The organism is Nevskia sp. (assembly GCF_023266035.1).
Lineage (GTDB): Bacteria > Pseudomonadota > Gammaproteobacteria > Nevskiales > Nevskiaceae > Nevskia.
Window position 1 is genome coordinate 5,847 of record NZ_JAHFRY010000007.1, and the last position, 56,549, is coordinate 62,395.

Annotated in this window: 51 protein-coding genes; 19 read left to right on the plus strand and 32 right to left on the minus strand. The window is 64.0% G+C overall.

The window, feature by feature from the left end; translation table 11 throughout:
- From Q0D45_RS01445 to Q0D45_RS01470, 6 genes are all read right to left on the minus strand, one after another.
- On the minus strand, positions 1 to 634 hold a 634-nt coding region (locus Q0D45_RS01445), incomplete at its 3' end, for a Fic/DOC family N-terminal domain-containing protein (RefSeq protein WP_293387553.1).
- A gap of 108 nt (positions 635 to 742) precedes the next feature.
- Positions 743 to 2,677 (minus strand): phosphomethylpyrimidine synthase ThiC, encoded by a 1,935-nt coding sequence (gene thiC / locus Q0D45_RS01450; protein WP_293387555.1) that lies wholly within the window; start codon positions 2,675 to 2,677, stop codon positions 743 to 745.
- Between the two features lie 232 nt (positions 2,678 to 2,909).
- Positions 2,910 to 3,311: a glycine zipper family protein gene (locus Q0D45_RS01455; protein ID WP_293387557.1), complete on the minus strand. Its 402-nt coding sequence runs from the start codon at positions 3,309 to 3,311 to the stop codon at positions 2,910 to 2,912.
- A 70-nt stretch (positions 3,312 to 3,381) separates the two neighbouring features.
- Positions 3,382 to 3,918 carry an NUDIX hydrolase gene (locus Q0D45_RS01460; protein WP_293387559.1) on the minus strand — a complete coding sequence of 179 codons (537 nt, stop codon included), beginning with the start codon at positions 3,916 to 3,918 and terminating at the stop codon, positions 3,382 to 3,384.
- Positions 3,919 to 3,928: 10 nt separating this feature from the next.
- Positions 3,929 to 4,957, minus strand: coding sequence for a PHB depolymerase family esterase (locus Q0D45_RS01465; RefSeq protein WP_293387561.1), 1,029 nt, complete (start codon positions 4,955 to 4,957; stop codon positions 3,929 to 3,931).
- A gap of 60 nt (positions 4,958 to 5,017) precedes the next feature.
- On the minus strand, positions 5,018 to 6,232 hold the full coding sequence (locus tag Q0D45_RS01470) for an iron-containing alcohol dehydrogenase (protein WP_293387563.1): 1,215 nt from the start codon (positions 6,230 to 6,232) through the stop codon (positions 5,018 to 5,020).
- A 261-nt stretch (positions 6,233 to 6,493) separates the two neighbouring features.
- Between Q0D45_RS01470 and Q0D45_RS01475 the strand changes: the two genes are divergently transcribed.
- Complete coding sequence (locus Q0D45_RS01475) at positions 6,494 to 8,956, plus strand: esterase-like activity of phytase family protein (RefSeq protein ID WP_293387565.1); 2,463 nt, start codon at positions 6,494 to 6,496, stop codon at positions 8,954 to 8,956.
- A 93-nt stretch (positions 8,957 to 9,049) separates the two neighbouring features.
- On the opposite strand, the gene Q0D45_RS01480 is transcribed toward Q0D45_RS01475, so the two are convergent.
- Complete coding sequence (locus Q0D45_RS01480) at positions 9,050 to 9,805, minus strand: alpha/beta hydrolase (protein WP_293387567.1); 756 nt, start codon at positions 9,803 to 9,805, stop codon at positions 9,050 to 9,052.
- A complete protein-coding gene (locus Q0D45_RS01485; RefSeq protein WP_293387569.1) occupies positions 9,802 to 10,827 on the minus strand; it encodes a M14 family zinc carboxypeptidase in 1,026 nt (341 codons plus the stop codon). Before Q0D45_RS01485 ends, Q0D45_RS01480 begins: the two co-directional genes overlap by 4 nt.
- Positions 10,828 to 11,041: 214 nt before the next feature.
- Between Q0D45_RS01485 and Q0D45_RS01490 the strand changes: the two genes are divergently transcribed.
- From Q0D45_RS01490 to Q0D45_RS01500, 3 genes are read left to right on the plus strand one after another with little or no spacing between them, the layout of a single operon-like run.
- Positions 11,042 to 11,182 carry a hypothetical protein gene (locus Q0D45_RS01490; protein WP_293387571.1) on the plus strand — a complete coding sequence of 47 codons (141 nt, stop codon included), beginning with the start codon at positions 11,042 to 11,044 and terminating at the stop codon, positions 11,180 to 11,182.
- 59 nt (positions 11,183 to 11,241) lie between these two features.
- A complete protein-coding gene (locus tag Q0D45_RS01495) occupies positions 11,242 to 11,781 on the plus strand; it encodes a hypothetical protein (RefSeq protein ID WP_293387573.1) in 540 nt (179 codons plus the stop codon).
- Positions 11,782 to 11,813: 32 nt separating this feature from the next.
- Complete coding sequence (locus Q0D45_RS01500) at positions 11,814 to 13,646, plus strand: phage tail sheath subtilisin-like domain-containing protein (protein ID WP_293387575.1); 1,833 nt, start codon at positions 11,814 to 11,816, stop codon at positions 13,644 to 13,646.
- Positions 13,647 to 13,656: 10 nt separating this feature from the next.
- Here Q0D45_RS01500 and Q0D45_RS01505 read toward each other — a convergent pair whose 3' ends face one another.
- A complete protein-coding gene (locus Q0D45_RS01505; RefSeq protein ID WP_293387577.1) occupies positions 13,657 to 14,589 on the minus strand; it encodes a DMT family transporter in 933 nt (310 codons plus the stop codon).
- A 298-nt stretch (positions 14,590 to 14,887) separates the two neighbouring features.
- On the opposite strand from Q0D45_RS01505, the gene Q0D45_RS01510 reads away from it, so the two are divergent.
- The gene (locus Q0D45_RS01510; RefSeq protein WP_293387579.1) at positions 14,888 to 15,307 is read left to right on the plus strand and encodes a DUF1801 domain-containing protein; all 420 of its coding nucleotides are present in this window, start codon (positions 14,888 to 14,890) and stop codon (positions 15,305 to 15,307) included.
- 27 nt (positions 15,308 to 15,334) lie between these two features.
- Here the strand turns inward: Q0D45_RS01510 and Q0D45_RS01515 are convergent, their stop codons facing one another.
- Entirely contained in the window at positions 15,335 to 16,987 is a 1,653-nt protein-coding gene (locus Q0D45_RS01515) for an AMP-binding protein (protein WP_293387581.1), read from the minus strand.
- 294 nt (positions 16,988 to 17,281) lie between these two features.
- Between Q0D45_RS01515 and Q0D45_RS01520 the strand changes: the two genes are divergently transcribed.
- From Q0D45_RS01520 to Q0D45_RS01535, 4 genes are all read left to right on the plus strand, one after another.
- On the plus strand, positions 17,282 to 18,133 hold the full coding sequence (locus Q0D45_RS01520) for a restriction endonuclease (RefSeq protein ID WP_293387583.1): 852 nt from the start codon (positions 17,282 to 17,284) through the stop codon (positions 18,131 to 18,133).
- A 185-nt stretch (positions 18,134 to 18,318) separates the two neighbouring features.
- Entirely contained in the window at positions 18,319 to 18,822 is a 504-nt protein-coding gene (locus tag Q0D45_RS01525; RefSeq protein ID WP_293387585.1) for a hypothetical protein, read from the plus strand.
- Positions 18,809 to 19,111, plus strand: a complete 303-nt coding sequence (locus Q0D45_RS01530; protein WP_293387587.1) for a hypothetical protein — start codon at positions 18,809 to 18,811, stop codon at positions 19,109 to 19,111. Before Q0D45_RS01525 ends, Q0D45_RS01530 begins: the two co-directional genes overlap by 14 nt.
- A complete protein-coding gene (locus Q0D45_RS01535; protein ID WP_293387589.1) occupies positions 19,108 to 19,458 on the plus strand; it encodes a nucleotidyltransferase domain-containing protein in 351 nt (116 codons plus the stop codon). Before Q0D45_RS01530 ends, Q0D45_RS01535 begins: the two co-directional genes overlap by 4 nt.
- Before the next feature lie 176 nt (positions 19,459 to 19,634).
- On the opposite strand, the gene Q0D45_RS01540 is transcribed toward Q0D45_RS01535, so the two are convergent.
- Positions 19,635 to 21,599 carry an ATP-binding protein gene (locus Q0D45_RS01540; protein WP_293387591.1) on the minus strand — a complete coding sequence of 655 codons (1,965 nt, stop codon included), beginning with the start codon at positions 21,597 to 21,599 and terminating at the stop codon, positions 19,635 to 19,637.
- 213 nt (positions 21,600 to 21,812) lie between these two features.
- Positions 21,813 to 23,648 carry a glutamine--fructose-6-phosphate transaminase (isomerizing) gene (glmS, locus tag Q0D45_RS01545; protein ID WP_293387593.1) on the minus strand — a complete coding sequence of 612 codons (1,836 nt, stop codon included), beginning with the start codon at positions 23,646 to 23,648 and terminating at the stop codon, positions 21,813 to 21,815.
- Positions 23,649 to 23,742: 94 nt separating this feature from the next.
- On the opposite strand from glmS, the gene Q0D45_RS01550 reads away from it, so the two are divergent.
- Positions 23,743 to 24,090: a hypothetical protein gene (locus tag Q0D45_RS01550; protein ID WP_293387595.1), complete on the plus strand. Its 348-nt coding sequence runs from the start codon at positions 23,743 to 23,745 to the stop codon at positions 24,088 to 24,090.
- Entirely contained in the window at positions 24,080 to 24,616 is a 537-nt protein-coding gene (locus Q0D45_RS01555; protein WP_293387597.1) for a hypothetical protein, read from the plus strand. Before Q0D45_RS01550 ends, Q0D45_RS01555 begins: the two co-directional genes overlap by 11 nt.
- A gap of 174 nt (positions 24,617 to 24,790) precedes the next feature.
- Here Q0D45_RS01555 and Q0D45_RS01560 read toward each other — a convergent pair whose 3' ends face one another.
- Entirely contained in the window at positions 24,791 to 25,123 is a 333-nt protein-coding gene (locus tag Q0D45_RS01560) for a hypothetical protein (protein ID WP_293387599.1), read from the minus strand.
- A gap of 273 nt (positions 25,124 to 25,396) precedes the next feature.
- Here Q0D45_RS01560 and Q0D45_RS01565 point away from each other — a divergent pair, with 273 nt between their 5' ends.
- Positions 25,397 to 25,639 carry a GlsB/YeaQ/YmgE family stress response membrane protein gene (locus Q0D45_RS01565; RefSeq protein ID WP_293387601.1) on the plus strand — a complete coding sequence of 81 codons (243 nt, stop codon included), beginning with the start codon at positions 25,397 to 25,399 and terminating at the stop codon, positions 25,637 to 25,639.
- A gap of 17 nt (positions 25,640 to 25,656) precedes the next feature.
- A complete protein-coding gene (locus Q0D45_RS01570) occupies positions 25,657 to 26,256 on the plus strand; it encodes an ACP phosphodiesterase (protein ID WP_293387603.1) in 600 nt (199 codons plus the stop codon).
- Here the strand turns inward: Q0D45_RS01570 and Q0D45_RS01575 are convergent.
- From Q0D45_RS01575 to Q0D45_RS01590, 4 genes are all read right to left on the minus strand, one after another.
- Positions 26,238 to 27,086, minus strand: coding sequence for an alpha/beta hydrolase (locus Q0D45_RS01575; protein ID WP_293387605.1), 849 nt, complete (start codon positions 27,084 to 27,086; stop codon positions 26,238 to 26,240). The genes Q0D45_RS01570 and Q0D45_RS01575 overlap by 19 nt on opposite strands.
- 68 nt (positions 27,087 to 27,154) lie before the next feature.
- On the minus strand, positions 27,155 to 28,048 hold the full coding sequence (locus Q0D45_RS01580) for an acyltransferase (RefSeq protein WP_366946303.1): 894 nt from the start codon (positions 28,046 to 28,048) through the stop codon (positions 27,155 to 27,157).
- 50 nt (positions 28,049 to 28,098) lie between these two features.
- Positions 28,099 to 28,803, minus strand: a complete 705-nt coding sequence (locus Q0D45_RS01585; RefSeq protein WP_293387609.1) for a protease complex subunit PrcB family protein — start codon at positions 28,801 to 28,803, stop codon at positions 28,099 to 28,101.
- Positions 28,804 to 28,821: 18 nt separating this feature from the next.
- A complete protein-coding gene (locus tag Q0D45_RS01590; protein ID WP_293387611.1) occupies positions 28,822 to 30,501 on the minus strand; it encodes a choline dehydrogenase in 1,680 nt (559 codons plus the stop codon).
- 175 nt (positions 30,502 to 30,676) lie between these two features.
- Here Q0D45_RS01590 and Q0D45_RS01595 point away from each other — a divergent pair, with 175 nt between their 5' ends.
- A complete protein-coding gene (locus tag Q0D45_RS01595; protein ID WP_293387613.1) occupies positions 30,677 to 32,488 on the plus strand; it encodes a GspE/PulE family protein in 1,812 nt (603 codons plus the stop codon).
- An 86-nt stretch (positions 32,489 to 32,574) separates the two neighbouring features.
- Positions 32,575 to 33,834 (plus strand): esterase-like activity of phytase family protein, encoded by a 1,260-nt coding sequence (locus tag Q0D45_RS01600; RefSeq protein ID WP_293387615.1) that lies wholly within the window; start codon positions 32,575 to 32,577, stop codon positions 33,832 to 33,834.
- A gap of 192 nt (positions 33,835 to 34,026) precedes the next feature.
- Here the strand turns inward: Q0D45_RS01600 and pstB are convergent, their stop codons facing one another.
- From pstB to Q0D45_RS01660, 12 genes are all read right to left on the minus strand, one after another.
- Complete coding sequence (pstB, locus tag Q0D45_RS01605; protein WP_366946304.1) at positions 34,027 to 34,818, minus strand: phosphate ABC transporter ATP-binding protein PstB; 792 nt, start codon at positions 34,816 to 34,818, stop codon at positions 34,027 to 34,029.
- 49 nt (positions 34,819 to 34,867) lie between these two features.
- Entirely contained in the window at positions 34,868 to 35,710 is an 843-nt protein-coding gene (gene pstA, locus Q0D45_RS01610) for a phosphate ABC transporter permease PstA (RefSeq protein WP_366946305.1), read from the minus strand.
- Positions 35,711 to 35,737: 27 nt separating this feature from the next.
- Positions 35,738 to 36,664, minus strand: coding sequence for a phosphate ABC transporter permease subunit PstC (pstC, locus tag Q0D45_RS01615; RefSeq protein WP_293387621.1), 927 nt, complete (start codon positions 36,662 to 36,664; stop codon positions 35,738 to 35,740).
- A 133-nt stretch (positions 36,665 to 36,797) separates the two neighbouring features.
- On the minus strand, positions 36,798 to 37,862 hold the full coding sequence (gene pstS, locus Q0D45_RS01620; protein WP_293387623.1) for a phosphate ABC transporter substrate-binding protein PstS: 1,065 nt from the start codon (positions 37,860 to 37,862) through the stop codon (positions 36,798 to 36,800).
- Positions 37,863 to 38,159: 297 nt separating this feature from the next.
- A complete protein-coding gene (locus Q0D45_RS01625; protein WP_293387625.1) occupies positions 38,160 to 39,638 on the minus strand; it encodes a hypothetical protein in 1,479 nt (492 codons plus the stop codon).
- Positions 39,639 to 39,670: 32 nt separating this feature from the next.
- Positions 39,671 to 40,792, minus strand: coding sequence for a glycosyltransferase (locus tag Q0D45_RS01630; protein WP_293387651.1), 1,122 nt, complete (start codon positions 40,790 to 40,792; stop codon positions 39,671 to 39,673).
- A gap of 59 nt (positions 40,793 to 40,851) precedes the next feature.
- Positions 40,852 to 41,988, minus strand: a complete 1,137-nt coding sequence (hpnH, locus tag Q0D45_RS01635) for an adenosyl-hopene transferase HpnH (RefSeq protein WP_293387627.1) — start codon at positions 41,986 to 41,988, stop codon at positions 40,852 to 40,854.
- Positions 41,989 to 42,115: 127 nt separating this feature from the next.
- Positions 42,116 to 42,709, minus strand: a complete 594-nt coding sequence (gene idi, locus Q0D45_RS01640) for an isopentenyl-diphosphate Delta-isomerase (protein ID WP_293387653.1) — start codon at positions 42,707 to 42,709, stop codon at positions 42,116 to 42,118.
- Position 42,710: 1 nt separating this feature from the next.
- Complete coding sequence (locus tag Q0D45_RS01645) at positions 42,711 to 45,038, minus strand: hydroxymethylglutaryl-CoA reductase, degradative (RefSeq protein ID WP_293387629.1); 2,328 nt, start codon at positions 45,036 to 45,038, stop codon at positions 42,711 to 42,713.
- Positions 45,035 to 46,132, minus strand: coding sequence for a hypothetical protein (locus Q0D45_RS01650; RefSeq protein ID WP_293387631.1), 1,098 nt, complete (start codon positions 46,130 to 46,132; stop codon positions 45,035 to 45,037). Before Q0D45_RS01650 ends, Q0D45_RS01645 begins: the two co-directional genes overlap by 4 nt.
- A 19-nt stretch (positions 46,133 to 46,151) precedes the next feature.
- Positions 46,152 to 47,171 (minus strand): diphosphomevalonate decarboxylase, encoded by a 1,020-nt coding sequence (gene mvaD, locus Q0D45_RS01655; protein WP_293387633.1) that lies wholly within the window; start codon positions 47,169 to 47,171, stop codon positions 46,152 to 46,154.
- A gap of 161 nt (positions 47,172 to 47,332) precedes the next feature.
- Positions 47,333 to 47,833, minus strand: a complete 501-nt coding sequence (locus Q0D45_RS01660; protein ID WP_293387634.1) for a DUF2147 domain-containing protein — start codon at positions 47,831 to 47,833, stop codon at positions 47,333 to 47,335.
- A 152-nt stretch (positions 47,834 to 47,985) separates the two neighbouring features.
- Between Q0D45_RS01660 and hpnI the strand changes: the two genes are divergently transcribed.
- The 4 genes from hpnI to Q0D45_RS01680 are packed head-to-tail and all read left to right on the plus strand — an operon-like array spanning position 47,986 to position 52,475.
- Entirely contained in the window at positions 47,986 to 49,179 is a 1,194-nt protein-coding gene (gene hpnI, locus Q0D45_RS01665) for a bacteriohopanetetrol glucosamine biosynthesis glycosyltransferase HpnI (protein WP_293387636.1), read from the plus strand.
- Between the two features lie 8 nt (positions 49,180 to 49,187).
- On the plus strand, positions 49,188 to 50,618 hold the full coding sequence (hpnJ, locus tag Q0D45_RS01670) for a hopanoid biosynthesis associated radical SAM protein HpnJ (RefSeq protein ID WP_366946306.1): 1,431 nt from the start codon (positions 49,188 to 49,190) through the stop codon (positions 50,616 to 50,618).
- 58 nt (positions 50,619 to 50,676) lie between these two features.
- Positions 50,677 to 51,495, plus strand: coding sequence for a hopanoid biosynthesis-associated protein HpnK (gene hpnK, locus Q0D45_RS01675; protein WP_293387640.1), 819 nt, complete (start codon positions 50,677 to 50,679; stop codon positions 51,493 to 51,495).
- Positions 51,492 to 52,475: a lysylphosphatidylglycerol synthase domain-containing protein gene (locus Q0D45_RS01680; protein WP_293387643.1), complete on the plus strand. Its 984-nt coding sequence runs from the start codon at positions 51,492 to 51,494 to the stop codon at positions 52,473 to 52,475. Before hpnK ends, Q0D45_RS01680 begins: the two co-directional genes overlap by 4 nt.
- 67 nt (positions 52,476 to 52,542) lie before the next feature.
- On the opposite strand, the gene hpnA is transcribed toward Q0D45_RS01680, so the two are convergent.
- The 3 genes from hpnA to shc are packed head-to-tail and all read right to left on the minus strand — an operon-like array spanning position 52,543 to position 56,336.
- Positions 52,543 to 53,535: a hopanoid-associated sugar epimerase gene (gene hpnA, locus Q0D45_RS01685; RefSeq protein ID WP_293387645.1), complete on the minus strand. Its 993-nt coding sequence runs from the start codon at positions 53,533 to 53,535 to the stop codon at positions 52,543 to 52,545.
- Positions 53,532 to 54,266 carry a hypothetical protein gene (locus tag Q0D45_RS01690; RefSeq protein WP_293387647.1) on the minus strand — a complete coding sequence of 245 codons (735 nt, stop codon included), beginning with the start codon at positions 54,264 to 54,266 and terminating at the stop codon, positions 53,532 to 53,534. Before Q0D45_RS01690 ends, hpnA begins: the two co-directional genes overlap by 4 nt.
- A 12-nt stretch (positions 54,267 to 54,278) precedes the next feature.
- Entirely contained in the window at positions 54,279 to 56,336 is a 2,058-nt protein-coding gene (gene shc, locus Q0D45_RS01695; protein ID WP_293387649.1) for a squalene--hopene cyclase, read from the minus strand.
- Positions 56,337 to 56,549: the final 213 nt, after the last annotated feature.

The following is a 56,549-nucleotide window of genomic DNA, read 5'->3' on the forward strand; positions in this document are numbered from 1 at the left end:
GGATGGTCTCGAACTGCACATGGGCGAGCGCTGCCTTGATCAGCGGCGGGGTCTGCGGGTCATGCAGGAAGGTCTCGAAAGGGCCGAGACAGTCCATCAGCTGTTCCGGCGGCGGCGGCACGAACACCGCGTTGCCGGGCCGGGTGCCGCCCAGCCAGTTCTGGCTGCGCCGGAACTCGCCCGGCTGCTTGTCTGCACCGCGACCGCCGGCCAGCAGCACTGCGTGCATTTCCCTCAGCAGACGCAAGGACAGTGGCAAGGACGCCAGGCGATCGAGACCGTGATTCAGCGCCCGGACATAGCAGGACACTTCCTCAACATCGTCTTCCGGCACGCCCGGTGCTTCGTCTAGTTCGTGGATCAGCAGATCGGACAGAGACGACTGCGTCCCTTCGATCTGCGAAGACAGCACGGCTTCCTTGCGGACGTACTGATAGAGCAACAGTTGCGGGTCCGGCAGCGCGCTGGCCAGGCCATCCAGCCGGCCGAGCAGGCGATTGGCTTCTTCAAGCAGCGCCAGCAGTTCGGTATCGAAAACGAGTGGCGGCTGCGGCGGCAACGGCGGCGGGATGAAAGCGCCGTAGCTTTCTCCCGTCGTGTTGCACAGCTGATAGCGCCCAAGCCGGGAGTCCATCGCGATCGCTCAAGTCATCACATGAGCTCGCATCGTGAATTCTTGTGACGACTTTTTCAATTAAATCGTTACAAGACGATCAAAATGCCGCTCTTGCGATGTCTTGCCTCACTCCCGCCGATAAACCTCCGCCCCCCCCGCCTTGAATTCGGCGGCCTTGTCGGCCATGCCGTGCGCCAGGGCATCTGCGGCATCGAGCTTCTGCTGAGCGGCGTAGTCGCGCACGTCCTGGGTGATCTTCATCGAGCAAAAGTGCGGGCCGCACATCGAGCAGAAATGGGCGAGCTTCGCGCCTTCCTGCGGCAGAGTTTCGTCGTGGAATTCCTTGGCCTTTTCGGGATCGAGGCCGAGGTTGAACTGGTCTTCCCAGCGGAACTCGAAGCGCGCCTTGCTCAAGGCGTTGTCGCGCACCTGGGCGGCTGGATGACCCTTGGCGAGGTCGGCGGCGTGGGCGGCGATCTTGTAGGTGACGATGCCGACGCGGACGTCGTTCTTGTCCGGCAGGCCCAGATGCTCCTTGGGCGTGACATAGCAGAGCATCGCGGTGCCGAACCAGCCGATCATCGCGGCACCGATTCCGGACGTGATGTGGTCGTAACCCGGCGCGATGTCCGTGGTCAGCGGCCCCAGCGTGTAGAACGGCGCTTCGTCGCAGTCTTTCAACTGCTTCTCCATGTTCTCCTTGATCAGGTGCATCGGCACATGGCCGGGGCCTTCGATCATCACCTGCACGTCGTGCTTCCAGGCGATCTGGGTCAACTCGCCGAGCGTTTCAAGCTCGCCGAACTGGGCCGCGTCATTGGCGTCGGCGATCGAGCCCGGACGCAGGCCGTCGCCGAGGCTGAACGACACGTCGTAGGCCTTCATGATTTCGCAGATGTCTTCGAAATGCGTGTACAGGAAGTTTTCCTGGTGATGCGCGAGGCACCACTTGGCGAGGATCGAACCGCCGCGGCTGACGATGCCGGTGACCCGTTCGGCGGTCAGCGGGATGTACTTGAGGCGCACGCCGGCGTGGATGGTGAAGTAGTCGACGCCCTGCTCGGCTTGTTCGATCAGGGTGTCGCGGAAGATTTCCCATGTCAGGTCTTCGGCCTTGCCGTTGACCTTCTCCAGCGCCTGGTAGATCGGCACGGTGCCGATCGGCACCGGCGAGTTGCGGATGATCCACTCGCGGGTTTCGTGGATGTTCTTGCCGGTGGACAAATCCATCACCGTGTCGCCGCCCCAGCGCGTCGACCAGACCATCTTCTCGACTTCTTCGGCGATCGACGAGGTGACGGCGCTGTTGCCGATGTTGGCGTTGATCTTCACCAGGAAGTTGCGGCCGATGATCATCGGCTCCAGTTCCGGGTGGTTGATGTTGGCCGGGATGATGGCGCGGCCGCGGGCGATTTCGCTGCGGACGAATTCCGGCGTGATCACTTCCGGGATGCTGGCGCCGAAGCTCTGGCCGGCGTGACGCTTCAGATAGCCGGCGGCCTGGTAGCTGTCGTGCAGTTCCTGCACACGGATGTTCTCGCGGATCGCGACGAACTCCATTTCCGGCGTGATGATGCCCTGACGCGCGTAGTGCATCTGGCTGACGTTGGCGCCTTTCCCGTTGATCGTTCGGGCGCGCAGCGGCTTGCGGATATGGCTGAAGCGCAAGGCTGCGGTCTTGTCGTCGGCGGCGCGGATGCGGCCAAAGATCGAGGTCGGGCCTTTCAGTTCTTCGGTGTCGCCGCGCTCGGCAATCCAGTTCGCGCGCAGCGGCTCGAGGCCCTTCATCAGGTCGATGCGGACTTCCGGATCGGTGTACGGGCCGGCGGTGTCGTAGACAGTGAGCGGCGGATTGGCGACTTCGCCCGCGTCGCCTTCCTTCCTGTTGTGCAGTCGGGTCGGCGTCTGGATGATTTCGCGCATCGGCACGCGGATGTCCGGGCGGGAGCCTTCGACATAGACCTTGCGGCTCCTGGCGAACGGCTCGCGAACCTCGGCGCTCAGTTCATCGGCGCGGGTCTGGGTCAGCGCATCAACGGCGGATTTCGGGACGGCACTCATGAGTCTTCCTCGGTCATATCGACGGGAAGACGCGGCAGCACGCGAATGCGCGGCAGGCCGCAAGCCTTCCCTACGCCGGGCTCCATAACGTCAGAAGGCCGCGGCCAGGTTCCAAGGGTTTGCTCTCAGCCCGCCGCGTCGATCGGATGATCGTCACAGCCGGCACCCCCAGCTTGTTGGCGCGACGATAGGCCAGCGGGCGCGCTGCGGCAAGCCGAATCGACGGCTTGGCCTACTTCCAGCCTAGAACTTCATAGCCCTGATCGCGCAGGCAACGGTCGACATAAGCCTTGTACAGCGGGCTTGGCCCGGACGAGCGGAACAGGCCGCTGATCAGGCCCTGGGCGCCGCCACCGGCGGCACCGGCTGCCGCACCGCGTCCGGCATTGCCGAGCACCGCACCGACGGCCGCACCGGTCGCAGCACCGACGGCGGCGCCGACACCGGTCGATTTCGCCACCGCGCCCGCCTGCGGATCATCGACGTTCGCCGCATCCGCCTTGCGCTTGCAGTCCTGGATCGCGGCAGCGCCGGCGGCCTGGCCGCTCTGGTTCAAGGTCTGGTTCGGGTACAACACCGGCCGCGACGCGGCGCAACCGCCGAGACCGGCGAGCAGCAAGCAGACGAAGGACATCCGGAACCTGTTCATCGGCGGGCACCGTATTGATTTGACGGGAATGATGCCCTGCGACAGGCCCGAATGATCAAGCCGGCGTCTGAGCCAGGAACCACAGGCCGACATAGACGCGCGGATCGATACGCTTGCCGGCCGCCGCCTGGGCGGCCAGCCAGGGCTGGATGGTCGCGATCGGCACCCGGTGCACGGTGATGTTCTCGCCTTCCACACCGCCGCCGTCATGGATGCGCTCGAGCCGGGTCGCGACATAGAAATGCAGCAGTTCGGAGGACATACCGGGCGCGGTCGGGCCGGTCAGGATGTGCTGGATTCTTCCGGCGCGGTAGCCGGTTTCCTCTTCGAGTTCGCGCAGCGCGGCGGCTTCGAAATCCTCGTCGGCAAACGCGGCTTCGTCGCCGACGATGCCGGCCGGCAGTTCGATGCAGGCCGACTGCAAGGGCACCCGGTATTGCTCGACCAGCACCAGCTCGCCGTCATCGGTCCGTGCGGCGATGAACGCGGCGCCGCGCGCATGCGGCCGTGACACGTACTCCCAGGTGTCATTGCGGAGCAGGCGCAGGAAGCGTCCTTCGTGCAGGGTTTCGATGGGCATTTCTTCGGTCATCTCTGCGGGCTCAGCGACGGTAGCCGTTGACGAACCGCCAGATCAGGCCGGTGGCGGCGATATCCCGGGAGGTGACGCCGAAGATCGTCGACTCGCCGCCCGGCCAGGCGTGGCCGCCGCCGGTCAAGGTGTAGAGCTGCAGCCGGGTGCCGGCCGTGCAGCCGGTGCGTTCCTGCAACTCGACGGTGGTGCCATCGCGCTCGGCATCCGGAATGGCCGTGGTCAGCACCTCGCCATTGCACTGCTGCTGCGCGGTCCAGAAATCGATGGTGCTGGCGGCCGATCTCACGCCGTTGTCGAACTGCCCGAGCAGCCCGTTGTACGGAACGATCAGATCGGCAGTGCCGAGAAAATAGACTTTCGCGCGCTGCTTCGCCGGAAAGCAGACCGCGGCCTGGCTGGACCGCAGCGCCGCCGAAACGATGCCGAACGCGGCGATCTTGTCGGACAGATCGCAAGCCAGGCGCTCGGCCATGAAGCCGCCGCTGGAAAAGCCGGCCGCATAGAAACGGCTGGCGTCGACGCCGCCATCGACCACCAGCTTGTCGATCAGCGCCGAGATGAACGGCACGTCCTGATCGCCGAGACCGGACGGATCATCCTGCCAGCTGCCGCCGATCGCTTCCGGCATCACCGCCCAGAAACCCTGGGTCAGCACGTACTCGGAGACCCGGGTCAGATTCGCCATCGATTCCGGCGCGGTCAGCGAGGGATGCAGCAGGATCAGCACCGGCGCGTTGCCGGAGGACGCCGTCGGCCGCATCACCACATAGCGCCGCAGTCGGCCGTTGACGTCCAGGCTCATCGAGGTCGCCGTGGTGCCATCGGCTACCCGGATCACGCCGACGCCGTCACTGACCGTGCTGCTGCCGATCGGCGCGTCGGTGGTCAGATTGCCGTTGACCGGATCGATGCTGCCGCTCGGTGCCGATGGCGTTTCTCCGCCGCCATCGCCGACTAGGGGTTCACTGCTTCCTGTGCACGCGGTCAGTACACCGATCAGCAGAATGGCGGCCCACTTGAACTGAAAAGATCTCACAACGCTCCCCGATGGACGAAGCTTTTCTGGATTTTCTGGGGCTGCGGAGACCGGCTCAGATCACGGCAGCATCTGGCTGATGAAGGCCTGACAATCGCTATTGTCCATGTATCGCGGCACCGCGTACGTCCAGTGCGCTTCGCTGAGCGCCTTGCCGGTGATCGCCGGGATATCCGCGGCCTTCAGCTTCTCGACCTGGGTCGGGATACCGAAGTCGGCGTTGAGCTTGCGGACATGGGCAATGAAGGCATCGGCGAGCTGGGCATCGCTTTCGCCACCGTGCTTCAGGCCGCTGACTTCGGCCAGCTTGGCGAGGCGCGGCGTGCATTCCGGCTTCGAGAAATCGAGCACCCGCGGCAGCACCACGGCGTTCGCGAGGCCGTGGGGCATGTGGTAATAGGCGCCGAAGTTGTGGGCGATCGCGTGCACATAGCCGACGCCGGCGGTGGTGAACGCGACGCCGGCCTTGAACGAGGCCACGGCCATGTTCTGGCGCGCTTCGATATTGCTGCCATCGGTCACTGCGGTCGGCAGGTTCTGCATGATCAGTCGCGTCGCGTCGAGCGCTTCGGCATCGGTCATCGGCGTGTGGTTGCGCGAGATGTAGGCCTCCACCGCATGAGTGAGCGCATCCATGCCGGTGGCGGCGGTGATGTGCGCCGGCAGGCCGGTCATCAGGGCGCCATCGAGTGCGGCGCCGATCGGCACCAGCTTCGGATCCATGATCGCGAACTTGCGGGTGGTGGATGGATCGGACACCACGGCGGCGATCGTCACTTCCGAACCGGTGCCGGCAGTGGTCGGCACCGCGTACAGCGGCATCGGCTTGAAAAACACCCGCATCAGGCCGGCCATGTGGACAATCTTGTGCGGATTGCGCGCGCGCGCCGCGATCACTTTCGCGGCGTCGATCGAGGAACCACCGCCGATCGCCAGGATCGCCGTGCAGCCTTCGCGCTTGAGCATCGCCAGGCCCGTTTCGATCTGCTCGATCGTCGGGTTCGGCAGCACGCCGTCATAGACCACGTAGCGCACGCCCAGCTCGGTGAGCCGCTGCTGCATCGGGTTCAGCAGGCCGAGCTTGACCAGCATGCCGTCGGTGACGATCAGCAGGTTCTTGACGCCAGTGCGGGTGGCGATGTGATCGCAGAGCTGCAGCGAGGAACCGGGGCCGCTGAACAGTTCCGGCGTGCGGAAGGTCAGCAGCTTGGTCGACCACTTCAGCAGGAACTGGAAGACCTTGAAGACAAAAACCTGGATCGAGAAAGGAATCATGCGGCTTCTCCGAGTACAGCAATCTGAATTGTCGCGGACGATGCGGGCTGATCGCGCGGGCGCAAAGGTGACACGTCAACCCCGACTTCGGCCACAGGTCGCCTAAAACAATGTTGCTTACTGTCGTGCGGCCCCTGCGCGAATCGCATGATTCCGGGCCGTCCATCTTCACAGTCGCGTTATCTGCCCGCCACGGCAACGACACCTCCACTCGCCACCCTACCGGCTCCCTGATCGTGCTTAAGGAGTCGGACCGTGGTCATGAACATCGATAAAAGATTCAGGCTGGCGGCAATCGCCGCCGTGCTCGTCAGCACCCAGGCGGCCGCCGCAACGACGCTCGAAGGCCGCGCCGTGTTGCCCGCCCTCACCTTCTCCGCCGGGCCGACCTCCGGCCAGTACATCGGCAGTGCGCCGATCAACGGCATCACGCCGCCGTTCCTGGATCGCCAGCCGGTGCAGGGCTTTTCCGCCGTGCTGCGCAATGCCGACGGCACGTTCAACGTGATGCCGGACAACGGCTACGGCAGCCTGCAGACCTCGGCGGACTTCAATCTGCGCGTCTACACCGTGCGCACCAACCTCGAAACCGCCCAGGGCGGCACCGGCACCATCGACGTGCTCGGCAACATCGAACTGCGCGATCCCGATCGCCGCATCCCGTTCGCGATCGTCAACCACTACTCCGAAGCGCGGGTGCTGACCGGCGCCGATTTCGACATCGAATCGATGCAGCGCGCGCCGGACGGCTCGCTGTGGTTCGGCGACGAATTCGGTCCGTTCCTGCTGCATACCGACGCCACCGGCAAGGTGCTGGAAGCGCCGATCGCACTGCCTGATTTCGACAACCCCGGCCGTGAAGTGCGCGCGCCGCAGAATCCGTACAACGAGGAAACGGCAGCCGTCCGCATCATGAATGCGGTGCGCGCCAACGCCTTCGCGCACGGTGGCACCAAGACGCCGGTGTTCTCGCCGTACTTCCCGGAACTGAAGTTCCCGGGCTCCAACCCGAACGCCAGCTACGCCCGCGGCAGCAACTCGCCGGCTGATCTGGTGCCGGCTGCCAGCGACATCCACGACATCGCCCTGCTGCGCGCCGCCGGCTTCCCGGTGGTGCCGTACACGGTCGACGACAAGGCGACGATGCTGTCGCTGATGGCCAGGAACGTCAGCGGCCTGATCTCCGATCGCCCCGATCTGCTGCTGCAGGCGGTGCGCGAATTCGACGCCAATGGCGACGGCACGCCGGGCGACTACCTCGGTGCCGACGGTCTGCCGGACGCGGCCAAGTTCGACGTCCAGGGCCATCGCGGCGGTCGTGATCTGCGGCCGGAGAACACGCTGCCGGCGATGGAAGTCGCACTCGACAATCTGATGACGACCTTGGAGACCGATACCGGCGTCAGCCTCGACAAGGTCGCCGTGCTGTTCCACGACCCCTACATCGAAGCCGGCAAGTGCCGCCGTGCCGACGGCGCGCCGTACACCACCGCCAACGAAGTGCTGATCCGCAGCCTGAACGTCGCCGATATCCAGGCGCAATTCATCTGCGACAAGCTGTTCCGCGGCCCGAGCCAGCAGAACGATCGCGCGCTGTCGCCAGTGGCCACGGCGTTCGCCGCCAGCCGCCGGCTGCTCGATCCTTACATCGTGCCGACCGTCAACCAGCTCTACGACTTCGTCGATTTCTACGCGCAGTACTACAGCGTCGGCCCCGGCCGCTTCCTGACCGGCGCCGCGCAGAAACTGGCGACGGCGCGCAAGGTCCGCTTCAACATCGAGACCAAGCTCAACCCGCGCTCGGATCGCGATGCGCTCGGCAACGTCTACAAGGACCGCACCTTCGCACCGGAAGTGATGGCGCGCTCGCTGGCCGAGGTGGTGGTGCGCCGCCGGATGCAGGCGCGTACCGACATCCAGAGCTTCGACTTCCGCACCCTGCTGCTGGTGCAGGAGGCGGTGCCGGAAATCCGCACGGTGTTCCTGTTCGGCGATTTCCCGGTGATCACCGATCAGACGCGCCTCGGCGATTCCGATGACGGCACCAACCTGCAACCGGAAGCGAACGGCAGCACCTCGCCGTGGCTGGCCGGCCTGTACTGGCCGTACCGCTCGACGATCGCCACCGCGCCGTTCCGGGCGGCGGGCAGCGGCGGCTTCGAAGGCATGGCGATCAACACCGCTGGCACCACGCTGTACCCGATGCTGGAACGGCCGCTGGCGGGTGCCGATCCGCGTCGCCTGCAGATCAGCGAGTTCAACCTGGCCGCGAAGCGCTACACCGGCCGGCGCAACTACTACCCGCTCGACGCGCGCGGCACCAACATCGGTGACTTCGTGCTGTTCAATGCACTGGGCGAAGGCCTGGTCATCGAACGCGATGGCAGCCAGGGCAACACCGCCGGCTACAAGGCGATCAACCGCATCCGCCTGAGCAATGTCGATGGCGCCGACGTGATCAAGGCGCCGCTGGTCGATCTGCAGAACATCGCCGATCCGGCCGGCATCTCGCTGCCGGGCCAGCCAGGCGACATCGGCCTCGGCAACCCGTTCTCGTTCCCGTTCACGACCATCGAAGACGTGGTGGTGATCGACCAGAACCGGATCGGCGTGATCAACGACAACAACTTCCCGTTCAGCGTCGGCCGCCATGTCGGTAGCAGCCAGGCGGATGATTCGGAATTCATCCTGCTCAAGCTCGATCAGCCGCTGGTCTTGCGTTGATGGGGCGTTGATCGCGGTTTACCGAATCAGAAAAAGCAGTCGCTGCAATCTTCAAGAAGCCGGCCTCAGGGCCGGCTTCTTTTTTGGGCGGCCCTAAAGCCAGCGACGAATCTGCTCGATCACCCAGGCGCCATCATCGAGCGGCAGGTCATGCCCGGCGCTCGGATGAACCGCAATCTCGCAGTCCCAACGCCTGGCCAGGCGCTGGGAGCAACGGCTGTCGACCAGGGCATCACGCGCGCTGTTGAGGATCAGCAGCCGCGTCGCCGGTGCCGCAATCGGTGCGCGGTACCTGGCAGCCGCCAGCAGTTGCCGCAGCGCATTGGCGCGGGACACCGGATGGCTCAGGCGCCACTGGGTCCAGTCGTCCAGCAGGGTTTCGGGGTCGCGCGCCAGGCGGCTGGTGAGGCGAAGGATCATCCGCTCGATCGCCCGCACCGCAGGTGGTCGCAAAGCCAGACGCAACACCGCCGGCCAGGCCGCAGGACGCAGCCGCCAATGCGGCGGACTGAACGGCCGCAGGCTGGTGTTGATCAGCACGCAGGCATCCAGTTCCTGCGGATAGCGGCTCGCCCATGAGGTGGCCGCCATCGCGCCCAGCGACATCGCCAGCAGCCGATACGGCGGCTTGAGGCCACGGCGTTGCAGTTCGGCCCGGCAGTAGTCGGCCATCGCGTCGACACTGCTGGCGCTGCTCTGTTCGTTGAGCGCGCCATTGCCGGGGAAGTCCAGCAGCTCGATGCGGGCACCGGGCATCTCGCGGGCAAAGGCCTGCGGGAAATCGCCCCAGTGGCGGCTGTCGCGCATCAGGCCACGCAGCAGTACCCAGGTGGTGAGTGCGTCGCTCATGACTTGCTGCGATACCAGCGCATCATGGCTGCACTCAGGTGTTGTTGGCGCGCTGTGACGGTGGTCGGCAGCCAGCGCTGATAGCCGCTGCCGGCTCGGGCCAGAAAATCGAGCAGGGCGATGTGCCGGCGCATGACCCGCTGCTGACGATGATTGATCAGCGGATTGAAGATGCCCAGGCGCGAGAACGCCTGTCGCGGGTTTTTCTTGATCCACAGCCAGGAACCCATTTCCAGGGTCAGCGGCAGGAAGACCTTGTCTCCTTGCGTTTGAGCACGCAGATAAAGGTAATCCCAGAGATCGCCATGAGTCAGGTACTGCTGGCTTTGAGGCTCGAAGACGTAGCGGTGATAGGCGTGGGTCTGCTCGAAGATGGTCTGCAGCGCATGGATTTCCGGCAGATGCCGGATCGGTCGCGTGGTGTGCGCGAACGGAAACCAGATGCGGTCATCGCTGCCGAAACCGGAGTGGCAATCCACTGCCAGGCTGAAGCGGCGGCTCAGCAATTCCTCTTCGACGAACGCGCACAGCGCCGCACCTTCGGCTTCCATCGGCACGCCGGGCTCACCGCGATACCAGGGCAGACCACGGCTGTAACGTTGGCCGCCGATCATGAACGGCACCGGCTCGACGGCGTCCATCGGCGCGTTGCGCATCAGATCGACACCATTCGGATTGGCGCGCGTGCCCAGCCACAGGCCACCCGGATTGACCAGCGGCATGAAGATCAGCCGCACGCCCTGCAATTGCTCGTGCAGCACGCTGTCCCAATGCAGACGCTTCACCAGGCTGCGCAGATAGGCGATCACCACATCGGCGCCGATCCGCTCCAGCCCGTGCACGCCGCCGAAGAAACCGACCGCCGGCACCTCCGGAGACGGATTGCCCAGGGTCAGCGCATGGATCGGAAACCGGCGTTGCCCGGCCTGCACCTCGCAGACGATGCGCGCCTGAAGCTGCGGGTGGCCTTCCTCGATCAGGCTCTGCAGCTCGGCGAGCTGCGGTATTTCGGTGAAGGTCACTGAAGGGACTGTGGACTGGGCATGCGGATGGACGATGCGGATCTGTGCCTCGGCACGATACGTCGCAAATGTGTCATTGCTTAGACATCTGAGGCATACACCCGCGATTGTCATGCCACTGCAATACCAGCGTCACCGTCAGCGACTACGGTCCGCTCGTGAACTGGCGCTCGCATCAGCGAGAGGCCGGGTTCACGACAAGGAGGACACTGACATGACTGGCATGGTTAGAAAACTGAGCACCCATCCCTCGATCATCCTTGGCGGCATGATGGTGCTGGGGATGCTCGAATTCGTCGCACTGCAGCGCTCGCAGCGTCAGGCGCGGCATAGCAAGGAAGCGCTTTCTTCGTAAGCGCCATAGCTTCACGCAGTAGCCGCCACATCTGCGGCGGGCGGGCACAATGCTGACCCATGCCCGCCGACATCCTGCTGCTGCCTTCCGGTCCTGAAACCGTTCCGCATGTCGATGGCGGCCGGCGATCGCTGTTCGTCGATGCGCTCAACGTGGCGTACTGGTGCGGCCAGCCGCCTTCGCTGCGACTGCCGATCACGCTGATCGCCGGCCTGCTGGCTGTGGGGCATGACGCGGTGCTGTGCTTCGATGCCAGCGCGCGTTATCAGCTGAAAGACGATGCCGAGGCTTACGCACAGCTGATCCAGCTCGACGGGCTCGCCTTCGAAGTGCCATCCGGCATTCCGGCCGATCGCGTGCTACTGAAGCAAGCCAATGCCTGCAATGGCGCAATCCTCAGCCGCGACCACTTCCGCAACCACCGTCGCCGCTATCGTCGCCTGATCGATGATCCGGCCCGAGTGCTCGCAGGCTACGTGCGCAACGATCGCCTGCTGTTGCCAGCGCTGGCGCTGGATGTGCCCTTGCCGGCAACCACCGAGCAGGCCTGGGCCCTTTTGCCGCTCGCGGGTGAAGCAGAATCGATGGCGATCCGCTGATACTGCGTCTGAACTGAAGCGGGGGACAGGCAATGCCCGAGTACAAGGCGCCCGGCGTCTACGTCGAAGAAACGAGCTTTCGCGCCAAGGCGATCGACGGCGTGCCGACCAGCACCGCCGGTTTTGCCGGCATCACCCGCTTCGGGCCCGTCGCTTATCCAAATGGACCCGGCAAGACGCAGCCGCGGCTGCTCACGTCCTACTCCGAATTCGAGCGCATCTACGGTGGCGTGGCGCCGCTCGAACTGGCCAGCGGTACGCGCATCGCCTACCTCGCCCACGCAGTGCGTGCGTTCTTCGACAACGGCGGTAGTCGGCTTTACGTGTCGCGCGTCTACGCGCCAGCAGCCGGCAAGAAGGCCGAGGAATGCACTGCAAGTCTTGCCGTAGCGACCACTGATGGCAGTGCAACATGGCGCGCGCGCTGGCCGGGTGCAGACGGTAACGTACTCATCGACGTGCAGGCGTTGCGCGGCAAGAACATCGCTTTTGAGTATTCGAGTGATGAGCTCGGCAAGCACGCCTGGGGTATCCAGGCGAAGAACGTGCTCGCTGGTACCGTGCTCGAAGTCACCGCTTCTGGAGGCACCTTGCCCATCGGCAATGCACCGCTGCTGGCGAGCACGCTGCGAGTCGTCGAGATGGACCCGAACGGCAAGCAGACCTTCATCGACAGCAGCGGCACACCCGTGGCGCTCGCAGCAGGCTCGCAGCTATCGCTGGTGCAACTGCGCGTCACCGTGACCGGGCCCGCCGGTCGCATCGACGCTTACGATCAGCTCGCCACGCATCCGGACCAACGCCGCTACATCGGCAAGCTGCTGGCGATCGACGATCCCGAAGACGACAACGCGATGGTCTATCTGGAGTGGTCAGCCAGCGACGATCGCTTCGCAGCCGCTGCGCTCGCGCTGGGCCTGCAATCGGCCAGCAAGCGTCTCGGCGGCGGGCTCGATGGCGCATTGCCCAGCCCCGATGAATTCCGCGGCGTCGCAGGCGATCACGCCACCGGCCTCGAAGCGCTGGCCGCCGTCGAGGACATCGCCATCGTCGCAGTGCCCGACGGCGGCGCCATGCCGACGCCGGAAGACGTGCAGGCCGTTGCCCAGCATCTGATCGGCCACGCGGAGCTTCATCGTTACCGCATCGCGGTGATCGATGCCGCACTGCATAGCTCGCTATCCGACGTGCGCAGCTTCCGCAGCAAGTTCGACAGCAGCTACGCCGCGCTCTATCACCCCTGGGTCGAGGTCGTCGATCCGCTGTCTAGACCAGCACCGGGCGAGCAGCCACGCAAGCTGCTGCTGCCGCCCTCGGGATTCATCGCCGGCATCTACGCCCGCAACGACATCGAGCGCGGCGTGCACAAGGCGCCGGCCAACGAGGTGGTGCGCGGCATCACGCGCTTCGAGGTCACTATCAACAAGGCGCAGCAGGAGGTGCTCAACCCCGAGGGCGTGAACTGCCTGCGCTTCTTCGAAGGCCGCGGCTATCGCGTGTGGGGTGCCCGCACGCTGGGCTCGGACCCCGAATGGAAGTACGTGAACCTGCGGCGCCTGTTCATCTACCTCGAACACTCGATCGAAAAATCCACGCAATGGTCAGTGTTCGAGCCGAACGGCGAGCGCCTGTGGGCCAACATCAGGAGCACAATCCAGGACTTTCTCTACCTGCAGTGGCGCAACGGCGCACTGCTCGGCACCAAGCCCGAAGAAGCTTATTTCGTTCGTTGTGACCGCTCGACGATGACCCAGAACGATCTCGACAACGGCCGCATGGTCTGCCAGATCGGCGTCGCTGCGACCCGACCCGCCGAGTTCGTGATCTTCCGCGTCAGCCAGAAAACTGCTGACTCCCGAGCTTGATCAGCACTGGTCAGGATGGGTCGGCCGGTATCGTGACCACGGCCGGCGCAATACGCGACGAACGTGAGTGCAGCGCAACCGCTGCCCCTGATACAGCGACCACGCACATACCGATGATGCTGATCTGCTCGGGTACATGACTGAACACCAGCCAACCCAGCAGGGACGCCCACATCAGCTGGACGTACATCACCGGCGCGAGCAGCGACGCCGGCGCATGGCGATGAGCTGCGGTGAACAGGAAATGCCCCAGGCCACCGGTGATGCCCGTGCTGACCAGCAGCGCCGCCTGCAGGAGGCTCGGCATCCGGCCTTCCCAGAACCAGGGAAACACCAGCCCGTAGATCGCCACGCCCAGCAGCGCCGTGTAGAACAGCATGGCTACCGTGCCCTCGGTTCGCGCCAGCACGCGGGATAGGAGCTGATAGGTCGCAATCAGAGCCGCTCCGCACAGGGCGCAGAGGACGCCCAGGGAATCGAGCCCGCTGCCTGGCCTTGCGATCAGCACCACGCCGATGAACCCGCCGACCGCAGCCGCAATGCCGACGCTGCCAACACGCTCGCCCAAGGTGAAACCGGAGAGCAGTACCACCAGCAGAGGCGACAGGAACACGATCGCCGTGGCCTCGGCGATCGGCAGGCGATTGAAGGCGATCGCCATCACCAATGAGGCCAGCGCCAGACAGGCTGCCCGCAGCACCACCAGACCGGTTCTCCGGGTCTGGACCAGACGGCGGCCGTGGCTGGGCGTCAGCAGCAGCACCATCAGCAGGCATTGCACGGTGTAGCGCACGGCGATGACGATTGGCGGCGCGAAGTCTGCCGTCAGGTACTTGGTCGTCGTATCCATGCAGGCGAATAGCAGCACGGCGGCCGCCACCAGCATCACGCCACGGAACGGATGGAGGATCAGCGGAGGATGGCCGGCAGACACAGGAGCCATGCGCACCTGAGCTGCGCGCGACATCTCCGCCCCTTCGTTTGTGCCATCCATTGCCACGGTTGAGCCCCTTCCTTATCGCTGCGAAATCCGATCCCCATCGGACAGACTCGGCAGTCTGACAGCGATAGGGCGCTTACGTCGAAGGCCGCGCGCCGCTGTGCCTGGCAATGGCTGTTCGCACCTGGCTAGCCGGGATGAAGACGAGCCAGTACCGCATCGGCTACGGTGATGCCGAGCGACGCGACGTTTCTCGGCGTCGTTCCGAATTTTCGCCAGCGCTGACTTTCAGGATACGAACATGAAAACTTCGGATGCGAGCCTCGGCCCGTCGGCATCGGAACTCATCTCGAAACGGATCACCGAACTCGGCGGCTGGCGCGGGGCAACACTCGGCACAGTTCGCAAGCTCATTCAGGAAGCGGACCCGGAGGTCGTCGAGGAGTGGAAGTGGATGGGCACGCCGGTCTGGTCGCACGACGGCATCATCTGCACCGGCGAGTCCTACAAGGACAAGGTGAAACTCACCTTCGCCAAGGGCGCATCCCTGAAGGACCCAAGCCATCTCTTCAATTCGAGTCTCGACGGCAACGTGCGCCGCGCGATCGACATCCACGAAACAGAAGCAGTGGACGAGTCTGCCTTCAAGGCGCTCATTCTCGAAGCGATAGCGCTCAACCGTTCCAGCAAGTCGAAGACTTCGAAGAAAGCGAAGTCCTGAGCGTTACGCGCCAGCCCTGCAAGGGCGTCAAGCCGTCTGAACGGCCGCCGCCTTTTCAAGACCCAGCTTCTGCACCGCCTGCGCCCGCATTTCCACCTTGCGTACCTTGCCGCTCACGGTCATCGGATACTCGGTGACCACGTCCAGATAGCGCGGGATCTTGTAGTGGGCCAGCCGGTCTTTGCAGAACGCTCGGAGCACATCGAGCGTGAGCGGCACGCGGCCAGCCTTCATGATCACGCTGGCCATCACTTCCTCGCCGTACTTCTCGTCCGGCACGCCGATGATCTGCACATCGAGAATGTCCGGATGCGAGTAGAGGAATTCCTCGATCTCTCTCGGATACACGTTCTCGCCCCCGCGAATGATCATGTCCTTGGTGCGGCCGACGATGTTCACGTAACCCTGCTCGTCCATCGTCGCGAGATCGCCGGTGCGCATCCAGCCTTCCGGCGTGATTGCTTCCTGGGTGCGCTTGTCGTCGTTCCAGTAGCCGAGCATCACCGAGTAGCCACGCGTCTGGAATTCGCCGGTTTCCCCGTAGCCACAGGTCTCGCCGGTATCGGGATTGGCGACGCGGATCTCGACATGCGGATGGACTCTGCCGACTGTTCCCACGCGCTTGTCGAGTGCGTCATCGCGGGCCGTCTGGGTCGACAGCGGCGAAGTTTCGGTCATGCCGTAGATGATGGTCAGCTCCGGCATGTGGAAATCGTCGACCAGGCGTTTCATCACTTCCACTGGGCACGGCGAACCACCGATGGCACCGGTGCGCAGGCTGGATTTGTCAGTGGTCGCGAAGTCTTTGTGCGCGAGCATGGCGATGTGCATGGTCGGCACGCACATCGAAGACGTGCAGCGTTCCCGCTCGATCGCCGCAAGGGTCTCTCCCGGATCGAAGCTGGCCGCCGGCACCACCAGGGTGGCGCCGTGCGCGGCGCACATCAGCGTACCCATCACCATGCCCGCGCAGTGATAGAACGGCACCGGCACGCAGTGACGATCCTGCTCGGTGAAGCCCATGATCACGCCCGCGAAGTAGGCGTTGTTGAGGATGTTGCGATGGCTCAAGGTCGCGCCTTTCGGCGTGCCGGTGGTGCCCGAGGTGTACTGGATGTTGATCGGATCGTTTGGCATCAACGTCTTCATGCGCGCAACGAGATCGGCCTGCGGCACCTGCTCCGCATCGGCCAGCAGCTGCGCCCAGTCTCCAGGCTCACCCGGCTCGTCGATGAAGATCAGATCGCGCAGCGCCGGGCATTCACCGCGCACCTCATCGAGCATCGCCCGATAGTTGCTGGTCTTGAAACTGCGCGCCGCGAGTATTCCCTTGCAGCCGGACCGACGCAGCGCATGCGCCATCTCGTGCGCACGGTAGGCTGGATTGATGTTGACCTGAATCACGCCGAGCTTGGCGGTGGCGTGCTGCATCAGCACCCACTCGACCAGATTCGGCGCCCAGACCCCGATCCGCTCGCCCTTCGCATAACCCCGAGCCAACAGACCACGCGCCACGCGATCCACCTGCTCGTCGAGTTGCCGATAGGTCCAGCGAATCTGCTGGTGCGGCATCACCAGCGCTTCGCGATCGGCAAAGCGCCGGACCGTGGCTTCGAAGTAGTCGCCAATGGTCTGCTCGAACAGCGGGATATCGGTGCTTCCATGGCGGTGTGCGGGCATGGTTTCTCTGACTTTCAGATTCGCGGTGCCCGCACAATATTCCGGCCGGCGCTTTGCTGCCACATCACTCGGGGTGGCTAGCTGAGGCTCGCTCCAGCGCCGCAGTTGCCGACATACCCACCATGTCTCTCATGATGAAACTGACTGACGGTGCTGCAAGCACGGCAACCTAAGCAGCTCTGTTTCCGCTGGGTTCAGTGTGAGCACAGATGCGTTTAGCTTAAGGTGGAGCTCAGGAGCCGGCGGCACCTAGTTTTGGGGCCGGCATGACACCGCCGCTAACTTCAACTGCCAATGCCACGCCGCAAAGGAAAATCCGCATTCGACGACTGGGTAGAAATCCTGTCGCGCCTCCCTTGGCAGGCTTGCCTGATCCTCGCCTTCGTCTCCTGGCTCGGCTTCCACCAACTCGCCCAGATCGAGCTGCCGAAGCCGACAACGGTCTCCGGACTCGGTGCCGCCTACGGGCCAATGATGGCGCGCACGCTGGGCATGTTCATGCAGTTGATCGCGCCGGCCGCCTGCGTCTTCGCCGCCCTGATTTCCTGGGTCGGCAAGCGCCGCAGAACAAAATTGCTGGCGGATGCCGAAACCAGAACCACTGCCGCGCCGCTTGCCCAACTGACCTGGAAGGAATTCGAGCAACTGGTCGGCGCGCACTTCGAGCGTCTCGGCTACTCCGTCCGCTTCACACCCGACGGCGCCGACGGCGGCGTGGATGTCGTCGCCAGCAAGGGAGCGGAGATCTTCCTGATCCAGTGCAAGCAATGGCGCGCAACGCAGGTCGGTGTCGGCGTGGTTCGTGAGCTGTTCGGTCTTATCGCAGCACGTGGAGCGACTGGTGGGTACGTCGTATCAATCGGACCGTTCACTCCCGACGCCCGCGCATTCGCGGAAGGCAGGAACATCGAGTTGGTGGACGCGAATCAACTCCTGCGTACAAAGCGAGCCGGCGTACGAACGCCTCCCGCAGCGGCAGCCCCAGCATCAAGGTCGGCCGAAGCGTCGAAGACCACGTCACCAAACTGCCCGAAATGTGGGTCACAGATGGTTCGAAGGACTGCAAAGCAAGGCGCGAATGCCGGTCAAACATTTTATGCATGCAGCACTTACCCGAAATGCCGGGGCATCCTTCCTAGGTCTTGACCTTCGGCAATAGACCGATGTCCTTCGGACATCTATGTGCCAGAAGCGGCCACTCAATGGCATCATCGGGCGTACTCGTAATTGCATCTTGGTGGCCGATGACCACGCCTAATCCTCCGATAGCCGCGATGACGGCGACGCCCTGGTACCAGTCGGGGGACTGGCCGCTCGTTGGAGCTATTCTGATGTTGGCATTCACCGCAGGAATAGGCCTGTGGAGGATCTACGTCCAAGGGCGAATTCAGCTTAATAACCAACTGGCTGTGAAGAGGCTCGACTACCTATCCCAACAACTAGCAGAGTTTTACGACCCACTTTTCGCGCTGCTTCTGACGAATTCAAAAGCGTTCAATGAAGCTGGACCGCCCTCATTTCCCAAGGACCCTCTTAGACGCGACACAGCAGGTGAGGTCTGGAAGCAGGTCAAAGAAAAGGTCCTGGTACCTAACAACGCACAGATCGCCTCGATAATCCGCACCAAGTCACACTTGATCGACGAGTGCGATTCGATCGCACGATACATGGCACTGTTTCAGCATATCGCGATGTACGAAATCTTCCAGAAGAATCCGACAGAGCTTTACGAGAAATTTCAGTTCCCTGCTGGAATCACTCGACACGTTGAGACAGTTCGCGATGGACTGATAACCAAGACTAAGGGAGCAAGGCAACCCAATGAGTTCAAATAACTGGTGGCTTTACGAACAGCTTCTGGGCATTGCGGGCGTCACCTTGGAAAAGGGCAGCGTCCCTCTCATCATCGCCAACTATAACGGCAGGTCCTACCGGATCTATACACCAACCCCTGACGAATACATCGTTTCGATCGACATCGTCGATAAGGTCAGGGGTCTGGGCGGCAACGTCATCTCTTACGCTTCGTGGAGCGAGGTTTCGTCGGAAGCCAGAAAACACGCTAATGGAAGCGGAGTAGAAATTTTGCCCCACGGCGCACTCTTCGCGCGATTCGGAAAATGAACGAAACACAAGCATCATCAATCTCTGAAAACCTCATTCAAGCGGCAAATCAAGTCCTGCATCTGGTTGCTCGAATCGAGCTTTTCGGTTCAATGGCTCGGGGAGCAATGCGGCCGAACGACTGCGACTTGGCAATCGTATCGATGACACCTCACAAGAGTCCGCAGTGGGGCGAGCTGCGTCTCGCGATGCCTTTGATCGTTGACGCAACGACACAGAATCTCGGCCTGCCCGTCAACATTGTATTGCTCACCCCAGGCGAATGGGACGAACTTCGACCGAAGTTCTTCTTAAGCTCAATCTGCTTGTTTAGCCGAGGCTGCGTCTGCGAAGGCTATCTAAATTAATTACTTCTAATTCGGTGTGCACCCAAGGGCGACTCGCGAGCGTCCGATTGAGGCTGATATCGGACTGCGAGCTGCGTCACATTTGTGCCAGAAACTGTCATTCTCTATTTCTCAGATACTCAAGTCGCTTTTAAACGGTGACGCCGGACCGTCGCAACCTCCTCCTATTATTTGCTTCACTGCTCTAGCGCGGCTGAATCGTCAAGAACACCCTCCAAATATTTAGCGTACCGCTCTTGCAAAAATTTTAAAGAAGCACCCTTGTCGGCTTGATACTCAAGCTTTTCCTGGAAAAACTGCAGCCTAGCCCGATTTTCGTCGATGACCTGCGCCCAAGTTTTCAGGTACACGGCGATGTTGTCATGTCGCATGATCTGTCCATCGCCCTTGCCAACCCGAAATTTGCCTACAGCTCCCAAATCATCACTGATTGCCCAGAATTGCCACTGGACGTCTATGTTTCGAAAACGTTCATCGGCAACAACCGATGCGGCATAGCCTTCTATCTGAGATATCTCGTTTCGATCAAGCTTCACTGTTGGCGCCTTAAGCTCAACCACTAGATGGGAGAGACTGTTCGCACGGTGGGTGCGCATCGCTCGCGAAAGCATTAAATCGACTATCCCGCGTTCCTGAGAAATATGCTTTACGGGCGCGTCAATAACTATCCCTTCACAAAGAATCTTCTTGTGCTTCCTGAGCACCTCAGTAAGTGATTGATCATCAACTGAAAGGCTGAACTCTTCTCCAAAAAGCCAAGTGTTCTGAGCGATGATCCGATGAAGCTGGCTTCGTTCTTTGAGTCGCTTTTTTGGTTCGGCATCAAAGAGAATTGCTTCGAGCCCAGTCAGAAATCTCAGCCGATCAGCAACAATTTTCGCTGAGCTGATGATGGCGGATAGGGAAACGTCACGAAGCAGGTCGGCTAATTCTTCTTGCTTACGCTTGGGTAGCTTCAGCACTTCCGAAAGGATCAGCTGCAGCTCCTCTGGGCTTTTTTCAATCGCCTGACGAAGCATGCGAAGGTGAAACGCCTTGTTCTGTGTTTGTCCCTTCTCGAAGTCCGGGAGGTGTTGAGCTACGTTCACCGCAACGATATCGAACACTTGACGTTCAACCTGTTCAACTTGCGTTTTTGGTTCCTCAGAAAATGGGTAAACCTGTTCAGCTTTCCATTCTTCAACGTACCCGCGCGCTGTTGCAGCAGCGCGTCCGCGAAAGTATTCCTTGATTGCAACTACCGAATCGTCTATCGCCGCCACCATCGGAGGCTGCATTTCGGCAAGCTCCACTGTGGCATCCTTCTGCAGCGCGCTAAGATATGAAGACTCCAAATACGCAGTGAACTGAAAATCACCTACATGGAAGCGTCGATCCGCCTGCGCAAGTGGGAACCGCTTCTCATTGCACAGGAAAAGAGCACGATTCGAAATTCCTCTCCATTCTACGATCTCGAGCCGCGCCGGATGGATCGTGCTACCAGTATTAATGTCTGCCAGATCGAATGTCTTTCGACTGACAATTACTGCTTTTGGGTCAATCCGATGTCCTCCGACTGCCACATGGACATCTGGATAATCCGCCAAATACAGCGCGAAGATCTCTGTAAGAGAGTGCAGCCCCGCTTGACTAACAAATGTGGTGAAGTCTTTGTGGGGCTCTGAAATGGTGAGCTTCACGCCGTATGGCGCGCCCGGACTTTTCACCTCGTCTGAGATTGAAACGTGCCGGATGTCCGAGGCGGACATCTTTATGGTGTATACCCATGAACAACCATTTTTCTCATACGCAACTGCCCATTCTGCAAAATCGCCAACGGCAAAAGCTTTGAACCGCCCCCGACCTTCTTGGCCATGCAGAAACCGGCCCTTTTTCGATAGCGCCCCAGGACGCTTCCAAGAGCCACCAAGACGCCTGAAGTACTCAGGCGCCTTGTCGCGAGCAATGCCAGTCCCGTTGTCGCGAATTACCACTTCTGAAAGCGTATCGAGCTCGTTGTAGTTAAAGAAAACACCGATATCGCTTGCATCAGCATCGAGCCCATTCCAAATCAGTTCAGCAAGCGCTTGAACGGGCTTGGCACCAGTGATCTTCTTGAGAAAGTCGGGCTGCACCTCTACATCATATTGCTGGGTCGCCATTAGCCATGAGGTCCTTGGTCGAATTAACGTTTTACAGTACACCCCAGTTCTGAGCGTCCGCTATGGACTATTTGTTGACAATCAGCTCCCCAAGGCATCCGCCGCCCCAACCCGTTCCTAGCACTCAGAAGACTGCGTAATTCGTTACGAGTTTTACCAAAAGTTACGGCTTTTACTAATAAAGACCACATGCGTTCAGGATTCGATGTCCAACTATTCCACAGTTACAGACTTCGCCAAATTCCGCGGCTGATCAACATCCGTCCCACGCAGCAGGGCCACGTGATACGCCAGCAGCTGCAGCGGAATCGTGTAGAGGATCGGCGCCTGCAGTGGCGTGATGTGCTCGGGCATGGTGATGACTTCGATACCTTCGCTGGCGGTGAAGCCGGATTCGGGATCGGCGAAGACGTAGAGCTTGCCGCCGCGGGCGCGGACTTCTTCGAGGTTCGATTTGAGCTTTTCGAGCAATGCATTATTCGGCGCGACAGCGATCACCGGCATGTCGTGATCGACCAGGGCCAGGGGGCCGTGCTTGAGTTCGCCGGCGGGATAAGCCTCGGCGTGGATGTAGGAGATTTCCTTCAGCTTCAGCGCGCCTTCGAGGGCGACCGGCCAGGTGGGGCCGCGGCCCAGGAACAGCGCGTGGCGCTTGTCGGCGAAGTGTTTGGCCAGTTCCTTGATCTGCGGTTCGAGCTTCAGGGTGCGTTCGATCATTTCCGGCACGTGGGCGATCTGGCGCACGTACTGCGCCTCCACCGCGGCGCTCATGCCGTTGTGACGCGCCAGTGCCACGCCGAGGATGCCGAGCGCGGCGAGCTGGGTAGTGAAGGCCTTGGTCGAGGCGACCCCGATTTCCGGGCCGGCGCGGGTCATCAGCACCAGATCGGCTTCGCGCACCAATGAGGATTCCGGCACGTTGCAGATGGCGGCCGTGGCCAGATAGCCGAGCTTCTTCGCTTCCCGGAGTGCGGCCAGCGTGTCCGCCGTTTCACCGCTCTGGGAGATGGCGAGGAACAGCGTGTCCTTCGGCACGACAGGATTGCGGTAGCGATATTCGCTGGCCACTTCGACGGTGCACGGCAGTTCCGCGCCCTGTTCGATGTAGTAACGGGCGATCAGGCCGGCGTGGTAACTCGTGCCGCAGGCGACGATGTGGACGTTGCGCACTTTCGGCAGCAGCGCTTCGGCGTGCGGGCCGAGCGCGGCGACCAGCACGCGCTTGCCACTGATCCGTTCCGACAGCGTGTCGGCCAGCGCGCGCGGCTGCTCGAAGATTTCCTTGAGCATGTAGTGCGCGTAGTCGCCACGCTCGACGGCATCGGCAGACAGGCTCGATTCACGCACCGCGCGCTGCACCTGCTGGCCGCGAGCATCGACGATGCTGACGCCGCTTTCGCGCACTTCGGCGACATCGCCTTCTTCGAGGAAGCTGAAGCTGCGGGTGACCGGCAGCAGTGCCTGCACGTCGGAGGCGACGTAGTTCTCGCCGTTACCGTAACCGACGACCACCGGGCAGCCGGCGCGGGCGGCGACGATGCAGTCCGGGTCCTTCGGCGAGATCACCACGATCGCGTAAGCGCCGTGCAGACGCTTGATTGCGGCTTGCACGGCCGCGCGCAGCGAACCGGTGGCTTTCAGTTCTTCGGCCACCAGATGGGCGACGACTTCGGTATCGGTCTCACTGGTGAACGGATAGCCCTTGGCGCGCAGCTCGTCGCGCAGCTCATCGTGGTTTTCGATGATGCCGTTGTGGACCAGGGCCACCGAATCGCCAGAGAAATGCGGATGGGCGTTGCGCTCGCTGGGCACGCCGTGGGTCGCCCAGCGGGTGTGGGCGATGCCGCGATGGCCGGCGATCGGATCGGCGGCGATGCCGTCGGCCAGCTTCTGCACCTTGCCTTGCGCGCGACGGCGATCGAGCGCGCCGCTGGTGGTGAGCAGGGCGACACCGGCGGAGTCGTAGCCCCGGTATTCGAGACGGCGCAGGCCGTCGATCAGCATCGGGGTGACATCACGCGCCGCAACAGCGCCGACGATTCCGCACATGGCATGGAGGATAAGGAGGTGCCCGCGCTATTGTATCGGCAGCGCTTCCCCTTCCCTTCGCAGCGGCCACCGCCCTGTTTTCCGGAGATGCCTTTTGAGCCTCCTGCTGGCTATCCTTTCATTGCTCGTGGTGGTGTTGTCCGCCGCGCTCGGCTGGGCGCTGCTGCGGCTACAGCGGCGCGTTGACGCGCTGCATTCGCAGATCGGCGAAGGCGCGTCGATGCCTCCGACACCGGCATCCGGCCGCGTGCGGCCGGTGATCAAGATCGAAATCCTCAATCCGTTCGAGCTGGCGGTGCGCGATACGCCGCTGGCCGGGCCGGCAGCCCGGCTGGCGCCGCGGATGATCGAACGCATCGTCTATTCGCGCGCGGCGATGCAGATCGCCGAGCAGCTGAAGGCGCAGGGCGTGGACGCGCAGGTGACCACCCATGGCGCCTGAGGCGACGACGGCCGGGCCCTTGTTCTGGGCGCTGCTGCTGGCGCTGGTGATCGCCATCGGCCTGCTGGTCACCGTCGGCCTGCGTACCTTGAAGCTCAAGCGGGAACTGCAGCGGCTGGAAGCGGATCTGCAGCGGGCGCTGGCCGATGGCCGCGAGCAGGCCGAACGTCTGGCGACGCTGGAGAATCTGCTGGAAGCCCAGGCGACGGCCGAGCAGGTGATCGCCGCCGGCAGTTCGGTGGTGCGCGAAGTGCACAAGGGCATCGCCGCGATTCCGTTCAACATCCTCGATTCGATTCCGGCAACGCGTGAGTCAGCCCGGCTGGTGCGCGGCGTGCACGATTCGATCACCGATGGCGTCTACGGCGCGCTGTCCGGCCTCAACCGGGCAGTGGGTCGGGAGATTCGCAAGGGGCTGCAGGACGCGGCCTCGAAGCAGCGTGGCGAACCCGGCAAGGCTGGCGTTGCGGTGGTGGTGCCTCCGCCTGCGATTCCGCCGCCGGGCAGCGACGACAGCCAGCGCTGAATCGAGGTCAGCCGTCGGCCATAAAAAAGCGCGAGACCGGCAAGCCGGCTCGCGCACGATCAGACAGAGACCGCCGTTGAACCCTCCGATGCGGTCAGATGGGGTCAGCTGACCTGGGAAGGTTCAGGGGGAAGGTCGAGTCTCTGTCGATGCAGGGAAGGATTCGGGTGCGGCTCAGGCCACAACGCCGAAAAAGTGCGGGTTCGGGGCGTAATCCACCGCGCATTCGCCGACGCTGCCCGGCAACTCCGGTGCGGCCCGCAGGCGGGCGCTGATGTTGTCGATCTGCATCAGCATCAGCCGCGCTTGCAGCGCGATGTGCTGCAGCGTGTTGCCATCGATCAGTACCCGGGCCATCCAGACACCGCTGCCGTCGTCGCGATGCATGCGGCGTAGTGCCCCATCCGGGCGCAGACCGTGTTCGACTAGCGTGCGGCTCAGCGGTTCGACGGCGTCGCTGCCTAGCGTGACTCGGTAGATGTCGTCAGCAATGAATGAACGAAGCATGGTGATGAATCCTTTCGGGAGCGGAGGCCCTTGGGGCCCGTATCGCGATGGCCAGAGTCTGGGCGGACAGGCGCAGACGTTTGTTGATGCACGTCGCAATACCCGGCAACGGATCGACGAAACTGGAGGAATCTGTTGGGTGCATCACAATCGGGGTTTCGAGGTGAACTGAGGCTTAATGCGCCTCGACGCGATCCGCGGCAGCAACTCCAGCCCTGCCCGTTCAGCCGCCGATACGGCTAAAGTTCGCCCTCCTCTAATCGGAGCTTCACCATGATCTGGACGCTTTTCATCGGCTTCGTCGTGGGCCTGGTCGCCCGTTTCCTGAAGCCCGGCAATGACGGCATGGGCATCATCCTGACCACGGTGCTGGGCATCGCCGGTTCGGCGGTCGCCAGCTACGGCGGCAAGGCGCTGGGCCTGTATCAGCCAGGCGAGCCGGCTGGCTTCGTGGGCGCGCTGGTCGGTGCCGTGCTGCTGCTGTTCGTGGTCGGCGCGATCCGCAAGCAGCGCTGACCGTCAGCAGTCGGGCGATGAACTTCCTCGCCCATCTCTGGCTGACCGAACGCGCCGGCCTGCCGCTGGCCGGTGCGGTGCTCGGTGATGTATTGCGCGGCCGGCTCGATGGCCGGCTGCCGCCGCAGCTGGAGCGTTCGATCGCGCTGCATCGGCGGATCGATGTGGTGACCGATGCCCATCCGCTGGTGGTACAGGCCAGAGCCGCTTTCGGCGGCGGCCAGCGCCGCTATGCCGGCATCGTCCTGGACATGCTCCACGACCACGCGATGGCACTGGCATGGCCTGCCATGGCAGAAGCGCTGGATGCATTTGCGCTGCGGGCCGCAAGAGCCGTGGCCGATCCTGGTGCCTGGCAACTGGCGGTCGATCGTCCGGCGCCGGATGCGCAGCGCTTCGCCGCACTGCTGCTTTCGTATCGCGAGGAAGCCGGGATCGACGAGTCTCTGGCCCGCATTTCAGCGCGGCTCAGCAAGCCGCAGTTGCTGCTCGATGCGGCCGCCGGATGGCGCGCCAGAATGCCGGCCGTTCGCGCCGAACATCCGATCTTGATGACCGATCTGGAAGCGGCAGCGCTGGCCTTCGCCGCTGGCCCTGCTCAGGGTGGCGCGGGCTGATCGATCAGTTCGACGATCAACGCCGAGCAGTACCGGTAATCGTTCCAGATCAGGAAATGATTGCCCTCCGGCAAGCGGATCACCCGCGTGTTCGGCTTCGGCAGGGTCTGCTCGGCGTACTCGGCGGTACGCGGGCTGACCAGGGTGTCCTTCATGCCCTGAACCACCACCAGCGGCATCGTCAGCCGCGCCCAATCGGGCTCGATGGCAGCCAATTCGCCCGCCAGCGGCATGATCTCGTCATTGGAGTTGAACAGGTCATCGTCGGCGAACAGGCGCTGCAGCCAGGTGCCTTTCAGCGACCGCGCCAGCCAGGTATCGGCCAGATGATTGAACCAGCGCGGATGCTCTAGCGCCGGCGAGATCGACGGCGCGAGCATCAGCACGCCAGCCACCTGATCCGGGTAATCCATCGCCATCTTCGCGGCGATCGGCCCGCCCAGTGAGTGGCCGACCAGCCAGGTCTTGTGGCCATCATTGCCGAGCAACGGCGCCAGCAAGCGCGATTGATCGGCCAGCGCCGGCACCATCTGGCCACTGCCGGAATTGCTGAAACCGGGACGGTCGACGGCGATCAGGGTGGCGCGTTCGCGCAGACGCGGATCGGCCAGATAGCGATGCCAGCCCTGCCAGTTGCCAGGCGTGCCGTGGATGAAGAGCACACGCTGCGGCCCGCCCGGCATCACCAGGTAATGGACGCTGCGACCTTCGACGAGATAGTCGTGCGCTTCGGGCTGCGGCCCATCGGGAAACAGCTGGGTCAGACGATCGTCGAAGCGCGGCGGCTTTGCAGGTTCTGCCGCGCCAGGGAGCTGCGAACAGGCGCTCATCGTGCCAATGATGAAAAGAGACTGAAGCACGGGACGCAGCCAACGGCGCAGACCGCGCCGCCAGCCGCTCAAGCCGCGCCCGCCTCCGCGAGCAGTTCGCTGATCCGGCGATCCTTCTGTGCCCAGAGATCGGCGATCCAGTTCTGGATGTGCTTGCGGAACAGCTTGTCGGTCTCGTAGCTGCCGACGTACATCTCGTGCGGAATGGTGATCTGGCGAACATCGACGATCACTTCCGGCACCCGGCAGCAGACGAAATCCCAGAAGCCCTTTGCGCCGCCTGGATAGACGATGGTGACGTCGAGCAGCGAATTGATGTTCTCGCCGAGCGCGCCGATGGTCAGTGCGAAACCACCCGCTTTCGGCTTCAGCAGATGGGTGTACGGCGACTTGGTTTCGGCCTGCTTGGTCTTGCTGAAGCGGGTGCCTTCAAGGAAATTCAGCACCGTCACCGGAATGTTCTGGTAGCGCTCGCAAGCTTTTTTGGTGGTCTCGAAATCCTTGCCGCGCAGTTCCGGATGCTTGGCCAGATACTTCGACGAATAGCGCTTCATGAACGGATAGTCGAGCGCCCACCAGCACAGGCCGAGCACCGGCACCCAGATCAGTTCCTGCTTCATGAAGAACTTGAAGACCGGCGCGCGCCGATCGAAAGCCTCCATCAGCACGTAGATGTCGTTCCAGGTCTGGTGATTGGAGCTGACCAGGTACTGGCCCTTCATGTCGAGCTTGTCGACACCGCGGATGGTCCAGCGCGTCGGCAGCAGCGCATCGCCGAGCAGGGTGTTGACGGTGGCCCAGTGCTGGCCGCTGGCGGCAGCGGCGCGTGACAGCAGATCGCTGAGGCTGCGGATCGGCGAAATCAGTTTCAGCAGCGCGAAGATCAGCAGTGGCGTGGCCCAGAACAGCGTATTGACGGCCAGCAGCACCATCATGATCACGCCCGACAGCCAGCCCGGCAGGAAACGCAGCATCTAGGAAAACTCCTTGTGGGTGCCGCAGGTGATAAAGCTTATGGGGCCGGAACGGGCTCAGCGGGCGCTGGCTCGATCGGCGCAGCTGCCGCAGGGGCAAGCTCGGCCGGAGCGGCTGGAGCAGGCTCCGCCACTGCAGGAGGCGCCGAGGGAGCAGCAACCGGAGCAGCCGCAGCCGGCACCGCAACGGCAGGCGCTCCCGGAACCGGCGGCAGGTATCGCGCACGGCGCTTGCCGGACGGATCGATGACGCTGACCCGGTCGTAGTTGCCCAGTGGCAGCTTGACCAGCACGCAGGGGCTGGTCGGCCCATCGCTGCGCACTTCGCCAGTCTTCGGGCTCAGGAAACTCGTCGTCAGGCGCAGGTCGTGGCCTTGCTGGTAGGCGCGGCGGCTGATCAACAAGCCATAACCGCCAGTGGCGCGAGCACCGTGCTCGACGACCGCGAACGGGCCCGATGGCAGAGCGCCGCCCGGCGCGGCCGCGATCAGATCGATGCCGCGGGCGCTCTGCCAACTGCTCAGCGCGGCTTCATCGGCCAGCAGGGTGACGACGGCCGCATCACCGCTTCCGCCGCAGGAAACAAGGCGGCGAATCTCGCTGACTTCGACGTTATCGTCGGCGCCCGGCAGCCGGTCCAGCCCCGGAATCGGCAGGCTGGCGCAGCCCGCCATCAGCACCGCAGCCACCGCTGCGAGCGGTGCGGCGAGGTGATGGAAACGGGAAGCGAAACCTGGGCTCATGGCGGTTCATGTCTGTGTTCAGGCGACAGCGGCTGCGGTCGCGCCTTCGTAGTTTGGCACGCTGCGCGCGAGCGCCGCATCCTGAAGGATCAGGTCGGCGGCCCGTTCGGCGATCATCGTCGTCGGTGCATTGGTGTTGCCGCCGATCAGGGTCGGCATGATCGAGGCATCGACCACGCGCAGTCCGGTCAACCCGTGGACGCGCAGACGCGGGTCGACCACGGCCATCGCATCGCGGCCCATCTTGCAGGTTCCGATCGGGTGGTAGACGGTCTCGGACTTGGCGCGGATATAGGCGCGGATGTCGTCATCGCTCTGCACCGAGCGGCCCGGTTCCAGCTCGTCGACCGCGTGCCTGGCGATCGCCGGCTGGGCCAGCAGTTCACGCGCCTTCCTGAAGCCTTCGACCAGGGCCTGCAGGTCGCGCTCGGTGGCCAGATAGTTGGCGTCGATCAAGGGCGCGGACATCGGATCGCCATCACGCAACGTCAGCCGGCCCCGGCTTTCCGGACGCAGGAAACAGGTCATCAAGGTGTAGGCGTAATGGCGGAACAGCGGCGCCAGGTTCTGGCCGTGATTGGCGTAGACGAAGGGCACCAGATGCCATTGCAGATCCGGCACCGTCTGCTCGGCATTGCTGCGGATGAAGCCGCCAGCCTGTGCGAAGTTCGAGGTCAACTCACCACGCCGGCCGAACAGATAGCGGATCAGGCCCCAGGCGCCTTTCAGCAGACCCAGCGGCCGCAGGCTGATCGAATGCCGCGTGCGCTCGCGCATCGTGATGTGGATGTCGAGATGGTCCTGCAGGTTCTCGCCGACACCCGGCAGTTCATGGACCTGCGGAATGGCGTGCCGGGCCAGCTCCGCTTTCGGGCCGACACCGGACAGCAGCAGCACCTGCGGCGAGCCGATGGCACCGGCGCTGAGGATCACTTCCTGGCTGGCGCGCACATCGTGGATACGGCCACCGCTCAGATAGCGCACGCCAACCGCGCGCTTGCCTTCGAACAGCACGCGCGCGACGTGGGCGCGGGCGATCACGGTCAGATTGGCGCGGCCCTTCACCGGATCGAGAAAGCCGCGCGCATTGCTGCAGCGCTGACCGTTCTTCTGCATCGTGTGGTAGTAGCCGACCCCTTCCTGCTGCGCGCCGTTGAAGTCATCGGTGACTGCGTGCCCGGCTTCACGGCCGGCGGCGACGAAGGCCTTCATCAGCGGATTCAGGTAGCGCGGCTCGGCGACGTTCAGCGGTCCGCCGCTGCCGTGGTACGAGCGGCCGTCATCGACCTTGTCGATCGCTTCGAAATTCTCCATGCGCCGGAAGTACGGCAGCACGTCCTTGTACGACCAGCCCTCGTTGCCCAGGCTGGCCCAATGGTCGTAATCCCAAGCGTGGCCGCGGACGTAGCACATGGCGTTGATCGATGACGAGCCGCCCAAGGTGCGGCCGCGCGGCCAGTACATCTGCCGGTTGCCGCAATGCGCTTGCGGCGCGGTCCAGTAATTCCAGTTGAGGATCTTCGAGCGCACCACCGGGATGATGCCGGCCGGCATGTGGATGAACGGGCTGGAATCCGCCGGGCCGGCTTCGATCAGGCAGACCTGCCACTTGCCGCTGGCGCTCAAGCGATTGGCCAGCACGCAACCGGCCGAGCCGCCGCCGGCAATGATGAAATCGAAAATTTTCTGGTCACTCATGGCTTCATCGTCCTTGGTCTGTTCATCGCGACTCGTAGTGCCGCTGATGAATTCCGCGCAATCGTAATCGCGCATACCGTTCGCCTTGGCGAACGAATAGAACGATCAGTCTATTGCCTGATCCGGCTGGCGTCACGCCATGTAACGTCGATTGTCCAGTGCTAGCTTATGGGTCATGAACGCTCTCAATTCTCCGCAGACAGCCGAGGCCAGCGCACGCCGTGTCGATGTCCCGCTAAACCTGGACACGGTGCTGTCGACTTTGATCGCCGATGGCCTCTGCACGCCGGCCGCGGCGCAGGCGCTGCTCGCCAAGCCGCTGCTGCGCGGTGAGCATCGGCATCCGCTGGTTCGAGTCGCGGCCTGCGACTGGGACAACCCGACGCAGCCGGGCCGCAAACTGACCTTGGAAGCCTTGATGCAATGGCTCGCCGGCCGCGCCGGCCTGCCCTATCTGCGCATCGATCCGCTGGGCATCGAAGTCGCGCGGATCACCACGGTGATGCCGTACGCCTATGCGTCGCGGCTGAAGATCCTGCCGATCAAGGTGCAAGGCAGCGAGGTGACGATCGCCACCAGCGAGCCTTGGGTGTTCGATTGGGTCCACGATCTGAAGCAGGCGCTGAAGCTCGACATCAAGCGCGTGGTCGCCAATCCGATCGATATCGATCGCTATCTGGTCGAGTTCTACGCGCTGGCCCGCTCGGTGAAAGCCAGCGGCGAGGAGCGCGCCAAGCTAGTCAGCTTCGGCAGCGCGCGTTCGCTGGAACAGCTCACCGATCTCGGCCGCCGCGGCCAGCTGACCGCCGACGATTCACACGTCGTCAACATCGTCGACTGGCTGCTGCAATACGCCTTCGAATCACGCGCCAGCGACATCCATCTGGAGCCGCGGCGCGACAGCGGCAACGTGCGCTTCCGCATCGACGGCGTGCTCCACGAGGTCTACCAGATCCCGGCGCCGGTGATGGTTGCGGTGACCAGCCGGATCAAGATCCTCGGCCGCATGGATGTCGCCGAGAAGCGCAAGCCGCAGGACGGCCGGATCAAGACCCGCTCGCCGGATGGCAAGGAGATCGAACTGCGCTGTTCGAGCCTGCCGACTGCGTTCGGCGAAAAACTGGTGATGCGCATCTTCGATCCGGAAGTGCTGGTCAAGGACTTCCGCCAGCTCGGTTTCAACGAGGCCGAGGCCAAGGCCTGGGCGGCGATGATCGAACAGCCGAACGGCATCGTGCTGGTCACCGGCCCGACCGGCTCGGGCAAGACCACGACGCTGTACTCCTCGCTGAAGCAGCTGGCGACGCCGCAGGTCAACGTCTGCACCATCGAAGACCCGATCGAACTGGTCGATGGCAGCTTCAACCAGATGCAGGTGCAGCCGAACATCGAGCTGGGCTTTGCCGAAGGCATCCGCGCGCTGATGCGCCAGGACCCGGACATCATCATGGTCGGCGAAATCCGCGACCTGGAAACCGCCGAAATGGCGATCCAGGCGGCGCTCACCGGCCATCTGGTGCTGTCGACCCTGCACACCAACGACGCACCGAGCGCGATCAGCCGCCTGCTCGATCTGGGCGTGCCGGGTTATCTGATCAAGTCGACCCTGCTGGGCGTCGTCGCCCAACGCCTGGTGCGCAAGCTGTGTCCGCACTGCAAGCGTGCTGCGGTGATCGAGCCCGAGCGCTGGACCGAGATCAGCGGCGGCTGGCCGATTGACCGGCCAGCACAGATCTACGCGCCGGTGGGCTGCCTGGAATGCCGCGAGACCGGCTATCTGGGCCGGGTCGGCATCTACGAGATCATGCCGCTGTCGGCGACCCTGAACGCCGTGATCAGCGCGACCACCGATCTGCTGCTGCTGCGCCAGCAGGCGCTCAAGGACGGCATGATGCCGCTGCGCATCGCCGGCTGCGTGAAGCTGGCTGAAGGCGTGACCAGCGTCGAGGAAGTACTCGGTCTCGCGGCGTTCACGAAAGCTGCGTAGCGCCGCTGTTTTAACGCGATCGCCATCGGCCGTTCACGTTCGGCCGACATGATCTCCGGTTCATCCCCCCAACTGGAGAACCGACGATGAACCGAGCTTTGCGCAGATCGCTGTTTGCCGTGGCTGTTGCCGGCGTGCTGCAGGTCGAAACGGCTGCTGCCGCCGTGACCCTGCTGGGCACCGGCGCGATTTCCGGCACCGCTACCGACCAGTCCGGCCTGACCGGCGTGCTCGAAGACGGCGTCACCCTGAAGAACCAGATCGGCGGCTTCGGCTCAGCCTTCACCTACACCGGCCGCGGCCTGAGCTTCATCGCCACGCCGGATCGCGGCCCGGCCGATGGCAACAGCAGCTACATCGATCGCATCTATCGCATCGACATCGGCGTGCGCCAGATCGCGCCGTACGGCACCAACGCCTTCCAGTTCACGCCGGCAGTCACCCAGACCCTGCTGCTCAGCAATGAAGCCGGCCAGCCGCTGACCGGCAGCAACGCCGCGTTCGACGCCACCGGCTCGACCGACAGCCTGCGCTTCGACCCGGAAGGCATCCGCATCGACGCCTGCGGCACCAGCGCCTACGTCTCCGACGAATACGGCCCGTACCTCTACTCGTTCGATCTGGCCACCGGCAAGCGCACCGGCTCGGTGAAGCTGCCGGCCAAGCTGCTGATCGATGCCGCCTCGGCCACCCCGGCCAGCGAGCTGAGCAACAACGCGTTCGGCCGTCAGGCCAACCGCGGCATGGAAGGCCTGGCGATCAGCCCGGATGGCAGCAAGCTCTATGGCCTGATGCAGAACGCGCTGATCCAGGACGGCGCCCTGAGCCCGACCAATGCCCGCGTCAGCACCAACTCCCGCCTGGTCGAAATCACCCTGGCGACCGGCGCGCTGCGCGAGTTCTATTACCCGCTCGATGCCGTCAGCTACGGCCTGAACGAAATCCTGGCGATCAACGACCACGAGTTCCTGGTCATCGAGCGTGACGGCCGCGCCGGCGCTGCCGCGCAGTTCAAGCGCATCTTCAAGATCGACATCAACGGCGCCAGCGACATCCGCAACATCAAGTCGCTGCCGGCAACCGAGATTCCCGCTGGCGTGGTGCCGGTGACCAAGACGCCGTTCATCGATCTGCTCAGCCCGGCGTTTGGCCTGGCCGGCGCCAGCTTCCCGGAGAAGATCGAAGGCCTGGCCTTCGGCCCGACCCTGCCGAGCGGTCAGCGCACTTTGCTGGTGACCTCCGACAACGACTTCTTCGCCAACCAGAACTCGAACATCTTCGTGTTCGGTGTCGATGCCGCTGATCTGCCGGGCTATCAGCCGCAGCAGGTTCGCAGCTGCAAATAAGTTTCGAGCGGACATGAAAAACCCCGCTACGGCGGGGTTTTTCTTTGGCAGCGGGCGAGCAGCGCGCGGACTTGTTCGGTGGTGCTTATCAGGCCGTCCCTGGCGCGGCAGCATCCTCGTTCGTGTGACACCAGCCCGGCTATCCATGGCCCGGCGTGAAACAGCACAGCGAGCAGTGCTCGCTGTGCTGTTTCACCCAAATCGACCCGTGATGTAATCCTCGGTCTTCGACTGCTTCGGCTTGGTGAACACCTGGCTGGTTTCACCGAACTCGACCAGTTCGCCGAGATACATGAACGCGGTGAAGTCGGCTACGCGAGCCGCCTGCTGCATGTTGTGGGTGACGATGCAGATCGTGTAATCGCTCTTCAGCTGATAGATCAGCTCCTCGACCTTGGCGGTGGCGATCGGATCGAGCGCCGACGTCGGCTCGTCGAGCAGCAACACTTCCGGACGCACGGCGATCGAGCGGGCAATGCACAGGCGCTGCTGCTGGCCGCCGGAGAGACCAAGGCCGCTCTGGTTCAGCTTGTCCTTCACTTCGTCCCACAGCGCACCGCGCTTCAGCGCGGTTTCGACGCGATCGTCGAGCTCGGACTTCGGCACCTTTTCATACAGGCGGATGCCAAAGGCGATGTTGTCGTAGATCGACATCGGAAACGGCGTCGGCTTCTGGAAGACCATGCCGATGCGCGCGCGCAGCAGGTTCAGATCCTGTTTCGGGTCGAGCAGGTTCTTGCCTTCGAACAGGATTTCCCCTTCCGCCCGCTGCTTCGGGTAGAGGTCGTACATGCGGTTGAAGATGCGCAGCAGGGTCGACTTGCCACAGCCGGAAGGGCCGATCAGCGCAGTGACCTTCTTGTCGTAGATCGGCATCGAAATCGACTTCAGCGCCTTGTAGTCGCCGTAGTAGAAGTTGACGTCGCGCACCGACACCTTCTCGTTCATCGGCAGCTTGGGCGCATTGGTATCGCGCGGCGTCAGATACGGCCTCTGCGTCGAAATCGGAGCGGCGTTTGCTTCGGTCATGGCGTCAGTTCTTCTTCGTGTTCTGGGTCGACAGCGCGCGGGCACCGATATTCAGGATCAGTACCGTCATCGTGATCAGCAGCGCTGCCGTCCAGGCCAGCTGCTGCCACTCAGGATAGGGACTCAGTGCGAACTGGAAGATGACAACCGGCAGATTGGCCATCGGCGCATTCATGTCGGTGGACATGAACTGGTTGTTGAGAGCGGTGAACAGCAGCGGCGCGGTCTCGCCGGTAACGCGGGCGATGGCGAGCAGCACGCCAGTGACCATGCCGGCCTTGGCGGCCCGGTAGCAGACCTTGGAAATCACCAGCCAGCGCGGCGAGCCGAGCGCGGCGGCGGCTTCGCGCAGGCCATCCGGCACCAGCAGCAGCATGTCCTCGGTGGTCCGCACCACCACCGGCAGCACCAGCAGCGCCAGCGCGACACCGCCGGCCCAGGCCGAGAAGTGGCCCATGGTCACCACCATGACTTCATAGACGAACAGGCCGATGACGATCGACGGCGCCGACAGCAGGATGTCGTTGATGAAGCGGACGATCGTGGTCAGCCAGGTGTTGCGTCCGTACTCGGCCATGTAGGTGCCGGCGAGGATGCCGACCGGCGTGCCCAGCGCGGTGCCGAACAGAGTCATCACCACACTGCCGAAGATCGCATTGAGGATGCCGCCGGCACTGCCCGGCGGCGGCGTGTTCTCGGTGAACACCGCGAGATTGAGCCCCCCGACGCCGCGGTACACCAGGGTGCCGAGGATCAGCAGCAGCACGAACATGCCGGAGACCGCGGCTGCCCAGGACAGCACCATCAGCAGGCGGCTGACGAAGCGGCGACGGTTGTACATCGCCATGTTGAACGCGTGTGGCTGCATGGCGGCTTATCCGGCTTTCTGCTTGAGGCGATAGAGCATGAACCGTGCGATCGCCAGCACGATGAAGGTGATCACGAACAGCAGCAGGCCGAGCGCGATCAGGCTGGACGAATACAGCGCAGTCTCGGCTTCGGTGAACTCGTTGGCGATCGATGCGGAAATGGTCGTGCCGGGCGCCAGGATCGAACCGGAGATGCGATGGGCGTTGCCGATCACGAAGGTGACCGCCATCGTCTCGCCAAGCGCGCGGCCGAGGCCGAGCATGACGCCGCCGATGACACCCGTGCGGGTGAACGGCAGCACCACCTTGGTGACCACTTCCCAGGTCGTGCAGCCAAGGCCGTAGGCGGATTCCTTGAGCACCGGCGGTACCGTCTCGAAGACGTCACGAGTGACCGAGGTGATGTACGGCAGCACCATGATGCTGAGGATGATGCCGGCGGTGAACACACCGATGCCATAAGGCGGGCCGGCAAACATCGCGCCAAGGAACGGCACGCCGGCGAAGGCGGCGATGACCACCGGCTGCACGTGCGCCTGCAGGAACGGCGCCAGCACGAACAGGCCCCAGATGCCGTAGATGATCGAAGGGATGCCGGCCAGCAGTTCGATCGCCGTCGAGATGCTCCGCTTGAAACTGGGCGGGCAGAGTTCGGTGAGAAAGATTGCGATGCCGAGGCTGATCGGAATGCCGATCGCCATGGCGATGATCGAGGTGACGATGGTGCCGTAGATCGGCGCCAGCGCGCCGAACTCTTCCTTCACCGGGTTCCAGGTTTCAGTGCTCAGAAAGCCGGGACCGAAGGTCGAGAAGGCCAGCCACGAGCCTTTGAACAAGGTCACGATGACGCCGGCCAGCAGCAGCAGCACGGTAATGGCAGCGGCTCGCGTGCCGATGCGCAACGCCGCATCCCAGAGGGTATGGCGACGCATCGCAGACACGTCGATCGATTGCGCGGAGGCTCGCGATGCCACGGAGGCGACCTGGTTCACGGAGGATTCCGGCAGACTTTACACAAAGAAGGGAGACCGATTCACGCCGGTCTCCCTCGGGAACCCGAACAGCTCAGCGGTACAGCGGCTGGCCGGCGGCGTCCTTGATGTTGTCCTTCCAGGACTGCTTGACCAGCGCGATCACCGCTTCCGGCATCGGCACGTAATCAAGTGCCTTCGCCTCGGCCGCACCGTTGGTGAAGGTCCAGTCGAAGAACTTCAGCGCCGAAGCCAGATTGGCCGGCTTTTCCGGCTGCTTGTGCACCAGCACGAACACCGCACCGGTGATCGGCCAGCTGGCGTCGCCTTCGGCATTGGTCAGCACCACGCTCATGCCTGGGGCATTCGCCCAGTCGGCACTGGCGGCGGCGGACTGGAACGACTCGATGCCCGGTTCGACCACCTTGCCCGCCTTGTTGCTCATCCGCACATGCGACATCGCGTTCTGCTTGGCGTAGGCGTATTCGACGTAGCCGATCGAACCCGCGGTCTGCTTGACCACACCGGCGACGCCTTCGTTGCCCTTGGCGCCGATACCGGCCGGCCATTCGACCGCCGAATTGGCGCCGACCTTGCTCTTCCAGTTCTCATCGACCTTGGACAGATAGTCGGTGAACAGGAAGGTGGTGCCGGAACCGTCCGAACGATGGACGATGGCGATGTCGATCGCCGGCAGCTTGGCGTCCGGGTTCAACGCCTTGATCGCGGCGTCATCCCACTTCTTGATGTCGCCGACAAAGATCGACGCCAAGGTCTTGCCGTCCAGCGCCAGCTGGCCCGGAGTGATGCCTTCCAGGTTGACGACCGGGATCACGCCGCCGATCACCGCCGGGAACTGGATCAGGCCGGCTTCGTTCAGTTCATCGAGGCTCAAGGGCTTGTCGGAGGCGCCGAACGTCACCGTCTTCGCCTTGATCTGCTTGATGCCGCCACCGGAGCCGATCGACTGATAGTTCAGGCCGCTGCCGGTGGTCTTCTTGTAGGTATCGGCCCACTTCGAGGCGATCGGGTAGAAGAACGTCGATCCGGCGCCGGAGATGTCTTCGCCGGCCGCAGGCGGCGTGCTGGACTTGGAGCAGGCGGTGGCCAGCAAGCTGGCAGCAAGAACGCACAGCGAAGCTGCTTTGATGAATCTCAAGGGTGTCTCCTGGAATCAGCTGAAATCGGTATGAGCGCTGCGGCCTCTGCGGCCCATCTTCTGTGATGGGCTCGATGACGAAATCGCTGGCCGGAATCGATCAGGCCAGCGGTTTGTCGGGTTGCAGCACGGGCGAATTGTTTCCTTGTTTGATGACATTTCAATGACAAGGCCATCGCGAACAAGCTTTCCCGGCCAATTCGAGGCCGGGAAAGCTTGGTACAGCCCGTCATCAAACCGTCATGCACCGGGTCGGGGCAGGCTGCTGCTGAAGCTTCATTCTTCCTGCGCCAGCCCCTACGCCAAGCTCTGCGGCAGGCTGTAGTAGGCCACGCCGAAATCCTGCAGCGCGCCGGTGCGGCGATCACCGATGTGATCGATGCGGATGCCGGTGCAGGCCGGCACGATGCCCGGCGCCGGCCGACCTTCGTGCAGCGCCGCGTACTGCTCGGCGTTCAGCGCCACGGCGCCGTCGAGCGAGCCAGCCAGATGGATGCGGCTGGCGGCGTCCTGCCAACCCGGCACCACTCTCGCCGGAATCGCTTCCGAAGCGTCGCCGCTGCCGTAGCCGATCAGCAGGATCTCGCGGCCGGCGAGATCGCGGCCGGCTTTAGCGGCTTCTTCAAGGCCGGCGGCGAGCCAGCCCGGGAGTGCTGCCGAATACAGGTTGCCCATCGCCATCATCGGCTTGGCGCCGAGGCGCATCTTGTCGTCGACCACGCGCTTGTAGGTATCGGTCTCGCGGAAGGCTTTCATCAGCCCGGCAGTCAGCGGATACGGTTCGGCGACCGTGCCGTCGAAGTCCGGCTCGAAGGCGCGTGTGGTCACCGCCGCCATCTCGGCCGCGAGCTGCACCGGATCGACGCCGGAGGCCACGCAGTAGCCGTTCAGTTCGTCGGCACCGAGTGCACCGTCGGCGCCGAGCGCGAACAGGTAGCCGAGCGCCCAGGCCGTGACCGGCATCTTGTGATACGGGCGATGCATGAACACCGCTTCCAGTTCGCGGAAATAGCGGCCGTGGGCACCGCCGCGCTTGGCCAGCAGCTGGTCGATCGCCGACAGCGTCTCGTCGACATAGCAGGCGGTCGAGAACTTGCCGTTGAACACCGGGAAATCGGACAGGCGGCCGCTGACGCTGGTGGTCTGGCCGGCATAGCGCTGGAACGGCTTGCGGAAATCGAGGCCGCGGAAAGTCGAGGCGCTGCCGCCGTTGCGCAGATCGAGGGCGACGATCTTCGGATCGCGCTCCAGCAGCATGGCGACGGCACCGGCGCCCTGCGTCGGTTCGCCGGACGAGCCGCGCTCGTATTCGGCGATGTCCGCAGCCACGACCACGGCCTGACGCTCGGCGCCATCGTGGGCCAGATAGCGCACCGCGCCCTTCAGGCCGTAGACGCCGGCCAGGCAGGCCTGCTTGAACTCCGGCACCTCGCAGTCGCGGGCGATGCGCGGCCGGCCGGTGGCGGCCAGCGCGCGATCGACGAGACCGCGGACGATCACCGCTCCGGTGGCGTTGTCGACGCTGGACTCGGTGCCGAGCGCCAGATAGCCGATCTTCGCCGGGTCGACGGCATTGCGATCGATCAGCGCCAGCACCGCGTTCGCCGCCATCGTGTAGACGTCTTCCTCGACACCCGGCACGCGGAAGCTTTCACCGATCACCGCGCGGGTCTTGTCCCAGCTGTTGCCGGTCCACTCGCACCATTCGCGCAAGTCCACGCGATACGGCGGCACATAGGCCGCGAAGGCACTGATGCCGAATTCTGCCTTGCTCATGTCTTCTCTCTCTTTTTAACGCCCGACGTCAGTCAGTGGTGGACTTCGTAGGTGCGGTTTTTCCATTTCGAGCGCACGCCGCGCCAGCTCCGGATTGCGGAACTCCACGTCATCCCCAGATACAGCGCCCCAATCAAAGGTGAGGCCAGCGCCCAGATCGGCGACAGGCCGTAGTAATGCAGGGTCGGCACATAGGCTGCGCACATTGCCAGCAGCGCCAGGGCGGCCAGCCAGGAACCATGCGCCAGTGCGACCAGCGGAAACCAGTAGGCCAGCGCGAACAGCGCGGTGACCAGCAGCAGCAGCGGTGTGGAATAGCGCAACTGGGTGAACGCCGACCGGGCAACCATGTCATGCACGCTTTTCAGGGTGCCGTACGGCCGCAGCGAAATGACGCCGCGGCTGAGGCCGATCCAGGTCTTGTAGCCACCGTCCTTGATGTGCCGCGCCAGGGTGCAGTCATCGATCAGCGCGTCCTTCAGGCATTCGAAGGCATTGACCTTGCGCAGTGCTGCAGTGTCAACCAGCACGCAGCCACCGGCCGCAGCCGCCACCCACTTCGATGGCGAATTCGACACCGCGAACGGATAGATCAGCTTGAAGTAGTAGACGAAGGCCGGCAGCAGCAGACGATCCCAGAACGAGGTGCGGCGCAGATCGGCCATCAAGCTGACGAAGTGCGCGCCAGTGGCCCGCTTGTGCGCGAGCAGTGCCGACAGCAGGCCTGGTTCCAGTGCGATATCGGCATCGAGCAGCAAGCTCATCGACGTCTTGACCCGCGACTTGCCCTGCTCCAGCGCCCACAGCTTGCCGGCCCAGCCTTTCGGCAGCGGCTGGCCGACGATCACTTCGACATTCGGATAGCGGCGGGCGATGTCGCCGGTGCCGTCATCGGACTGGTCGTCGATGACGACGATCTTCAATCCCGAACCCTGCGCTTGCAGACTGTCCAGCGTGCGCTCGAGGACTTCGGCCTCGTTGCGGGCCGGGATCAGCACGGTCACGGTCTCCATGTCACCGAGTCCGCCCTGGCCGTTCGGACCGAAGCCGGTTGGCTCCAGTTGCTCGCGGACGCTCCACGGCCGCCACGGGGCCAGCCACAGGCCGAACCACATGACAGCCGCAGGAACGGCCAACCAGAACGCGGCATCCATCTCGATCACCTTTGACGATCGGCGGTTGCGGAGATCGCAGCGGCCGTCTGGCTCAGGCCCTAGGCCTTTTCGGCGGCCGGCTTGGCCTTCTTGGTGATCGCGCTGATCGGAATCCGCACCGCTGCTGCATCGCTGCGATCGCCGTAGAGAATCGGCAGGTCGGGCGCCATCGGGCCATCGATGTCCGGGCCGAACAGCGCCACGCGCGCCGCCTTCAGCGGATTGGCGAAGGTGTCGTTGACCGCCGTGCCTTCAAAGCCGCAATGGGCCATGCAGTTGTCGCACTTCGGGTTCTTGCCGACACCGTAGTTTTCCCACCGGGTGGTTTCCATCAGCTCCTTGTAGGTGCTGACATGACCTTCGTCGACGAGCAGGTAGCAGGGCTTCTGCCAGCCGAACACGTTGTAGGTCACCGTGCCCCAGGGCTCGCACTGGTAGGCCTGGTTGCCGGCGATGAAGTCGAGGAACATCGGCGACTGGTTGAACTTCCAGTTCGACTTGCGCGCCCGGCCGATGCGGAACACATCGCGGAACAGCTGCTTCGACGAGGTGCGGCCGAGGAACACGTCCTGACGCGGCGCGTGCTGGTAGCTGTAGCCCGGCGACACGGTGATGCCTTCAACGCCCAGGGTCATCGCGTAATCGAAGAAATCGGCGATCTCTTCCGGTGGCTCGCCCGAGAACAGCGTGCAATTGATGGTCACGCGGAAGCCGCGCTCGACGCACATCTTGATCGCTTCGACAGCCTTGACGAAGACGCCGTCCATGCACACCGATTCGTCGTGGCGCTTTTCCAGACCGTCGAGATGGATCGACATCGTCAGGTACGGCGACGGCGTGTAATCGTTGATGTGCTTCTTCAGAAGGATCGCGTTGGTGCACAGGTAGACGAATTTCTTCATCTTCACCAGGCCGGCAACGATCTGCGGCATTTCCTTGTGAATCAGCGGCTCGCCACCGGGGATCGAGACCATCGGCGCGCCGCATTCGGCGGCGGCGGCCAGCGCCTTTTCGACGCTGACCCGCTGCTGCAGGATGTCCTTCTCGTAATCGATCTTGCCGCAGCCGGCACAGGCGAGATTGCACTGGAACAATGGCTCCAGCATCAACACCAGCGGATAGCGCTTTTCGCCCTTCAGCTTCTTGCCGAGGAGGTAGCGTGCGACGGTGACCTGCTGGATAAGCGGAACGCCCATGGGTTCTCCAAAACTCTAGTGACTGCGCCGGACGGCGCTGCTGTGACGACTCCGCCGAACGCTGGCGGTGCCTTTTGCAGAGCGTGAGGAACCGGCCTGATCCAGACCAGTCCCCGAATCCTGCATTTTATGCCAAAGACGCCAGCGGCTGCCGCGCATACACCCCGGCGTGCTGGGCACGGATGCGCGCCCACTCGATCTTGAACCACGGCGTGAAGCGTTCCGGGCTCGCTTCGATCTCGGCATCGAGCGCATCCGGCGCGATGTAGCGGACCGCCGAAATCTCGTTGGCGTTGACCACCGGCGCCACATCGCTGCGGCCGGCGTAGACCCAGCACAGCTCATGCTCGGCGCCGGTGGCGTCGAACTGCGCCTGATACTGGAACTTGAACAGGAAATCGAAGCGGCATTCGAAGCCGAGCTCTTCCTTCAGCCGGCGATGAATCGCGATATCCATGGTTTCGCCGCGGCGCGGATGGCTGCAGCAGGTGTTCGACCAGAACTGCCCCCACAGCCGCTTGCCCGCCGCGCGCTGCTGCAGCAGCAATTCGCCGGCCGAATTGAACACGAACAGCGAGAACGCGCGATGCAAGGTGCCGTGGCCCATGTGGGCTTCCGCCTTCAGCAAATAGCCGACTTCGTTGTCCTGCTCGTCGACCAGGATCAGCGGCTCGTCGTCGAAGGACACAACCTCGTGCACGCCGCCAACCGCCATCTTCATGTCACCCAATGCGCACCTCCAGGCCCGAATAACCCGCGTCACGCAGCGCGGCGATGACGCGCTCCGGATGTTCCGGCGCCAGCGCGATGATCGAACCGCCGCCGCCGCCGCCCGTCAGCTTGGCGCCGAGGGCGCCCTGCTCGCGGCAGATCTGCACCATTTCCTCGATTTCCCAGCTCGATACCCGCAGCGCATTGAGCAGACCGTGGCAGACATTCATCAGATCGCCAAGGCGCTCGAGCTGATAGTTCTGTACCGCGTCGACCCCTTGCAAGGTCAGCGCGTCGATCTGCCGGAAGATGTTCTCGTACAGCTCCGGATTCTTCTGCCAGGCCGCGCGTACGCCGCCGACGGTTTTCGCGGTCAGGCTTTCCTTGCCGGAAATGCCGACCACCAGCGGAATCGGCTTGCTCAGGTCCAGCGGCTTCATCAGCAGCGGCTGGCCTTCATGGGCGCGGCGATAGAGCAGCGGCTTGCCGAAGGTGGCGACGGTGTTGTCGATGCCGCTCGGCGTGCCGTGGGCGACTTTCTCGCACTCGAAGGCCAGCGCGTTGATCTCGTCATCGGTATGGCCGAGCTTGAAATGCTGGTCGAGCGCGCGGATCACCGCTACCGCCATCGCCGCCGAGCCACCGAGACCCATGCCGCGCGGCACGTTGGGGAACACTTCGATGCGCAAGGAACGCTCGGTCAAACCCAGCTTGTCGAAGACGATGCCGAGCGAGCGCTGGAACGAATCGCGATGCGCTGGATCCTTGTGCAGACGTGACTCGACGCCCCAGCGCGGAATGATCAGATCGACACCCGGATTGGCGCTGCCGCTGTCGCCGTCCTGCACGCTCGCCTCGATGGCCAGCGGCACCGGTGCGGCGATCGCATGGCTGCCGTAGACGACGGCATGTTCGCCCAACAGGATGATCTTGCCGTGGCCCTGGGAGCGCGGCGCGTTCGACGTCGGCTCTTCGCTGCCCGCCTCCTGACGCATCGCTTTCTTGACCTGCACGACGATTTCCTGCGCCTTCCAGATCTTGATGTCGCCGCCTTCGATCAGGCGCTCGACCACGGTTTCGAAGATCTCCGGCGAGGCGCCGGCAGCCAGCGCCACCGAGCGCGCGTGCAAGGTCATGTGACCCTGCTGGATGCCTTCGGTCGCCAGCGCCCGGATCGCCGAGAAATTCTGCGCCAGGCCGACCGTGCCCATCACCATCGCCAGTTCGCGCGCCGACGTGGCGCCGAGCAGGCGGTGGTTCAGCGCAACCGTCGGGTTCGACTGCAGCGGGCCGCCGACGGTACCAACCTTCATCGGAATCTCGATCTCGCCGACCAGCGCGCCGTCATCGCCCTTGTACCAGCGGGTCAGCGAGGTATAGCGGCCGGAGCGGGCGGCATAGGCATGGGCGCCGGCTTCGATCGCGCGCCAGTCATTGCCGGTGGCCAGCGCCACGGCATCGACGCCGTTCATCACGCCCTTGTTGTGAGTCGCGGCGCGGTAGGGATCGACGCTGGCGAAATCGGTGGCCAGCACGATGCCATCGCGCACTTCCTCGCCCGAGAAACCCTTGCCGGCGAGGCGCGCAACCGGAATCACGCACTTGGCGCGGACCAGCGCGCGGTCGGTGAGGTTCGACAGGATGCGCAGGAACACCTTGCCGCCGGTGATCGACTCGACCAGCGAGGCCAGGCCTTCGCACATCGTGTTGACCAGGTTGGCGCCCATCGCGTCGCAGGTATCGACGACCAGATGCAGCACCATCATGTCGCCACGGCCATCGGGCCGCGGGTGCAGATGGATCTCGACATCACGGGCACCGCCGCCACGGGCGACCATCTGCGGATGCAGCGAATTGGCGAGGTTCAGCAACTCGGCCTTGCGCTTCAGCAGCGCGCTCTGGGCACGCGGCACGTTGGGGATGTCGACGACCTGGATCTGGCCGATCAGCATCGACTCGTCCATCTCCGCCGTGAAGCCACCGGCACCCCGAACGATCTTCGCCGCACTCGACAGTGCGGCGACGATCGACGGCTCCTCGACCACCAGCGGGATGACGTAATCCTTGCCGTTGATCAGGAAGTTCAGCCCCAGACCGACCGGCAGCCCCATGACCCCGACGACGTTCTCGATCATCTTGTCGGCGCGATGCAGCGACAAGGTGTGCTCGCCGGAAATCATCTGCTGGTAGTCGGCTTCCGACACCCAGCCGCGCTCGCGCATCAAGCGCACGCGATCGCTGACCGACAGCTTGTAGAACTTCGGGATCCTCGATTTATCCGGCGATTTATCGGGCGATTGGTCCGCGGCGGGCGCGGTGGGCTGGGGTTCGGCACTCATGCTTCGACACTCTCCGTTATCGCGATCCGCAGGCCGGTCGTATCGACCGCCAGCGGCACGCTGGCGAACCCGGCTGCTGCCAGCTGCGCGACGGCAGCAGTCAGACGCTCGGGGTCCGTTGCAAACAACACGCCGACGTCACCACCACCGGCACCACAAGGCTTGTAGACCACAGCTTCATGCGACGCTGCGACGGCAGCGATCGCCACATGCTCTTCGGAATAGATGCTGACACCGCTGGCCAGGCCGAGCGCACGCAGATCGTTGGCGTAGCTGGACGCACAGCTCAGGAAGCCCGCCGCGTCACTGGCCGAGAGTGCCTCGACAGCGGCCGAGGCGATCGAGCTCAGCGCGTCCATCCGGGTCCGGTATTCGGCTTCGTGATCGAGCCGCCAGGCGCGCAGGATCGACAGGAATTTCGGCGTCGACGCCGAGCGGCCGGACCAGATGAAGCGCTGGTGCAGACCCGCCGGCCAGGACAGCGGCCGTGCGGTTGGCGTGGTACCGCCGTCGTTCAGTTGATAGGCGATGACGCCGCCGATCAGGCTGGTCGCGACATCGACACCACTGCCCTGTCCGCCCTGGAACTTGCGGTGCAAGGCCAGCAGGCGCGGCAGCCAGCTGGCATGGCTGGCGGCATCGTCGGCTTGTCCGGTTGTCTGGCCAGCACGAGCGACGAAGGCCATGGCCAGCGCCACCGTCAACGCGGCGCTGGAACCGAGCCCCAGCTTGGGGCGTTCGGCATTCTGGGTGTCGAAGAACGCCGAGGTATCGAGTGCCAGATTGAAGCCGCTGCCGGCAGCCGGCGCCAGGCCTTCATCGGCCAGGCCGCGCAGCACTTCATCGACCAGACTCAAGCGGGCAGCATCAGCGCCGGCAGCCTGCCAGTCCGGCAGGCCATTGCTACCGATCGAAAATGGCGTGCGCGCCTTCAGCACGTCCGGCGCAAACACTTCGCAGCGCGGGCCAGGCTGTGCGGTCAGTTTTGCCACGGCGCGACGGTCGACAGCCATCGCCACCGCTGGCGCACCTTCGAGCACGGCGTACTCGCCGAGCAGCACCAGCTTGCCGGGCGCCGATGCTGCGATGTTCATGAGCGGGTCATGGGTAGGCTTACGCAGCAGCCAGATCGGCGACGGCAATCAAGCGCGCCGGGCCGCCGAGACCGGTCTCGACGACATTCAGCACGCCCGGTACTTCGCGCAGCGCAGCGGCCACGGCAGCGGCGGCCGATGGCAGACAGACCGCTTTCAGCTGAGGACCAGCATCGATGGTGAAGAACACCGGCACGCCCTTGGCGCGCAGGCTGCGCACGCAATGCATCGCCGCCACCGTTGCCGCGTTCCAGTACAGCAGGCCCGGCTTCGCGGCCAGCGCCAGCGCGTGCATCTTCAGACAGCTGTGTTCGGAGATATCGGCCAGGCGCTCGAAATCGCGCGCGGCAATGGCCGCGCGGGCTTCGGCGAGATCGGCGTCCTGCGAGTCGATCCAGGCTTGCTGATAGGGGCTGGTGTCGGCTGTGCGGTTCATGCCTACGGTCGAGCCGATCGCTTTTTCGGCCGTCGAGGTGATGGCAACCGCCACGCTCAGCGGCCAGGCCGAAGCTTCGAGCAGCGGCGTGGCGACCGAATCCTCACCATCGGCCTGCTGGCCGTGCGCCCATTCGACATAGCCACCGAAGATCGAACGCGCCGCCGAACCGGAGCAGCGCCGCGCCAGCACCGATTGCTCGGCCGGTGTCAGCTTCAGACCCAGTGCCGCGTCGCCAGCCATGATCATCGCCGCGAAGCCGGAGGCCGACGAAGCAAGGCCGGCGCCGGTCGGAAAGTTGTTTTCGCTGATCACTTCGGCGCGGCTCGTCACGCCGGCGCGGGCGCGCAGCAGATCGAGACAGGCGCTGGTGCGCTTCAGCTGCTTGGCGTCGACCTTGCCGTTCAGGGTCATGGTATCCGCTGATAGCGCGTCATCGAAGCGGACTTCGGTGCGCGTCCAGAGCGTGTCCAGGGTGATCGACAGCGAACCGACCACCGGCAGGTTCAACCGCAGGTCGCGCTTGCCCCAGTACTTGATCAGCGCAATGTTCGGCTGGGCCTGGGCCGCAGCACGACGGGAAACGTCCAGCGTCGTCGACATCACGCTCATAAATGGTGCACGGGGTTCGCGGTCGAAATTGGGCAAGGCCCGCGAAAACGGGGCCAGCACGATGGACAGTCAGACAGATGTGACAGTTTCACGAGCGAAGTTTACTAGACCGTCACGATGACGACGAATAGGGCCCCCTATGCCCTACCTCGTCACGGCGACGGCAGCACCGCGATCCGCGTCCAGACCGAGGTCATGCCGAAGATCGGCAGCCCGAAATAGCCGCGCAGATTCAGGTGATCGCGATCGGCCAGCGAGACCTGCACGCGATAGGTGCGGCCATCGTTGCAACTGTAGACGCGGCCATCGAGCCAGTGATCCTGGCCGTCGAAGTGCAGGCCTTTCAGCATCGGCAGGCCGATCAGCGGCCGCTGACGCAACGCCGGATCCGGGTTGCGGTGATCGAGCAGCGGCTTGCCGTTCAAGGCCGGGCCGTCCTTTTCGTCGTAGGTCTTGTCGAGCAGCCAGGCGATCGAGCCGCGGTACTCACGACCGGCTGGGCCGTCGGCCGGATGGATGTCGATCACCGCATCCTTCGAGGCGATCAGCCAGCGGCCGACGATTGCATCCGGCAGCCACGGCGCATCGGCTGTCGTTCTGAGCGGCAGCAAGGCGATCGCGGCCAGAGCGACAGCTTTCAGAAACGGCGACACGGCTGACCCTGCGTCATCAAGGTGGCAACTTCTGAGTCCGGTGATTGACGTTACACAAACCGCCAAAGCGACGCAGCACACAGCGGCACCAAACTTGCGCCGCTACCATGTGGCGATTCCCTGCCGCTCATCCAGACTGCCCCCGGCCCGTCGTGACCCTTGCCTCCATCCTCGGCCACGCCCTACTGATCGCAACCTGCGGTTACGCGTTGCTGAGCCTGCTGGCCTGCCGCTGGTGGCAGCGCCGCGTGCAGCGCCAGCCGGGTGCGACGCAGGCGGTGTCGGTGCTGAAGCCGCTTTACGGCCACGAGCCCGGCCTGTACGACAACCTGCGCAGCTTCTGCCTGCAGGATCATCCGCACTATCAACTAGTGTTCGGCCTGCACAGCGCGAACGATGCCGCGCTGGTCACCGTCGAGCGCTTGCGTGCCGAGTTTCCGCAGCAGGACATCGCCGTGGTCATCGATGCCCGCGTGCACGGCCTGAATCTGAAAGTCAGCAACTTGATCAATCTGCTGCCGCAAGCGCGCCACGACTGGCTGCTGCTGGCCGACAGCGACATCCATGCGCCGCCCGATCTGCTGCGCCGGATCACCGCGCCGCTGGCCGATCCGACGGTCGGCGTGGTCAGCTGCCTGTATCGCGGCACCGCACTCGGCGGCCTGTGGTCGCGGCTCGGCGCTCAGTTCATCGATGACTGGTTCGCACCCTCGGTGACCCTGGCGCGGCGCTTCGGCTACACCGACTATTCGTTCGGCGCGTCGATCGCTCTGCGTCGCGACACGCTGAGCACCATCGGTGGCTTCGCAGCGCTGTCCCAACACGTGGCGGACGACTACTGGCTCGGCGAGCTGACTCGCCGGCAGGGCCTGCGCACGATGCTGTCGGAATGCAGCGTGCAGACCGATGTCGTCGAAACCCGGCTCGCCGATCTCGCAGCCCGCGAACTGCGCTGGCTGCGCTCGATCCGCTCGATCGCGCCGCTCGGCTATCTGTCCATGTTCATCTCATTCGCCACGCCGATGGCCGTTGCCGGCTGGTTCATGGCCGGTGAAACCCTGCTCGCCAGCCTGCTGGCCAGCGCGGCCCTGGGCTTGCGCCTCGTGCTACATTCGGTTCAGTCCAGAGTCTCAGAACGAACGTCGAAGCCACTGGATTTCTTGAAGAATTTCGCATTGGTACCGGTCCGCGACTGCCTGTCGCTGCTGCTCTGGACGATCGCCCTAGCCGGCCGTGTGGTGCGCTGGCGCGGTCGCCAGATGAAGATCGCTCGGCGCGTCCGCCGCCCCGCCCGAACCCCAGCCCTGCAATGCCCGCCCGCCCCGAGCCAGAGACCGAGCCGCTGAAAAGTGCACTGAAAACCCTGTTCCTGCAGGCGCCGTCCTTCGATGGTTTCGACGGCGGCGCCGGCAGCCGCTATCAGGCCAAGCGCGAGATCAAGAGCTTCTGGTATCCGACCTGGCTGGCCCAGCCGGCGGCAATGGTGCCGGGCAGCCGGGTCGTCGATGCGCCGGCCGATGAGCTGAGCGTCGAACAAAGCCTGGCGATCGCCGAAGCCTACGAGCTGGTGATCATCCATACCTCGACACCATCGTTCCCGACCGATGCCAAGTTCGCCGAGCTGCTGAAAGCGCGCGCGCCGCAGATTGTCATCGGCATGGTCGGCGCCAAGGTCGCCGTCGATCCGGGCGGCTCGCTGAAGGCCTCCGAAGCCATCGCCTTCGTCGCCCGAGAAGAATTCGACTACACCTGCGCCGAACTCGCCGCCAACGACAAGCCCTGGGCCGAGATCAGCGGCATCAGCTATCGGTTGGCCGATGGCACGATCAAGCACAACCCGCCGCGCGCCACGATCGAGGACATGGACGCGCTGCCGTTCGTGGCACCGATCTACCAGCGCGATCTGACCATCAAGAACTATTTCATCGGCTATCTGCAGCACCCGTACGTGTCGCTGTACACCGGCCGCGGCTGCCGCTCGAAATGCACGTTCTGCCTGTGGCCGCAGACCGTCGGTGGTCATCGCTACCGGGTGCGCTCGGCCGCCAACGTCATCGAGGAAGCGCGCTGGATCCAGCAGCACATGCCGGAAGTGAAGGAACTGATGTTCGACGACGACACCTTCACCGATTCCTCGAACATGGCGCGTGTCCACGAGATCGCGATCGGCTTGGGCAAGCTCGGCTGGACCTGGAGCTGCAACGCCAAGGCCAATGTGCCGTATGCGTCGCTGAAGCTGATGAAGGAGAACGGGCTACGGCTGCTGCTGGTTGGCTACGAATCCGGCGACGACCAGATCCTGCACAACATCAAGAAGGGCCTGAAGACCGACATCGCCGAACGCTTCACCGAGGACTGCCGGAAGTTGGGCATCGTCATCCACGGCACCTTCATACTCGGCCTGCCCGGCGAAACGAAAGCGACGATCGAGAAGACCATCGAGTGGGCCAAGGCGATCAACCCGCACACCATTCAGGTCTCGCTCGCCGCGCCGTATCCCGGCACCACGCTGTACAAGCAGGCGGTCGACAACGGCTGGCTGATCGAGAACGACGCGGTGAATCTGGTCAACGAGCAGGGCGTGCAGCTGGCGGCGATCAGCTATCCGCATCTGTCCAAGGACGAAATCTTCCATAGCATGGAAGTGTTCTACCGGCGCTTCTATTTCCGCCCGAGCAAGATCTGGGAAATCGTTCGCGAGATGCTCAGCGATTGGCAGATGCTGAAGCGGCGGCTGCGCGAAGGGGTGGAGTTTTTCCGGTTTCTAAAGGCGCGTGAAGCCTGATTTTCTTGTCTCCTTCCCCCGCCTGCGGGGGGAGGGAGCAACTCGGTTGTCGCGATCGATGAAGCGCCCGATTCGTCTAATCCTCAACGCCGACGACTTCGGCCTCGACACCTCCGTCAACATCGCAGTCGAGCGCGCCCATGTCGACGGTGTGCTGACCACCGCCAGCCTGATGATCGGTGCTGCTGCGGTTGGCGATGCAATTGAACGCGCGAAACGATTGCCGCGGCTCGGCATCGGCCTGCATCTGGTGCTCGCCGATGGCCCAGCGGTTTCTGCATACGAGACCATCCCCGATCTGGTCGATGCCAGCGGCCGCTTCGGCGACCACATGGCCCGTGATGGCTTCCGCTTCTTCTTTCTGCCGCGGGTTCGCCGGCAACTGGCCATCGAGATCCGCGCCCAGTTCGAAGCGTTCCGGGCGACCGGCCTCGCGCTCGATCACGTCAACGCACACAAGCATTTCCATCTGCATCCGACGGTGCTGAGCCTGATCCTCGACATCGGCCGCGATTACGGCCTGAACGCCGTGCGACTGCCACGCGAGCCCGGCGCGGCAGCGCTGCTCGCGCCCTGGCTCGTGCTGACCCGGCGGCGACTGGGTGTTGCGAACATCCTGCACAACGATGCGATGTTCGGCCTGCGCACAACCGGCGCGATGGATGCAGCGGCACTGCTGGCAGCGATCGAAAAACTGCCGCCGGGCTTGAACGAAATCTATCTGCATCCGGCGACTCGTCGAAGCTTGACGCCGACGATGAGCGATTACCGGCACGACGACGAACTGGCCGCGCTGCTGTCGCCAAGCGTGCGGGACGCAATCGCACAGCGCGGCATCGTCACCGGCCGCTGGGCCGATTTCGTCGAGCGCCAATGACGAAGTGGCTGCCGGCGCTGTTCGGCCTGCTGGGCCTGGGTCTGCTGATCGGACTGGTCGCGCATGGCGGCACCACGGAAATTCTCACGCTACTGGCGACCGCTGGCTGGGGCCTGCTCTGGCTGATTCCGTTTCACGTGCTGCCGATCGCGCTCGATGCCGAAGGCTGGCGGGTGCTGCTGCGCCATCGCGATGTCAGCGGTACAGCTCATCTGCCATTCCTATGGTGGATCGCGTCGGTGCGTGAAGCGGTGGGCCGGCTGCTGCCGGTCGGCGGTGTCGGTGGCGAGATCGTCGGCATCCGTCTCACTTTGTGGCGGGTGCCGGATGGCGCGGCGGTCACCGCCAGCGTCGTCATCGAAACCTTGCTGACCATCGTCAACGTCTATCTGTTCGTCGCCGCCGGGCTGTGTCTGGTGATCGCGCTCGATGGCGGCAGCCTCGCCGGTTCGTTGCTCGGTGGACTCGCCGCGACCCTGCCGGTGCCGCTGTTGCTGTACTGGCTGCTGCGCCACGGCGCGCTGTTCGCACGCATCGAACGCGCGGTGATCGGCATGCTCGGCGAGGAGAGCAAGCTCGCCGCGCTGTTCGGCAGCGCATCGAAGCTGGACGCCGAACTGCGGCTGATCTTCGAGCGTCGCCGTGATCTGCTGATCAGCCTGCTCTGGCAGCTTGCGGGCATGGTCGTCGGCGCCTTCGAGGTCTGGCTGGCGCTGCGTCTGCTCGGCCACGAGATTTCACCGCTGGCGGCGATCGCGCTGGAAGCGCTGGGTCTGTCGATCCGCCACTTCGCGTTCTTCGTGCCGGCCGGCCTCGGCGTGCAGGAAGCGGGCTTCGTGCTGTTCGGCCAGTTGCTGGGCGTGCCAGCCGATGCGGCGATCGCGCTATCGCTGGCGAAACGCGTGCGCGAACTCGGTTACGGCATTCCGGCGCTGCTGTCCTGGCAATGGGCCGAGACGCGCCGGGCGCTTCGGAGGTAGGGCGGGCCCATGCCCGCCTGCACATTCGCCAGCGAACCGTGTCGGCGGCCAGGGGCCGCCCTACGGCTTAGAGATAGCCGTTGTCGCGAAACCAGCGCACCGCATCTTCCAGCGCAGCACGCGCCGGGCGCGGCGCATAGCCGAGTTCGCGCTTCGCCTTCGCGCAGGAGAAATACATCCGCTTCTTCGACATGCGGATTTCCTCGACCGTCGCCACCGGCGCACGGCCGGTGAACCGCGACAGCGCTTCGGCGAAGTAGGCCACCGGCATCACGGCCGCATGCGGCAGCTGGATCTTCGGCGCGCGGCGGCCGGTGATGTCGGCGATGGTGGCGAGGATTTCGCGCAGGCTCATGTCGTCACCGCCAACCACATAGCGCTCGCCGAGCTTGCCCTTGCGATACGCCAGCAGATGGCCTTCGGCGACATCGTCGACATGGGCGACGTTCAGGCCGGTATCGACGAAGGCCGGCATGCGGCCGGCCGCGGCATCGCGGACCACGCGGCCGGTCGGCGTCGGCTTGACATCGCGCGGGCCGATCGGCGTCGATGGATTGACGATGACCACCGGCGCGCCCTGCGCGGCGAGGTCACGCACCGCTTCTTCGGCGAGGAACTTGGAGCGCTTGTAGTGGCCGACCATGTCGGCAATCGTGACCGGCGTGCGCTCGTCGCCCGGCGTGCCGTTCTTCGGGATGCCGAGCACGGCGACGCTGGAGGTGTAGACGATGCGCGCCACACCGGCGGCATGCGCAGCCGCAACCAGCGCCCGCGAGCCATCGACATTGGCCTGATACAGCTCGTCCGGATTCGGTGCCCACAGCCGGTAATCGGCGGCGACATGGAACACCGCATCGCAGCCTTCGACGGCGCGCTGCAGCGATGCGGGATCAGTCAGATCGCCGACTACCACCGTGGCATCCAGGCCATCGACGTTGCGGCGATCGGAGTTCTTGCGGCTCAGCAGGCGCAGCTCGAAACCGTCGGCGAGCAGGCGGCGGGCAACCGCCGAACCGACGAAGCCGGTGGCGCCGGTGACCAGGGCAATGGGTGGCTTCATCGAGCGGATTCAGTCGCGAATGCAAAATCGGGAGCGGCGGCGCAGACGGCGCGCAGGCTGCGCTCGGCCGCGGCGAAGGAACTGGCGAGACCGGGCAACTTCATGATCTGCCACGGCGCCTTCAGCAAGCCGCCGATCATCGCCGCCACTTTCGGCCGGCCATAGGCGTCGACACCGTCGATCACCGCCAGCGGCAGCGTTGCTTCGGCGTCATCGACGATCGCCCGCACGGCGAGGAACGGCAGGCCGTGCGCGGCGGCGACATCGGCGATCGCCGAGCTTTCCTGGTCGACGGCGACGGCCTGGCTTTGGGTATGGGCCAGATACTTGATGCCGGCGTTGAGCAGGGTCTGCCGCGTGGTCAGCAGGCGGCCATCGACCAGCGCGATATCGGCTTGCGCGCAGGCGGCAACGAGACGCGCGCGCCAAGCATGATCGGTATCGACGTAGTGACCGTCCATGAACATCACCTGGCTGGGCACCACGACATCGCCCGACTCCAGCACCGCCGCCAAGCCACCGGCAGTGCCGAAGCTGAGCAGTGCCTGACAGCCGCGATCGACCAGCACTTCGGCAGCCATCGCCGCGGCCGTTTCGCCGATGCCGGAGACGTGGATCAGCAGACCGGGGCGGCCTTCATTGAGCCCGGGCTTCGGCGCACGCAGGCCGAGCGCTTTCGCTTCCGACAGCAAGGCGACGACGATACCGAGCTTCGCTTGCGGCATCGTCATCACTGCTCCGGATCAGGCCGTCCGGCGCGTGAGCAGCTGGCGGTAACGGGCCAGCGTCCACAGCGGGAAGTAGGCGTCGTAGCCGTAATACTTCATGTAGAACACACGCGGGAAGCCCGGCGCGTTGTGGCCCGGGTCGTGCCACAGACCGTCGTACTGGCCGCCGCTGTGCTGATTGGCGATCAGCCATTCGATGCCAGCCTCGATCGCCGGATGCTCGGCGCCGTGCACGGCCATCAGCGCGAGCAGCGCCCAGGACGTGCTGTTCGGTGTGCTGATCGCCACGCCCTTGCGCGGCATCGTGCCGGTCAGCGCGGGATCGAGATAGGTGTCGTTGGTCTCACCCCAGCCGCCATCGGCGTTCTGGCGCGCTTCGAGGTAGGCCACGGCTCTGGCGATGTACGGCGCATCGGCCTTCTCGCCGACCAGCGCCAGTCCGGCCAGCGCCGACCAGGTGCCGTAGATGTAGTTGGTGCCCCAACGTCCCCACCAGGAGCCGTCCGGCTGCTGAGCTTTCTTCAGATACTTGATCGCGCGTTCGATCGCCGGGCGATCTTCCGGACGCTTGAGCACGCCGAGGAAGGCGAGCACGCGGCCGGTGACGTCTTCGGTCGGCGGATCGAGCATCGCCTTGTGATCGGCGAACGGAATCGAGTTGATCCAGTGATGGGTGTTGTCGGCGTCGTAGGCGCCGAAGCCACCGTTTTTCGACTGCAGACCGAGTAGCCATTCCGCCGCGCGGCTGACCGCTTCCGCATGACGATTGCCGCCCACCGTGCCTTCGCGGCCGGCCAGATGCATGACGCCGGCAACGACGGCGGTGTCATCGAGATCCGGGTAGTACTCGTTCCAGTACTGGAACGCCCAGCCACCGGGGCGCAGGGATTTGTCCGGTGCCGACTGGATCCAGTCGCCGACGTGATCGAGGATCTGACGCGGCTTCATCCAGTCTTCGGCACGGCGGATCGCGGCCTTGGTCACGGCGCGGCTGGAGCCGTCCGGCGCATCAGCGTGGATCAGCGCCATCATCGCCCAGCCGGTATCCCAGGTCGGCGACAGGCAGGGCTGCACGTAGGCGCTGCCGTCCGGCGTTTCCTGGATCAGTTTCTGGATCGACTTCAAACAGGTGGCGCGCAGCGGGTGATCGGCCGGATAGCCGAGCAGGGCCAGCGCTTCATAAGCGTTGACCATCGCCGGGAAGATGCCGTTGATGCCGTCCTCGCCATTGAGGCGGGCGACGAACCAGTTCTCGGCACGCTTCAGCGCCAGCTTGCGCAGCTTCTTCGGCGCGAAGCGATCCATGGCGCGGCCGAACTTGTCGAGCGCCAGGAAGAACCTGGCGAACGCGGTGTCGTTCGGGAACCAGTGGGTTTCCTGCTCCGGCGGGCGCACGAACAGTTCGGCGATGTGAATCTCGCGCGGGTTCTTGGCTTTGGCCTTCAAGGTGCAAAGCACGAACAGCGGCACCATGACCGCGCGCGCCCAGGTCGCGACCTTGTAGATCTCGAACGGGAACCAGCGCGGGAACAGCACGATCTCGACCGGCACATAGGGTGCTGCCGCCCACGGCACCTGGCCGAACATCGCCAGCAGGATGCGGGTGAAGACGTTGGCCTTTGCGGCACCGCCCATCGCCAGGATCACTGCGCGGGCGCGGACCATGTGCGGCGCATCGACGTCGTCACCGGCGCACTTCAGCGCGTAATAGCTCTTGACCGTGCAGGACAGATCGATCGCGCCCGGCTGATCGTAATTGCGGTACTGCGGCCAGCCGCCGTGTCCACCTTGAGGGCCATCGAGCACTTGCTGGGCGCGGATGAACCTGGCGATCTTCGCCTGCAGCGCGTCGTCGATCTCATCCATGAAATGCATCATCAGGATGTATTCGGCGGGGATCGTGCAGTCCGCCTCGAACTCGAAGCACCACTCGCCGTCCGGCTTCTGCAACTTCAGCAGCGCTTCGCGGCCGATGTCGATCGCCGCATGCAGCCGGCCTTCGGCCTCGGCGATCAGCTCGCTGGGCGAGCGCCCAAACAAGGCAGCAGTCAGGGCGGCATTCGGTGCATTCATCGGCATCAAGTCTTCGGTTGCGGACGTTACTTGCTCAGGAACCGATGCACGCAAAAACTGCGCACAGCCGGCGCTGGAATCAGGCTTCGAGCGGCGCCTGAGCCGGCGTGGTGACGATCTGCGGCAGGCCGGCCGCGGTGCGCCGGAACAGGAAACGCAGCCAGGTGTTGCTGCGGATGCCGACGCTGGTCAGCGCCATCGTCCACATTACCG

Coding starts and splice junctions, on each gene's coding strand:
- thiC (WP_293387555.1), bottom strand. CDS start 2,677: ATGAGTGCCGTCCCGAAATCCGCCGTTGATGCGCTGACCCAGACCCGC.
- Q0D45_RS01455 (WP_293387557.1), bottom strand. CDS start 3,311: ATGTCCTTCGTCTGCTTGCTGCTCGCCGGTCTCGGCGGTTGCGCCGCG.
- Q0D45_RS01460 (WP_293387559.1), bottom strand. CDS start 3,918: ATGACCGAAGAAATGCCCATCGAAACCCTGCACGAAGGACGCTTCCTG.
- Q0D45_RS01470 (WP_293387563.1), bottom strand. CDS start 6,232: ATGATTCCTTTCTCGATCCAGGTTTTTGTCTTCAAGGTCTTCCAGTTC.
- Q0D45_RS01475 (WP_293387565.1), top strand. CDS start 6,494: ATGAACATCGATAAAAGATTCAGGCTGGCGGCAATCGCCGCCGTGCTC.
- Q0D45_RS01480 (WP_293387567.1), bottom strand. CDS start 9,805: ATGAGCGACGCACTCACCACCTGGGTACTGCTGCGTGGCCTGATGCGC.
- Q0D45_RS01490 (WP_293387571.1), top strand. CDS start 11,042: ATGACTGGCATGGTTAGAAAACTGAGCACCCATCCCTCGATCATCCTT.
- Q0D45_RS01495 (WP_293387573.1), top strand. CDS start 11,242: ATGCCCGCCGACATCCTGCTGCTGCCTTCCGGTCCTGAAACCGTTCCG.
- Q0D45_RS01500 (WP_293387575.1), top strand. CDS start 11,814: ATGCCCGAGTACAAGGCGCCCGGCGTCTACGTCGAAGAAACGAGCTTT.
- Q0D45_RS01505 (WP_293387577.1), bottom strand. CDS start 14,589: ATGGCTCCTGTGTCTGCCGGCCATCCTCCGCTGATCCTCCATCCGTTC.
- Q0D45_RS01510 (WP_293387579.1), top strand. CDS start 14,888: ATGAAAACTTCGGATGCGAGCCTCGGCCCGTCGGCATCGGAACTCATC.
- Q0D45_RS01515 (WP_293387581.1), bottom strand. CDS start 16,987: ATGCCCGCACACCGCCATGGAAGCACCGATATCCCGCTGTTCGAGCAG.
- Q0D45_RS01520 (WP_293387583.1), top strand. CDS start 17,282: ATGCCACGCCGCAAAGGAAAATCCGCATTCGACGACTGGGTAGAAATC.
- Q0D45_RS01525 (WP_293387585.1), top strand. CDS start 18,319: ATGTTGGCATTCACCGCAGGAATAGGCCTGTGGAGGATCTACGTCCAA.
- Q0D45_RS01530 (WP_293387587.1), top strand. CDS start 18,809: ATGAGTTCAAATAACTGGTGGCTTTACGAACAGCTTCTGGGCATTGCG.
- Q0D45_RS01535 (WP_293387589.1), top strand. CDS start 19,108: ATGAACGAAACACAAGCATCATCAATCTCTGAAAACCTCATTCAAGCG.
- Q0D45_RS01540 (WP_293387591.1), bottom strand. CDS start 21,599: ATGGCGACCCAGCAATATGATGTAGAGGTGCAGCCCGACTTTCTCAAG.
- glmS (WP_293387593.1), bottom strand. CDS start 23,648: ATGTGCGGAATCGTCGGCGCTGTTGCGGCGCGTGATGTCACCCCGATG.
- Q0D45_RS01555 (WP_293387597.1), top strand. CDS start 24,080: ATGGCGCCTGAGGCGACGACGGCCGGGCCCTTGTTCTGGGCGCTGCTG.
- Q0D45_RS01560 (WP_293387599.1), bottom strand. CDS start 25,123: ATGCTTCGTTCATTCATTGCTGACGACATCTACCGAGTCACGCTAGGC.
- Q0D45_RS01565 (WP_293387601.1), top strand. CDS start 25,397: ATGATCTGGACGCTTTTCATCGGCTTCGTCGTGGGCCTGGTCGCCCGT.
- Q0D45_RS01570 (WP_293387603.1), top strand. CDS start 25,657: ATGAACTTCCTCGCCCATCTCTGGCTGACCGAACGCGCCGGCCTGCCG.
- Q0D45_RS01575 (WP_293387605.1), bottom strand. CDS start 27,086: ATGAGCGCCTGTTCGCAGCTCCCTGGCGCGGCAGAACCTGCAAAGCCG.
- Q0D45_RS01585 (WP_293387609.1), bottom strand. CDS start 28,803: ATGAGCCCAGGTTTCGCTTCCCGTTTCCATCACCTCGCCGCACCGCTC.
- Q0D45_RS01590 (WP_293387611.1), bottom strand. CDS start 30,501: ATGAGTGACCAGAAAATTTTCGATTTCATCATTGCCGGCGGCGGCTCG.
- Q0D45_RS01595 (WP_293387613.1), top strand. CDS start 30,677: ATGAACGCTCTCAATTCTCCGCAGACAGCCGAGGCCAGCGCACGCCGT.
- Q0D45_RS01600 (WP_293387615.1), top strand. CDS start 32,575: ATGAACCGAGCTTTGCGCAGATCGCTGTTTGCCGTGGCTGTTGCCGGC.
- pstA (WP_366946305.1), bottom strand. CDS start 35,710: ATGGCGATGTACAACCGTCGCCGCTTCGTCAGCCGCCTGCTGATGGTG.
- pstC (WP_293387621.1), bottom strand. CDS start 36,664: ATGCGTCGCCATACCCTCTGGGATGCGGCGTTGCGCATCGGCACGCGA.
- Q0D45_RS01625 (WP_293387625.1), bottom strand. CDS start 39,638: ATGAGCAAGGCAGAATTCGGCATCAGTGCCTTCGCGGCCTATGTGCCG.
- Q0D45_RS01630 (WP_293387651.1), bottom strand. CDS start 40,792: ATGGATGCCGCGTTCTGGTTGGCCGTTCCTGCGGCTGTCATGTGGTTC.
- hpnH (WP_293387627.1), bottom strand. CDS start 41,988: ATGGGCGTTCCGCTTATCCAGCAGGTCACCGTCGCACGCTACCTCCTC.
- idi (WP_293387653.1), bottom strand. CDS start 42,709: ATGAAGATGGCGGTTGGCGGCGTGCACGAGGTTGTGTCCTTCGACGAC.
- Q0D45_RS01645 (WP_293387629.1), bottom strand. CDS start 45,038: ATGAGTGCCGAACCCCAGCCCACCGCGCCCGCCGCGGACCAATCGCCC.
- Q0D45_RS01650 (WP_293387631.1), bottom strand. CDS start 46,132: ATGAACATCGCAGCATCGGCGCCCGGCAAGCTGGTGCTGCTCGGCGAG.
- mvaD (WP_293387633.1), bottom strand. CDS start 47,171: ATGTCGACGACGCTGGACGTTTCCCGTCGTGCTGCGGCCCAGGCCCAG.
- hpnK (WP_293387640.1), top strand. CDS start 50,677: ATGAAGCGCCCGATTCGTCTAATCCTCAACGCCGACGACTTCGGCCTC.
- Q0D45_RS01680 (WP_293387643.1), top strand. CDS start 51,492: ATGACGAAGTGGCTGCCGGCGCTGTTCGGCCTGCTGGGCCTGGGTCTG.
- hpnA (WP_293387645.1), bottom strand. CDS start 53,535: ATGAAGCCACCCATTGCCCTGGTCACCGGCGCCACCGGCTTCGTCGGT.
- Q0D45_RS01690 (WP_293387647.1), bottom strand. CDS start 54,266: ATGACGATGCCGCAAGCGAAGCTCGGTATCGTCGTCGCCTTGCTGTCG.
- shc (WP_293387649.1), bottom strand. CDS start 56,336: ATGAATGCACCGAATGCCGCCCTGACTGCTGCCTTGTTTGGGCGCTCG.